This window comes from Thalassotalea sp. G20_0, from assembly GCF_017744175.1.
Lineage (GTDB): Bacteria > Pseudomonadota > Gammaproteobacteria > Pseudomonadales > Endozoicomonadaceae > Endozoicomonas.
Genome location: NZ_JAGHQV010000022.1, coordinates 1 through 56,866 on the forward strand (window position 1 = coordinate 1; position 56,866 = coordinate 56,866).

A 56,866-nucleotide genomic window follows, 5' to 3' on the forward strand; every position below is an offset into this window, starting at 1 on the left:
ATCTATCTCTAGAAAGTTCGCAGGATGTCAAGGCCAGGTAAGGTTCTTCGCGTTGCTTCGAATTAAACCACATGCTCCACCGCTTGTGCGGGCCCCCGTCAATTCATTTGAGTTTTAACCTTGCGGCCGTACTCCCCAGGCGGTCTACTTATCGCGTTAGCTGCGTTACCCGTCGTACAAGACAACCGACAACTAGTAGACATCGTTTACGGCGTGGACTACCAGGGTATCTAATCCTGTTTGCTCCCCACGCTTTCGTACCTCAGCGTCAGTATCAGGCCAGAGTGTCGCCTTCGCCACTGGTGTTCCTTCCTATATCTACGCATTTCACCGCTACACAGGAAATTCCACACTCCTCTCCCGTACTCCAGCCACCCAGTTTTGGATGCAGTTCCCAGGTTGAGCCCGGGGCTTTCACATCCAACTTAGGTGGCCGCCTACGCACGCTTTACGCCCAGTAATTCCGATTAACGCTCGCACCCTCCGTATTACCGCGGCTGCTGGCACGGAGTTAGCCGGTGCTTCTTCTGTGGGTAACGTCACAGCTGAAGGGTATTAATCTTCAACCTTTCCTCCCCACTGAAAGTGCTTTACAACCCTAGGGCCTTCTTCACACACGCGGCATGGCTGCATCAGGCTTTCGCCCATTGTGCAATATTCCCCACTGCTGCCTCCCGTAGGAGTCTGGGCCGTGTCTCAGTCCCAGTGTGGCTGATCATCCTCTCAGACCAGCTACGGATCGTCGCCTTGGTAGGCCTTTACCCCACCAACAAGCTAATCCGACGCAGGCTCATCTGATAGCGAAAGGCTCCGAAGAGTCCCCTCCTTTCCCCCGTAGGGCGTATGCGGTATTAATCCGGATTTCTCCGGGCTATCCCCCACTACCAGGCAGATTCCTACGTGTTACGCACCCGTCCGCCGCTCGTCAGCGAAGTGCAAGCACTTCCTGCTACCGCTCGACTTGCATGTGTTAGGCCTGCCGCCAGCGTTCAATCTGAGCCATGATCAAACTCTTCAGTTTAAATCGTTGTGTCAACCCGAAGGCTAACGGCTCAATGTCACAATTAAACGTACATGAATTTACAGGTATGTTCGCTTGATTAATTAAGCATCTTAAAGTGTTCAAAGCCGAAGCCTTGTTACCGATGCAATCGCACAAGCGCCCACACGAATTGTCTGATATCTTGTTAAAGAACTGATTAAATCGTAGTGATTTAATCGCTGATTCAGCAGTCAGCGCCGATCAGCAAGGCCGCCTATCTTACCGTGGCGGTTTTCGTTGTCAAGCATTCGTTTTTCAGAAGAAGAAAGTAGCTTTCCAACTCGCTAACGTTGCTCTCAAGCCCTGTAAGCGGAGGCGCATCTTACCGCGCCAGCTTGATTTGTCAACCGGTTGTTTTTCATTCATTTCAAAACAACCCATTTTCAAACCGCACTTCCCGGTCAGCGATGATGATTCATTCTGCTGATCCGTGGGTGACCGTTTCAGGTTAGCCCGTGGAAGAGCGGCGCATTCTACGCAGGTGTGGATAAAAGTCAACACCCTGTTTTTTTTAACCTCATAAAAAAAGCCGCTATTTAGCGACTTTTTTCAGAACGTTTAATCTGCATCAGGCTTCCATAGAGCCTTTCAGCTTTTTCATCGCATTCTTTTCCAACTGGCGGATGCGCTCAGCAGATACGCCATAGGTATCCGCCAGCTCATGCAGCGTTGCCTTTTCGTCTGCCAGCCAACGCTTTTGCAGAATATCCCGACTGCGTTCGTCCAGCTGTGCCAGCGCACTTCTCAGCTGGGAAATAGAACTGTCGGACCAGTCGGCATCTTCAAGCAAAGAAGAAGGGTCCGAGTTATGATCTTCCAGATAGTACGCAGGTGCCTGATAAGCGGTATCGCTATCATCGTCCCCATAGCCATCAAAAGCGGTATCCTGACCAGCCATTCGGCTTTCCATTTCACGAACCACTTTAGCTTCAACGCCCAGATCTTTGGCTACGGCATCCGCTTCATCGTTAGTTAACCAGGACAGACGCTTTTTAGCACTGCGCAGGTTAAAGAAAAGTTTGCGTTGCGCTTTCGTGGTCGCGACTTTCACAATGCGCCAGTTGCGTAGAATAAATTCGTGTATTTCCGCTTTGACCCAATGCACAGCAAAGGAAACGAGCCTTACCCCAACTTCAGGGTTAAAACGCTTAACTGCCTTCATAAGGCCCACATTGCCTTCCTGAATCAGATCTGCCAGTGGCAGACCATAGCCGGAATAGCTTTTGGCAATGTGAACAACAAAGCGAAGGTGAGACATGACCAGCTGACGAGCCGCTTCCAGATCATTATGAAAGAAGAGGCGCTCAGCAAGGGTCTTTTCCTGTTCAGCAGACAACACAGCAATACTGCTGACTGACGCAACATATGCATCAATATTGCGACCAGGAACTAACATATCGACTGGTTGAAGACTGGTGCCCATAACTGACTCCGTCAAGATACCCTCTTAATTAGACTCTGTTAAAATAGCTGAAGTTCAAACGAATACTAATAATAACAACAATTGGGTTCACAATCGCTATCGACTTTACAGGACATTTTCTTACTTTACACAGACTAATCAGGTACTAAAGCCTGAAAATGTCGATAGCAGCTGCTCATTGCCCCCAGAACACCAAACGCTATTCCGGCAAGCAACAATACGCCTAACACACCAAAACCGGGGCCGGATAATACCATCTCGCTATTATACAGTCCGGCAATATTCATCATTTCATGACTCAGGACAGCTAATAATGAAAAAACAATCACTTGAGCCAGGATGGCACCAATCACGCCATACCAGATCCCCATATAGATGAAGGGCATGGCAATAAAGCCCCGGGTTCCCCCCACCATACTGATAATTTTGATTTCATCACGACGGCTTTCAATACTGAGGCGCACGGTGTTGCTGATCACCAGAACCACGGTAAGCCCAAGAATCCCGCCCAGCATAACAGCAAAGCGTTCAAGCATCGTTAATATTGCCTGCAGCCTCTGTACCCACTGGCGATCCAGGCGAACCTGGTCAACCCCTTCCATTTGTTGATAATGGACCACGGCATCATCCAGTTGTTCAAAAGAAGCCTCACTGACAGGCAGCAGCGCAATCACCCCCGGCAATGGATTAAACCCAAGCTGGCTAATCACATCCTGCAGTCCGGCCTTTTGCTGAAAGTCGTTCACCCCCTGCTCCGGTGACAGGTAGACAACTTCTTTAATCAGAGGGTCTTGACGATAATCCGCAATACGTTGATCAATAATTTTCTGGCTAACCCCATGATTGAGGTAAATGGAGATTTTGGGTTGCCCATCCCAGGCTGCCCCAAGCACCTGCACATTGCTCACCAGAACAAACAGTAAAACCGGCAGGGAAAAGGCAACCGCGATCAGCAAGCTGTTTAACAGACTGGCCACAGGGTTGTTCAGCAGACGGGTCAGTGCATCCCTGCCCACCTGCCGATGCAGGCTGACGAAAGAGTGCAGTGTCAGGGTTGCTACCGTCTGGCGATTGGCACCTCTTTTATGGGCATCTTTATGGGCTTCTTTAGGAACAAAGCTTCCCGCACTCTTTCCAGTGGTTTTGCCCATACCAGTCTGTTCATCCACTGTGTGCCGACGACCATTTTGCTGTCGCCTGTTCTTACTAAACAGACTCACTGAACCTCCTGGTCTGCAACCAGCCTGCCATGATCCAGGGTCAAAATACGGTGTCGCATCCGGGCCACCAGCGCCAGGTCATGACTGGCGATCAACACGGTAACACCCACCTGATTAAAATTTTCAAACAGCTTCATTATTTCCGTGGACAACTGCGGATCAAGGTTTCCGGTGGGCTCATCCGCAAGAATCAAAGCCGGGCGATTCACGACTGCCCGCGCCAGGCCAACCCGCTGTTGTTCACCACCGGACAGGGCCACTGGCAACAACTTTTCCTTGCTTAATAACCCGACCATATCCAGTGCAGCGCGAACCCGGCCAGCGCAATCACTGGGAGAATAGCCTGCGATCAGCAGTGGTAAAGCAACATTTTCAAAAACTGTACGATCAAACAGCAGCTGGTGATCCTGAAAAACCACACCAATATTGCGGCGAAGATAGGGAATCCGGCTGTTCTTCAGAGCCCGCAGGTTATGCCCCCCCACCCAGACCTGACCTGCACTGGCCCTTTCAAGAAGCATAACCAGCTTCATCAGGGTACTTTTTCCTGCACCGGAATGGCCTGTCAGAAACGCAATCTCTCCCCGCTCCAGGTGAAAACTGACCTGCTCAAGGCCAACATGACCTCCCGGGTAACGCTTGCTGACACCGTCAAAGCGAATCATCCAGCTGTCCTTAATCTATCTCGGATGCTATTCAAGTAACCAATGACCTAATGAGCGACACCTGCCGCTCATTGCCTGTTGTATCAACCTTCCCGGGAGAATAGCGCCGTGACAAATTCCTTAGCCGAGAAGGGTCTCAGGTCATCTATCTGCTCACCCACCCCCAGGAAACGGATTGGCAGTTTCATCTGCTTGGACAGCGCGAAGATCACCCCACCCTTAGCGGTTCCATCCAGTTTGGTCAGGGCCATGCCGGTTAACTGCACCGCTTCATGGAACAGACGAGCCTGGCTCAAGGCATTCTGCCCGGTGCCCGCATCCAGCACCAGTAACACTTCATGAGGCGCATCAGGGTCCAGTTTCCCAAGCACCCGCTTCACCTTTTTCAACTCCTCCATCAAATGATCCTTGTTGTGGAGGCGGCCAGCAGTATCGGCAATGAGGACGTCGATATTGCGGGCTCTTGCTGCTTCGAAGGCATCAAAGATAACGGAAGCACTGTCAGCGCCGGTATGCTGGGCAACCACCGGAATCTCATTGCGCTCACCCCACACCTGCAACTGTTCAACCGCAGCCGCGCGGAATGTATCGCCAGCCGCGAGCATAACCTTGCGGCCTTCGGACTGAAGCTTACGGGCCAGCTTGCCAATCGTGGTGGTCTTGCCCACACCATTAACGCCCACCACCAGGATAACAAAAGGGGTGTCCTGTTTCGGGATCACCAGTGGCTGGTCAGCAGGTTCAAGAATATCAGCAAGCTCGGATTGCAGCGCAGTCATCAGGGCATCCGCATCATCCAGCTCTTTGTACTTAACTTTCCTGGTCAGCTTTTCAATAATGTCAGTGGTGGCTTCAACGCCCACATCGGCGACCAGCAGCTGAGTTTCCAGTTCATCCAGAAGATCATCATCGATCTCCTTTTTACCGATAAACAGTTCTGCAACGCCTTCAACCAGAACGTTACGGGTTTTGCTCAACCCCTGACGCATCCGGGAAAAGAAGCCGCCTTTGGTTTCAGGCTTGTTTTCTGGCTCAACAGGCGTTTTTTCGGGCAGTGATTCTGGCTCAGCAGCCCGGGGAATTTCAGGGACAGCAACAACCGGTACTTCTTTGTCAGAAGCCTCAGGTGCTTTATGAGCGGATTCCTCCCGGGATTCAGGATGAACAGGCTTATCTTCAGGGCCCTGAACGACCTCAGGCACAGTCTCAGGTGCAGCATCAACACCGGCTGAAGACTCAGCAGTAACTTCCGGTGTTTCGACAGTGGATACAACGTCTTCTACTTCAGGCTCAGCCTTTGCCTCTACCTGCTCTTCAGAAACTTCATCCCGGGAACGTCGACCCCAGGGCCAAAAACTGCGTTTGGCTTTTTTCTCATCGTCTTTGCGCGAACCGAACATAGACTACTTCTATAACCTTGGTGGGAGCGCCTGATGACTATCAGGATTGCCATCAATCTGAAGCCTGGTCGGAGAAGTCCCCGTAACAGGCGATGAAACGCAATGACAATCCATCATGCAGGCTATGGATAATCGCTAATCCTATCTTAATTCAGACTGTCACGAAATGAACTTTCTCAGGGAAAATAGTCCATCTTTCATGAAACCGAATGGAACCATCCACAATAAAAAACGGCGACTTCGGGCTACTGGAAGTCTGAGACTTTTCTCCGAGTTTGCTTTATTTCACCAGACTTTGCTGTCTATACACACCAGGATGATTGGTAACTCCATGACCTGAAGCGATGAAACGAGTATGCTTACGCTCCCTGTTGATCCCCTGCCCGGCTGGAGCCTGTTAATGCCTCGCAAGTCTCGAAATCCCAAGCATCCTGAATCACGCGCTAACACCGGCCCTGCTCATACCGGTGGTGGTCAGCTGCGGATTATTGCGGGTGAATGGCGCAGTCGTAAGTTACCTGTAGCCAATGTACCCGGCTTGCGCCCCACATCAGACCGGGTGAGAGAGACAGTATTTAACTGGCTGACCATGATGACACCGGGAGCCAGGGTTCTGGATGTATTCAGTGGTACCGGCGCACTGTCCATGGAAGCGCTTTCCCGGGGCGCATCTTCAGCAGTGCTACTGGAAAAAAGTCCGGTTGCCACAAGAACGTTGAAGAGCAACCTTACACTGTTAAAAGCTGAGCATGCCATGGTGATTGAGTGCGATAGCCTTACCTGGTTAAACCAACCGGCTGAAACCGGTTTTGACCTGATTTTCCTGGACCCACCGTTTCGGATGAACCTGCTGGAGCCTGCTTGCCAGCTGCTTGAAAGCAATGGTTACCTGAATGAAAACAGCCATATTTACATTGAGGTAGAGAAAGAGCTGAACCCTTTGCCAATTCCGGAGAACTGGCAGCTGGAAAAGTGCAAAACCGCTGGACAAGTAAGCTTCAGCCTCTGGTCGCGCATGAAAAAACAACAATAACCAACGTCTCACATATGGACTTACCGAAATGATATCAGTAATCTGTGCGCGGCTGATCTTTATCAAATAAACAGTACGTCTGAACGCTGTATCATCCACAGGCTTACCATTCAGTAGGCTGGGGGTCTCTTTTATGACTTTTAAGTGCAAGAAAGCACGAAAAACTGCCTTAAAGAACGGCTCATGGCGATTTGGACGCATTGCTAATCTAAGAATGAACCTGAAAACTCTAAGGAGCAGTTCCCCATGAAACAACCCGTACGAATTGCGGTCACAGGTGCAGCTGGCAACATCAGCTACTCTCTGCTGTTCAAAATCGCTGCCGGTGAAATGCTGGGACCTGATCAGCCTGTGATTCTGCAACTGGTTGAGATCCCACAGGCTATGGACAAACTTCGTGGCGTTGCCATGGAGCTGGAAGACTGCGCCTTCCCACTGGTTCACGGTATCAGTCTGCACGACAATCCGTTTGATGGTTTCCGAGGCATTCATTACGCCATGCTGGTCGGTGCCCGTCCCCGTTCCAAGGGCATGGAGCGCGCCGACCTGCTGGAAGCCAACGCCGTTATCTTTGCCGAACAGGGCAAGGCTCTGAACGAAGTGGCTAACCGTGACGTTAAAGCCCTGGTGGTGGGTAACCCGGCAAACACCAACTGTCTGATATTGTCCCGCAATGCGCCCGACCTGGCACCATCCCAGTTCTGCGCCATGACCCGACTGGACCACAACCGTGCACAGGGCATCCTGGGTAACAAACTGGGGGTTAATCCTGCGGATATCGAAGGTGTCTGCGTGTGGGGCAACCACTCCCCAACCATGTACCCTGACCTGCACCACGCCCAGGTACTGGGTGATGAAGCCGCCATCGATATGATCGATGAGCAATGGTACAAGGAAGAATACACCCCTCGTATCCAGAAGCGTGGTGCCGAAATCATCGAGTGGCGTGGCCTTTCCAGTGCCGCCTCCGCCGCACAGGCCGCTCTTGACCACATGCGTGACTGGGCCCTGGGCAGCGATGGTCGTATTGTATCCATGGGCATTATTTCCGACGGCAGCTACGGTGTTGCCAAAGGCATCTACTACTCTTTCCCTGTCGTCTGTGAATTTGGCAGCTACCAGATTGTTCAGAACCTTCACATTAACGACTACGGTCAGTCAATGATGAAGAAAACTGAACAGGAGCTGTTAGAAGAAAAGGCAGCGGTAGATCACCTGCTGCCTAAAGAAACGGCTGCGTCCCGCGAAGCGTTGAGGACATCCAGCCGCAGCGGCCAGACTGAGTTTGATGCAGGCATCGATACCGGCGAGTCATACTACAGGGCTGACCGTATCTGCTGAGCCGTTCGCCTGACCAGTGATTCAAAAATACAGGAAAGGCTCTATGTGAGCCTTTCTTTTTGTCCACGTTATCAACACAAGAAAACAGTCAATACGCTCTTCTCTGAAACATGTAAAATAACATACCCATAGTCCAGCTATTCAGTTCTATGTTGAGCCTGCATCAGAGATGCAGGTGTACACCCAACCAACGAGGGAAAGCCTCCCTAATAAGACAATAAAAATTATTAAATCAACCATTAGCACCCAAGAGGGAAACAACAATGACCGCTGCCGAACCCATTATGTCCGAGCACAGGAAAGTGACCCGGCAAATCCCCCCTCCCCTGGAAGATCTTCTTGCTGCCCAGAAGAAAGCCTTTCTGCAAAACCCTAACCCCAGCTACCAGGAACGGGTTGATCGTCTGAAGGCCCTTAAGAAAGCATTGCTGAGCAATAAAGACGCATTACTGTCCGCTTTGGATGAAGATTTTGGTGGCCGATCCGGAAGTGAATCATCACTGACTGAAATCATACCGAACCTGGGCAATATCCACTACACGATCAAGCAACTTAAAAAATGGATGCAACCCAGCAAGCGGAAGCTGAACCCTCAGTTATTACCTGCCTCGGCAAAAGTCGTGTACCAGCCATTGGGCGTCGTCGGTATTGTAGTGCCCTTCAACTACCCACTGTTCCTGTCTCTAAGTCCATTACTGACGATTCTTGCCGCCGGCAATCGAGCCATGATCAAGATGTCGGAATTCACACCAAAAACCTCGGAACTGGTTGCCCGAATCATTGAGCAAACATTTCCTGCTAATCTGGTCACCGTCGTTTGCGGTGATGCACAAGTGGCAACCGAGTTTACCGGCCTGCACTTTGACCACATGATTTTCACCGGTTCGACAGCGGTCGGTCGCCATGTCATGGGAGCCGCTGCAAAAAATCTGACCCCGGTAACCCTGGAGCTGGGTGGCAAGTCACCGGTTATTCTGGATAACGACTTCCCGATTCAGGAAGCGGCAGAAAGAGTCTGCTACGCAAAAGCCCTGAACGCCGGTCAAACCTGCGTAGCTCCGGACTATATTCTGGTGAAAAATGACCAAAAGGCAGCCTTTATCGAGCACTATCTCAACGCCTTTCGAAAAATGTACCCAAGGGTCAACGGAAATAATGATTACACCTCGATCATCAATGACCGCCACCACCAGCGATTATTGAAATTACTGGCTGACGCCAAAGCGCAGGGCGCGACCATCCACACTCCGGGCAATGAGGAAATTAACGACGGAAGCCGTCGAATCCCCATCCACTTAATTGAGAATCCAACTGATAACATGGGCATTATGCAGGAAGAAATTTTTGGCCCGCTGCTTCCTGTCATCGGCATCGATAGCCTTGATGAAGCCATTCAGTTTGTCCAGCAACGACCCCGGCCCCTGGCACTCTACTACTTCGGTTCTGATACAAACAATCAGGAAACCGTATTGGCACAGACCCACTCTGGCGGCGTCTGTATTAATGAGTGTTTGTTACACGTCGCTGTTGAAGATATGCCCTTTGGCGGCATTGGCCCATCAGGCATGGGGCACTACCACGGCCATGAGGGCTTCCTGACATTCTCCAAGGCCAAGTCGGTGTTAACCAAAGGCAAGCTGAACAGCACTAAAATGATCTACCCGCCCTATGGCGGCTGGCTGCAGAAAAAAATGCTGAAGTTCCTCTCCGGCCGACAATAGGCCCTTTCTCTTTCAGACTTCGGGGCCGCTTGCCAGCGGTCCTGCAAAAACTGGTTCAGACGTTCAGGTACGTATTTTCACTGAACACCAGAAACTTACGAAGATGATCAATTTCGTCGGCACTGAAATCCATCGAGTTATTACGAAAGTTCCATTATTCCTTATGCAACTCAGGACATAGGAACTTTTGCGGAATAAATCAGTCTGAAAGTTAAGTACCAATTTTCTGTCAGGTTAACTGCCAACAGAGTATGGGGTGGAAGCAGCTTCTATTTTGAGGAAATACGCAACATGAATCCATGTAATGCACTGACTTTACCGTTGACAACCGTTAAACAATTTGCCCAACGGGCATCGGATTACACCTGTACTTGTCCAGATGACTTCTCTAACGAATGGGCTTGCCCGATTGTCATGAGCACAATTCCCTCTGGCCTTTTTGGTGGTCTCATAGGTTGCGTTCGCGGCGGCGAAATGGGTTTACTGGCCGGTGCATATGCTGGTGCTGGTGTTGGTGCAACCCTCACCACCTGTTTTCTTATTGCCTGCTATGGTAGCGAGTGCGTCAAGCTTCGCCAGCGACAGATCACCACCTGTACCAAACAGGACTCCCTTGCCAATGGGCAGCAACAGAGCCTGAAGCTGCCGTCGGCACCACCTTTATTGGGAGCAGAAAGTTTAGATGCTAACTCTAACTGCACAACGCCTGTTCAGTCCCAACCAGAACTGATGAATCCGTTCCTATTATCAGGCAACGGCATTCAGAGTGACCCTCCAGTATTTTTACAGTCTGATATCGCCGGGAAGAAATCAACCACGGGGATAGCGTGCCCTGCCTTCTGTCCGGGTTCACAGACAAACTATGTTTGACAAACAGGAGCGCGTTCATCGTGCCGTGGCAAGGCCCTGGCCATGGCTTGTCAAGCTGGGTAAAAAGATAAAATATCAGTCAGGGTAATCCAGTCGTCTGCTCTACCCACTGCTTAAGTTCGCATTGCAGTTTAACATTCTCAGACTTTTAACATGAATCTGTACACTTAATAACCATTCCAGCACCATGACTATATAAACGCATAACTTCTGAAAATTCTCATATCCTCAACATTAAGTGCCACAGAACGCTGATCATTTGAACCCTTTTGACTATTTCGTTAACATGCCCTTTTACTAAAAAAAGGTCGCCATATTCGCAGATCAGTGAATGACGTCAACGGGAGTCTGTCCAGCAAATTACAAGACAGTTTTCTGGTAAACAGCGGAACTCCTGAAATGTTTTGTATCTCTGATCTGTTGTTGGATTTGTGGCCGGAGAGTCATTTTTAATGATCAAGGTAATCTATCCTGGTACGTTTGATCCTATTACCAAGGGTCATATGGATCTTGTTGAAAGAGCGGCCAAGCTGTTTGATACCATTGTTATTGCCGTTGCTGAAAGCCCCAAGAAAAAGCCACTGTTCGATCTGGAAACCCGGGTCAATCTGGCCAAAGAATCCATCGCTCACCTGCCAAATGTTCAGGTAACCGGCTTCAGCTCTCTGCTTGCCAGTTTTGTGGCGGAGCAGCAGGCCCAGGTTATTCTCAGGGGGTTAAGAGCCGTTTCTGACTTTGAATATGAATTTCAGATGGCCAATATGAACCGGGTGCTGGCCCCCAAAGTGGAAAGCCTTTTTCTGACACCTGCAGAGCAATACTCCTATATTTCCTCTACACTGGTTCGGGAAATAGCCTCTCTGAATGGGGATATTTCCAAGTTTGTATCGCCATGTGTTCAGAAAGCACTGACAGATAAGTTCAACGGAAACTGAGATACTGTCCGTCATTCATTTGTTTTTACAAGCTGAAAGGTAGCCAGGTTAGCTACTTACAGGCGGAGCGGAACCCCAAAGGTCACCTATGGCTTTAATGATTACTGACGATTGCATTAACTGCGACGTCTGCGAACCGGAATGCCCGAATAGTGCTATTTCACCCGGGGAAGAAATTTACGAGATTGACCCACTACTGTGCACAGAGTGTGTTGGCCATTATGACGAACCTCAGTGCCAACAGGTGTGTCCGGTAGACTGTATTCCAAAGAACCCGGACTGCGAAGAAACTCAGGATGAGCTGATGGAAAAGTATCTGATCATCACTGCTGCCTGAAAATGGGCCGCAAATGTATCGTTACGTTTGCGGCACCAAGCTTCAGACTCTACCCATCAAGACACGAGACTATCCATTGCTTTCTCTGCATCATGGATTGACTGCCCCTTGATATCATCGCCCATGTTAAGCCCTTCCGCATACACAAACTCAACATCCCGGATACCAATAAAGCCAAGAAACTGGCGAACAAGCGCCGTTTGCGTATCGAGATCAGTACCCTGATACTGACCACCTCGTGCGGCCATAATGTAAGCCTTCTTACCTTCCACCAGACCGACCGGCCCCTGCTCGGTATATTTAAATGTGATCCCTGCCCTGGCAATAAAGTCGAACCAGGATTTCAGGGTCGAAGGCAAGCTGAAGTTATACATAGGCAAGCCTATTACCAGAATATCGGCGGTCTTCACTTCCTCAATCAACTGATCAGAAAGCGCTGTCATTTCAGCCTGCCGATGGTTTTTCTGGTCCTCAGGGATACCAAAGCCCATCACAATTTCTGCATCCAGATGGGGAATCTGCTGGTTAGCCAGGTCTCTTACCTGATGCTGAGTATCAGGGTTCGCTGTCAGAAATCGCTCAACAAACTTCTGTGACAGTTGGGTTGACTGCCCATGCTCACCAAACAGGCTGCTGTTGATTTGGAGTAATTTAGCCATGCTTCCCACCTTTTCAGATCACTATTGTTATTTACATGATTGTTATATGCATGGTTTAAATTTATCGTCGAAATTAACGAAAGAAAAGTTCAAAATACTGCATGAATGTATCGATTTTTTGGATATATAGAGACCTGCAAAATGTCAAAGGCAACACTCGATCAGTGGCGTATGCTTCAGGCAGTGGTAGAACATGGCGGCTTTGCCCAGGCTTCGGAGGCGATTTTCAAAAGCCAGTCCACCATCAGCTACGCCATCAGCAAGCTTCAGCGTCAGCTGGGTATCGAACTGCTGGAGATTCAGGGCCGCAAAGCGGTATTGACTGAAGCGGGTAAAGTCATGCTGAGAAGAGCCCAGACACTGCTTAAAGAAGCCGATGCATTGGAAAAAGTGGCGGACAGTCTCTCTGCAGGCTGGGAGGGGACACTTACCCTGGCCGTCGATGTCATCTTCCCGAACTCAATAATCATAGAGGCATTAGAACAATTCTCTCCCATTTCAAGGCATACCCGTCTGGAGCTTGTTGAGTCAGTCCTGTCAGGCACAACGGACATGCTGGTCAGTGGCAAAGCCGATATTGTGATTACCGGCATCGTGCCTGAGGGCTTTCTTGGAGAACCATTGTTATCGATTAATTTTGCTCCGGTTGCTCACAGGAATCACCCGCTGGCTCAACGTGATCACGTCATCACAGAGGAAGAGCTTAAACAATATCGCCAGATTGTTATCCGCGATTCAGGCATAAAAAGAGAGGCAGACGCTGGCTGGCTTGGATCCGAAGAACGGTGGACAGTCAGCCACATCAGCTCTTCAATAAGACTGGTGAAACAGGGGCTTGGGTTTGCATGGCTACCAACCCACCATATTCAGCAGGAGCTTGAAGCAGGCGTGATCAAACAATTGGATACCCGGCTCAGTAATAGTCGGAATGTACAGCTGTACCTGGTATTTCCTGACCCCAGCTATATTGGCCCTGCCGCACAGAAGCTGGCAGCCACACTCAGGGAGTGCTGCCATGAAGCCACTTATCAGAGTTTCTCAGAATCAAGTTAGACGAATAAGATCCAGAAACTTGCCATCATCACCGTAGGAAATTTCAAAGCGACCATAAATTCCCTCTCTGGTGACAAATTTCAGCATGATATCGTAGGGAATACTCATACTCTGGCCCGATTCAGTGCGAACTCTTACGGATTGTTTCTGCCCTTTATAGAACTGAAGAACCTGCTCAGAATTGAGTTTTACGGAGAACACAGCCTTATGCATTGCTCAAACCTTTGTGTTTCTTATTAAGACTAATCGTTAAAAGAAGGCACCTATCAGTTTAGCAACCTTCTCTCACAAAGGTTATAGAACAAGGCTAAATTACGGTTAGTTTTCTAAGAAGTGGGCTACCAAACTCTTCACCTGTGTCACTGAAATCAGCAAATTGATTGCTTTCAGAAACAAAATCGCCCGAGGACCATTTCCTTAATAAGCCGGGTACCAGGTACCCGGCTGATAACCATAACTGCCGGAAAACCAGTCAGTTATTGCCCGGGAGGCGGAGGCATCAATCCTTCAAAATCCATATTGTTGGGAATTTGCATCTGTTGCATGACCTGATTGATGGAATCCCGGATACTATCAATCATTGCCTTGTAGCCAACATCAAAGCCCCGGTAAAAAGCCAGCTCTGTGCTCCTCAACTCACCGGATGGCTGAACAACGGCGGGCTGTTTACCCTCAGGATTCTCGCCACCAAAAAATGCCTCCATTGAGGTAGGAACCGTTAAAGCAACACGCCCTCCGGTCATATAACCATCAATAAACCGCCCCCTGACAAATGGATTGTTATCACTGCCAGCACCAGTGTTCCGATAAGCATCGGCAGCTTCGCACCAGCGATCTTTATACTCACTCATCAAGTCTGCTGAAGCACAGTTATACTCTACAATACCCATTGCCTCCATAACGGCAAAATAACCGTCACGGTAGCCCATGTCATAGGGAGTATCAGATGGGCTATCAATATCACCGCCAAGGCCCAATCGACTATCAGCCGCCTGGTTGGCCAATGCATATCCCTCACGAAATCCGTTGATATAAACCAGAAAATCATCCGAACCGGCGGATTGACCTCGCTGTTCGAACTGGTCTTTGGCTTCACACCATGTCTGCTCAAGCAAGCTGGTTTTGTCTGGATTATTACAGGTATAGGACTCAACCCCCTGATCGACACTGGCCATGTCTTCATACACTACTGTCGTGACCTCTGGACACTCATGGGCTTTATTACAGCCTTGCAGACCAATCAGTATTGCAACCACTGGCAATACTGCCGCCAGAAGATATTTCTGCATTTAATTACTCCTTCAAAGAAACTAATGAACTTGTTATTCAATACAGTTTTGACGGGACTGATTAAATATAGTTCAGTTTTTTTTCTGATTTCCCTGAAGGCACTTGATTTTATTAACTTCTTGATAATGCCCTTACCCTTTGAAGGTCAATGACATAAGTTGCTTTAATGTTTCCGGAGCACAACGATTAATAACAGTAACAGCCTGAATACATTAATGTTTACCCACCCACAACAGGATACCGACAATTAACGAACAGCGACACTCCCCGTGGGGATATAAGGTTCAAAGTTCATGCCACCCCGCTCCCTGGCACACAAATAATCCCAGTCATCAGGCAATGATTGCTCAAGCAAAACCAGCCACTGATCCAGCGAGCAGCGTCCCGCGCACCCGGGTACCGCAAAAGGTTGATGATTCAATGACAGGGCAACCTCCGGGCGACCATCATTCCAGTTAAGCTGGACGCCAAAGTGTGTTGCATAATCCACCATTTTGTCAGATGGCGCACCCAGCATGGTCATGATCGCCAATAAGTTACTGTCACTGGCTGAGTAAAGCGTCCATCGCTGGCAGGAGTGGCAACTGCCTTTTTCTTGCAGACACTGCTGCACACGCTTGAAATCTCTGATCATCGCTTTGGCTAATGGTGAACCGATAAGCTGGGCAATTTCATAATTAGCCACAATCCGGCTCACGATCCAATGTAGTAATTCCTCCAGTTCCACCGCCTGCTGATTTGAAATACCTTCGGGCATTGGTAGCTGGTGAATTCTATGTATGGCAATTTGATCGATCAGGGGAAGAAAAGAGTAGAGATCGCCATTACCTTCACGCTCACTCAGTTCAAGCCATAAAGACAGCTGATCACGGTGTTGTTCTTTTTTTCTTAACCAGTCCGCACTTTTTTCCAGCGCCTGAACACGATGAAGATACCCCGGACATAATCTTTGCGCTGAAAAAAGATCATCATGGGCCAAAGGTGACGCATAAACCGGAGGAACCTGAATGCCCCCCGGCAAGCCTGTTTTACCCGCCTGCTCAGGATAAAACCCCAGCAATAAGGCGCTGGCGCTCTGAATGGTACGATCCAGACCTTTGGCAAAATGCTGGCTGACTTTTGGTGACCAGGAGTCGGGGATGGTTTCAGAAAAGTAGTATCTCCGGATTGTCTGCCCCAAAAGGTACTCCTGCTGAAGGCCAGCAGCCGTTAACTGCCCGGGTCCCATTGGCCAGTATTTTGTCATTCCCCCAAGATCCCTGGGAGAACGGTCGCCATGCCTGACAAGGCTGATAAGGTAATCAGCAGGTGCAGCTAATGCCGACTCAATATCCGCTGCATCAGAACGGATAGATAGCAAACATATGGCAAATACGACACCAAAGACCAAGCCTCTTTTTTTAATATCAGACTGAAGTTTCATACCCTGCCTGCGTGATAATGACATCCAGCAGACAGGATAGGAAAAAATTGAGGGACTGGTTGAGATTTACTGAAGAAACCCGGGAATATCCTTTGATAACCCGGAGGCCTGATCCACAATCATATCTTTAATGAATGGTAATCGATTGGTCAGACTGAGCCCGGTATTCCTTATCCAGCGAATACCAAGGGCATTGGCCCCGAACAGATTTTGAAAGCCTGTCATGGCCGCCATCGTCAACGAGTTATGTCCGATGCGACGACGCTGATAGCGATCCAGAACGTGCGCGGCAAAATAGTCATCGCCGCGACCGGCCGCTTTGATCAACTCATCCGCAAGCACAGCCACATCCATAAAGCCCAGATTCACCCCCTGCCCCGCCAGAGGATGAATAGTATGAGCAGCATCGCCCACCAGAACCACCCCTTGTCGATGATACTGCCGGGCATGCCGTTGACGCAGTGGGTAGCGGAACCGTTGATCAACCTTCAGAATATTGCCCGCCCGATGCTCAAAAGCTCTCGCCAGTTCCTGACAGAAAGCATCGTCACTCAAGGCCTCTATCCGGTCTGCCTCTGCCGGTAAAAGGGACCAGACAATTGAGCAATAATGCCGCTCTCCCTGACTTTGCAGGGGCAGAAATGCCAATGGGCCGGAATCCAGGAACACCTGTCTCGCTGTGTGATGATGAAACCGCTCTGTCTCCACGGTGGTGACCAGCGCATGATGCTTATAGTCCTTCTGGTTTGCCGGAATGCCAGACAATTGTCGTAAACGCGACTCACCGCCATCGGCAGCCACCAGAAGAGGAGCACCCAGCACGTCACCATTTTTCAGAACTATTTCACCGCCCTGGCCGGACAGTTTGTATTCAAGGGTTGTCTGTTGATCAAAACATTGCACGGTTGAACTGGCCAGCTGTTGCAACAGCGCGTTGCGAATCACGTCATTTTCGACAATGTAGCCAAGATTTTTTTGTGGCAGCGTTTTTGCGTCAAATTCAACTTCTCCCGTACCCTCACCATCCCAGACGGTCATGTGTGTATAAGGACAGGCCCGCTGGGCAACGATCCCTTCCCAGGCGTCCAGATAGTTCAGCAGTTTTATCGATGCTTCCGTCAAGGCACTGACCCTGGGCTGCCAGGGATCCTCCATCGAGAACGAACCGGGCTGCAATGTCTGCTGCTCAACCAGTGCCGCCTGCATACCAGATCGGGCAAGCGCCAGGGCCAGAGAGGCCCCCACCATACCTCCCCCGACAATAATGACGTCAATTGTCTGCATTTCTGATCCCTATTTCCCAGATTCAAAGGTACGGGAGACTGTAGAGAGCCTCCCGCCGGTTTATAATCCCATGGCCCTGCGGGTAAATGTTGACTTCACCGGATGACAATAATCCAGCGCCACCAATCCCAGATTCCGGGACAGTACCGATGCCGTGTCAGTCCGTGAGAAAAGGCGCACCAGGCCATCACAAAAATGGCTGATCAGACTCTGGTCGCTCAACTGTTGTTGCCAGTATTCCTGCAAACGGCCAAGATCACCTGCGGGTATTTTGCGTTCCAATGAGTCCGAGATATTGCTTGCCAGAGCCACGGTATCCCGAATAGAAAGGTTATAACCCTGACCTGCCACTGGATGTATGGCATGGGCAGCATTACCCAAAATAACCAGCCCCGGCCTTACCTGCTCTTTGGCGATGCGCATGGTGAGCGGATATCTGTTCCGCTTACCCACGGCAATAAACCGCCCGGCCCGATAGCCAAACCGCTGTTGCAATAACGCCAGAAAATCATCATCTGCCAGAGAATAAAGCGAATCGGCTTCCTCATCCGGTAACGTCCACACCAGCCCTGCCCGATGCGCAAAATGGTGATCACCGGTTAATGGAAGCAGTGCCATCGGACCTTGACCGGCAAAGCGCTCCCAGGCCATACCGTTGTGAGGGCGATCAAGGGCAATATTGGCAATAATCCCCTGCTGATGATAGTCACACTGCTGCAGACCGATTCCCAGCTGATCCATCAACCCTGAGCGGCCACCATCAGCCAGAACAACCAGCGAGGCGGAAATCTCTGAGTGCCTGAGCTGAACTTTCATACCTCCGGGGACAGGGCTCAGGCTTACCACCATATCAGGACTGAACATGGTCACCCTGCCCTGCTTCTGAAAACCCTTTAACCGTTGCAAAAGCACATCACCCAGCACATGATTCTTGACCACATACCCCAGTGCCGGGACACCTTCATCAGAAGCCCGCAAGCGGGAAACCCCAAAACTGCCCCGATCAGAAACATGAACATCGGTAATGGCCTGAGCCTGATCCACAAGATCCGGCCACAGTCCAAGCTGCTGGTAAATACAACAGGTTCCCCAGGACAGCGCCGAGGCACGGGCATCAAAACTCGGCGGAATATCTCTTGGCTGACTCAGGTCATGGGTTTCCACCACCGCCAGCCTCAACCCCTGCTTTATAACCACTTGTTCCAATGCACAGACCAGACTGGCTCCCACCAGCCCGGCACCAATCACCAAAACATCGAAATCCATCTTGTCTGTAGAATTTTTCACGTTTCAGCCACCACCATGATTTTGTGGAACTCTGTTGTTATTCTCAGTGCAGGGTTTTGGCAGCGCCTTCTTGTTGTCCAGAACGTTGCCCGGAACTTCCATCATCGCCGGGAAGCTCGGGCAAACCACAAACCTCTGCATAGACATTCAGCCAGGCCAAACGAACAAACTCACTCACTTCAACATACAGTTTTTCTGATTCTTCGCTCTCTTCTGCGGTTTCTATCAGGCTGATTTCGGCAAAGTCCCTGAGCACTTCTTCCACCATCTCACTGACCTGACGACTGTCCAGCCCCTGACCAAAGCCAGAGATAAATGACTGGCACCATACTCCAAGTGACTGCGTCCTCAGCCCAAGCGCTTCATCATCATCAGGGAGCAACAGTGTTGCCGCCAGACTACCAGAGTTCAGCTCATTCTGAGTATGCAGAAATAACTGGCTTAATAGCTGCCTCGCAGGTTCATCAATCGATTTGTCACCCATCTGCTCAGCAAGCTGCTCCAGCCATTTCTCAAGGCCCGGATGGGCACCGGCTGAAAACAGGCCGCATAAGTAGCCATGAATCTCTGATGGATGACTCTGCTCTGCCAGATGACTGGCGAGTTCATCAAACGATATGAAGGCGGGTTTATCGCTGGGCTGGGAAATGTGGATCGTCATGAGATATAGGGCCATTGAAATTACTGAGTCGAACTTAACCGGGATTCTAACAGACTTCCCGGGCAAACTTGTCAGTCATTAAATAAAGAAAGTGTCTATCCTGTTAAGTCCAACCGTCCAACCTGTTTGGAATACTGCCATGCCAGAGCCTTTGTACGAAAGAAATCAGCTGGGCGTTGGTTTTACGTTTCATAATCCGGTTATCTATCTGGATCGCTGGCTAGGCAGCTGGAAAGACGATAAACCCCTGCTGGATATTGGCTGTGGCCACGGAGTTAATACTCACGCAGCCCTGATGCATGGAGCACAGGTAATAGCCACTGATATGGATAAACCAGACTTGTCCAAATGGCTGAAGGACTTGCCTGAGACTCAGCAGAAAGCAGTCACCTGCAAAGCAGCAAAACTGCCAGAGAATATCCCTTTTGCCGATAATGCCTTCTGCGGAATTCTCTGCGCTGAAGTTTTCCATTTTCTGGCCAATGAAGAAGTTGCGCCATCTATTAATGAAATTTACCGAATTCTCGAACCAGGGGGCACGCTTCTGCTTACCTGCTGTTCCTGTGACGTTGAAGTGTTGAAAAGTACTGGCCTGAGTAGAGAGATACGCGACGGTGTAAGAAAATCACCGTTAACAGTTTCCGGTCAGCGGGATTATCTCAACCTGCTGGCACAGGCAGCCAAAGTCTTTAACTGTCCGGAAATAACCGATCCGGTTTTGGCTGCCCATAAAATTAATATCCCCGGCAGAGACTTTTGTTTTTTTGCGTCCGAACAACTGGAGGTATTAATGAAACATGCCGGATTTGTTATCGAAGTATGCGAACAGGGTGAGGCTCCCCATTACCCGGTATGGAGTCATGGTAATCAGGATCAAATACGGATTATTGCCAGAAAGCCCGCATGATTTTACCGTTTTATTACGGACGTCGTTTTTTCAAGCCCGGGCTGGCAGTCTTAAGGTCACTATGATTACCCGGATCAACCAAAATGCTTCGCCTCTGTTTGCAGGCATTTAGCGTTAAGTAGCTGGCCATATGGAATCATATATTTCTGGCTTCTTGGGCAGGTGCTATGCGAGGCACAACGGAGGGAGCATAGCCGTAGCTATGTGATCGGAGTTGTAACGAAGCAGAGTGCCTGAACAAGGAGTCAGAAATATATGATTTCATATGGTTAGCTACTTATATCCTCTTCAACAAAGGACAACTTGATCCATTAGTACAAAGTATTACCCGACAAAATAAAATAAAACATTGTCAACCATTAAGTCATTGTTCTGAATTTCTCCAGAGGCTATAGTAACCCTAATAACCGAGCATTCAGGGAAGCTATGAAAGAATCTGATTTCATTGCCCTCGATCAGAAAATTAACTATCTGGTTGCCCTTTGTCAGAAGCTGACGACTGAAAACAGGCAACTTCGACAGCAGGAGCAGTCTTGGGTAGCTGAAAAAGCAAAGTTGATGGAAAAAAATGACATTGCACGTACAAAAGTAGAAGCGATGATCCAGCACCTCAGGTCTCTGGAGCACGAGTCATGACGGATAAATCATCAGTGACATCCGTTCATATTCTGGATAAGGAATACCGTGTTGCCTGTCCCAAAGACAATCAGGAGGCACTGTACACCGCTGCCCGCTACCTGAACGAAAAAATGCATGAAATCCGTTCTTCAGGCAAAGTTGTCGGTATTGAGCGAATAGCTGTGATGGCCGCGCTGAATATCAGCTACGAGTTAATGCAGAGCCGTCGTCAGAATGAAGATGAGAAGCAGGACACCCAGGAGCATATTGACCAACTGCTGGGTAAACTGGATCAGGCACTGGCAGCCGTGGAGCGTTGATCTGATCACCGTTTCTGATGTTCACGAAAACAAAAAAAACTTGCAGACATCTCCTGAATAGTCGATATAATGCCGCAGAAACCTCCCTGGCCTGTTCGCCAGTCATTATACGTCCCGAGCCGATAATACTACCCAGGGAGCTCCTGGCAGGTGCTGGAGTGCAGGTCCGCCTTGTAGCGGAAAGCCCGATTCACCTCAGCAGCCCCCACCGTGACCGTTACGGCCACGGGCAAACGTGGCAGCGGCAGGGTGGGGAGGTTTCAATCACTCGATACAAACCGCCCCCTTAATATCCGCACCATTTAAAACATTCAAAACCCGGGATAATCAAACTGATTTCGTTCTGCCCGCTCAAAAGCATCATGCATTTCATTGCTGTGAGTTGGATGATGCTCATGATCTTCTTCATCAATAGGCGCAAACATACGTTCAACCTGTCGTTCCATATAATCAGCAAGAACCATGATTTCAATTCTACGGTTGGCACTGGACTCAGGATGCTTTGGGTCCCGGAGCACACGGTCAGCCATGCCAAGCACCATGAGAACTTTTTCTTCAAATAGACCACCAAACAGTAACGTTTTACGAGCCACTTGCGCCCTGGCAGCAGACAACTCCCAGTTACCATAATCAGAGCGTTGAAAACCCGAACTATCAGTATGGCCACTGATCATCAGGCGATTATCGATATTATTAATAATTGGCGCCAGCTCAAGTAACAAGTCCTGAAAGAAAGGGTTCATTCGGGAACTTCCCCTTTCGAACATATTGCGTTGGTCATTATCCAAAATAACAATTCGCAAGCCTTCCTGTAGCTGCTCGAGATAGATGAAGTCTTCGTACTTTCCTGCCGAATCATCTCCCCCTATCATTCGCTGGAGTTCATCCATAAGGTCTTTGAAGTCCGGGCTTTCATTCAACGTTTCGGCATTACCATCGCCAATGATTTCAGGTCCTTCCCGACCTCGCATACTGGGGCCAGGATTAGGGATTCTCACCAGTGAATCCTGCCCACCGAAGTCAATTGGGTTCAGGCTGCTTTTATGGCGAAAAGCACCAGGGTCTTCAAAGTAAGCGGCAATAGCGGACTTGGTATCATCATCGGTAGCATTCATGATCCAAAGCAACAGGAAAAGAGCCATCATGGCGATAGCAAAGTCGGCCAGGGCTACCTTCCATGACCCGCCGTGATGCCCGCCTCCTCCACGTTTGGCTTTCACGTCAAAAGGCTCCCATATCCATTAAGCCTGACCTTCAAACATTTTTTCCAGCTCACTAAAACTTGGACGACAATCGTCATAGAGTATTTTGCGCCCCGCATCTACCGATACGATGGGTGGAAATCCGGATTTATAACTGGCTAACGAGACACGAATGCAATCAAATGCCTGAAGCTCATTATTGATGGAATGACCAATAGCCGTGGCTGCCGGACCAACCAGACCGTAGGCAAAGAAGACGCCGAGGAAGGTTCCTGTCAGTGCAGCGGCAATACTGGCACCGATCTGATCCATAGGGCCATTGATGGCACTCATGGTAATGACTATTCCCAGAACCGCGGCCAGAATACCGAACCCCGGTAGCGCATCAGAAACATTTTGAAGCGCTACAGCAGGTCGCATCATCTCGTGCTCTTTTGTTCCTATCTCTTGTTCAATAATCCGTTCGTATTCATGAGCCGAGATACCATCGACTAACGACAGCCGGAGGTTTTCCACAATAAACCCATAGATATGTGGAGTTTTCAGAATAAGAGGAAACTTCTTAAAGACTTCACTGGTATCCGGTGATTCAATATGCTCTTCAAGAACCTTGTTTCCCCCCTTCTTTCTGGCCATCTCAAACAGTGTGTGCAACAACATTAAAAGCTCATCAAAGTAGGCCCGGTTAAAGCCGGTTCCTTTCGCCATATAGGCCATATGCCGTCCGGTAGCACGCACGATTACCATAGGGTTAGCGATCAGAAACGCACCAAAAGCACCGCCAGCGATCATCAGGATTTCCGCTGGCTGCCAGACCGAGATCAGCTTCCCGCCGGCAATCATAAAGCCGCCAAAAATACTTCCCAGCATGGCCAGCAGACCAACAGTTTTCATATCAGGGCTCCCTGCTCCACTCTTCCATAAATGAGCGCAATCTCAACAATGCCTGCTGATGGAGTTGAGAAATTCTGGCTTCAGTCAGCTCCAGTATCTGGCCAATCTCTTTCATGTTGAACTCATGAACGTAATACAGGTTCATCAGTTGCTGTTCTCGCTCAGGCAAAGCTTTCAAGGCTTTTGTCAGTGCTTTATTACACTCATCACCTTCCGTAATGATCTGTATGGAATCGTCATCGCTGACTTCGATGACACTGGCACTGGCTTCGCCATTAGTGAGCGCATCCAGGCTCAACAAAGTGCCAGAGCTGCCGCCCTGCAACATCCGGTGATAACGCTCCACACTGACGCCAAGTTCTGCTGCGATTTCCTGCTCTGAAGGCGAACGTCCCAGCCGGTTTTGCAACGCCTGAATGGCATCCCGAATATTGTGGCTATGTTCACGGTCAGTGCGGCTGCGCCAGTCCCAGTGTCGAAGTTCATCGATCACCGCTCCTCTGATCCGGATTCGGGCATACTGCTCAAACGGGATGTTCTTCCCCGGCTCAAAACGGCTCGCAGCATCCAGCAGGCCCATCATCCCTGCCTGCAGAAGGTCATCTTTTGGAACATCGCCCCCCAGCGCACCGGCAATATGTAGCGCAACTTTTTTCACCAGTCCGAGATGCTCCCGGATGAGTTCATCCCGGGAAACTGTTCCACTCTGTTTCTGGTAGGCATTCAGCCCTTTGCGTTGCTGTAGTGACATAGGGTCAGAACACTATTGAATTACCAGATCAGTAATAATCAGATCATCCATGGTGACCTCAACCTGCTCTTTCACCAAAAGGTCATTAACCCGGGAGATGGACTCTGTGCGAATAGCATCGGGGGCTTCTGGCTTTAATACATCGACGTATTTCAACGTATTCAAATACCGGATAATTTCATTGCGAACCATCGGCCGGTAAGTCTCTAACCGTTTCAATGCCTCAGGATCCCGGCTCATCAATGACAATTTAATCTGCAGGTAGTGGGGACGGGCTTCACTCTTGAGCGTGATAATGAACGGTTCCATTTTCATAAAATGAGGAACCGCCAACTTGTCCGGATCCTCACTCTTCTGTTGCATAAACATCCAGACTGCTCCCCCGGCAACAGCAATAAGCAAAACGGCCATAACCACGAGAGTGATAATAAGCCCCTTGCCTGATTTCTTTTCGACTGCTGCTTCAGTCTGATCCACCCCTTCTGCCATCACGCTTCCCTGCCACTATTAAGCCCCTTGAACAGCAAAGGCAATTAAACAAAATGATCCAGCAGTCGCCCTCCCCCTGAGCGAAACAGCTGCGCACCTGATAAATACTCCACATTGTCTCTCCCCCAATCGGCTTGCAGCAGGGTTTCTGAAGCGGCCATGTTTGCCACCTGATGCCTCCCGGCCTGCCCTCCCTGGCCGGAATGAACATCGACTGATAATTCTGATAAATCCACATTGTGTTCGGCTAAAACCTGTCTCAGTCGTTCAGACTGGTTAAGTAGCAGGTCCCGGGTAGTGGTTGAAGAAGCAGTCACCTGCAGGGCAAGAGATTCTGCATCAAGGGAGACAGACAGAGATAAACGTCCAAGTTCTGGCGGATCAAGCCGGATTTCCAGACCAGTCTCGCCTTTTCTAAGCATCTGGATTAGTTCAGTGCCCAGACGTTGAGGAGATAGTGGCTGAGGAAAAATGACTTCCCGGTGAGAATTGGCAATAGCCTTCTGTTGCATGTTCCCGGCATTGGCTTCAACCGAAGCAGGCACATTCAGTTTTCCCCCATGAGAAACCTGATTCCCATGAATGGATTCAGCTTCTGAGGGCGGAATCAGATTGAATCGTAACTGCTCTCGAATCTTTTCCTGGTCGATAAGAGGATGAACTTCTGGCAAAAAGGGATCAGCTGCCTTAGCCACAATACCTTGCGGCTGTTCAGTTTGGCTGAAAGCATCATTCGTCAGAGCTGCGCCTTGGCCATGGATACCATTTAGCGTTTTTGAATCACCGGTAAAGAGCGTTCTATCAATGGATAATGACTCACTCCCAGAGCTTCTCAATCGTGCTTGAGACAGCTGCTTTGAGCTATTGCCTGGCAAAATCGTTTGACTGCTGATGTCCGATACAGCCCGGAGTCGTTCATTTCGGCCATCCGCCAATTCTGTAACCTCTGGAGTTACCTGATATTGGCTTACCGCGTCTGCACGAACAGAATCAGGCCCTTGCAGACTCATTTGTGCCGAAAATGTCCGACCAATATCTGACCAGGCAAAGTCAGAATAGGATGCCTTGCCAAGATGCATTGTCACTGGAGTGAAAGAACCTACTGACAAGGCGGGCTGCCCCCTATAAGGTTCTAACGGTTGTTCAAGCTCCCCATTCCGGGACATCAGCTGCTCTGGAAAGGCAGGCAGGACGTCTGTCAACCCATTGTTTTTTCCATAAACATCAATTTGTTGATAAATCCGATGAAACAAAAGATGTTGGTCACCAGAAGAAGCCTGTTGCTGCGGTATTGCTCGCACCGGGAGGTTCGTAACGGGCAAATGCTGGATTGCTTTCATTACAACCTTCGGAAATGACTGGCTCGCTGATAGCTGGAAAGTGCCAAGCTATCCTTTCGAGTTTTTTTAATCACGGACAGGCTATCAGCCCGGTGTCGGGTACATACCTGCATCAGGGCGCTGCACAATACCTGTACTCTGGCGAGGGCTCCCTGAACCGGGGGCTGATTGGTTACACCGGCATCAGACATCTGTTGAAAAAATCCCTGCAAATCCTGATTAACAGCCATCATCCGGTCCCAGTCTTTTGATTCAAGAGATGCTTCAAGGTCCAGTTCAAAGGATCTCAGCTTATCGACATAATCAGTAACGGAGAGGTTATGATCTTTCATTTTTAACCTGCGCTGGCTACCACACTGTCTTCAACAGTGCCGTTAACAACCGACTGCCACCCCTCCCTGATCTCCCCCATCAATCCGGAGACTTCATCAATCATGGTCACATCATTACTGGCATTGGCTTCGGTCAGTCGTTTGATGCAGTACTGATAAAGTCCCTGTAAATTATCCGCCAGTTCACCGCCTTTCTCATGGTCCAGGGACTGTTCCAGCACCAACAGGATATCCATGGATAAATTAATTCGGTCAACCTTCTTACTCAGGTCTTTTTCTTCCATGTAGTGACGGGCTTTTGCCAGCGTCTCCATCAGTTTATTAAACAGTGTTGCTACCAGCTGCTCGGGCTTTGCCACTTCCACCGAAGCCCGCTGTTGCTGTTGATAGGCGCTGATCCCTGCCCGCTTCATAAATGCTCCGTATTTACTGGTTATTGCTGTTGTTAATGGACGTCAGATTATTGGTCAGCCACTGACTGGTACCGTTTAAAGAGGCCAGCAGGTTTTCCATAGCGAGGAATTGCTGCTGGTAGTAGCTTTGTGTTCGTTCCAAACGCAGCTCAAGGTCAGCCCGATCATCATTGATGTCATTCAGTGATTCATTAATACGTTTTTCCCTGTCAGCCAGAGCGCCATCGGTTCCCAGAAAACCTACCAGTCTCTCCTCCAGCCGTGTCATTAACCCACTGTCACCAGCAAGTGCTGAAGCCAGTTCATCAAAGTTACCGTTTAGAGCATCATCCAGACGACTGTTATCAATAGAAAGCTCACCGGTACCGGTGGTTTTCAGGCCCAGGTCACCCAGAGTGCGAAAGGGATCCCCGTCATCACCAAACAGCTGGCTCAGCTCCCGACGAAGCTGTGACTCCAGCAAACGGGTCTGGGCATCCCCATTAAGGGCTCCGGCGGATACACCATTGTAATCCGTTAACTGGTCAAAAGTGGTTTTGAGGGTATTCCAGGTATCAACAAATGACTGGATGGACGTTTTAACGGCCTCTTTATCCAGAGTGACGTCCAGTGTGACCGGGGAAGTGGAAGCCGTTTTAAGATCAATCGTGACTCCGTCCACCAGGTTTTCCAGGGTATTATCTGGCGAGGTCACTGTGATGGCAGAAGCACCACTGCCAAATGTAATCATGGCATCCTGAGCAGACTGCAGCTCAGTGAACGAACCAAGGGCTGCTGAGCCACCGGTCAGGCCGCTGAAATCACTGCTGATGGCATAATCTGCACCACTTTCACGGCTGGTGAGCATTAACCGTTGCTGGTCACTGTCGTTAATAATGACGGCCTGAATGCTGTTGTTATCTGCTGAGCTGTTGATGGCGTCCCGCAGCCCGGTGAGTGTATCACTGCCTGCGGCAAGAGTGACCGAGAAGGTTTCACCATTGACGGTGAAGCTGGCGGTGCCCACGCCTATGCTGGCATTGCCGTCTATTGCCTGAGAAGCCAATTGATGACGGCTGGCCATTTGCTCTACGGTAAAGGTGTAGCTGCCTTGTGCAGCAGCACTGGTTACCGAAGCTCCCATCGCGGTTTCATCACTGATCGTAAACGCTCGTGGACTGAAGCCCTCTATGGAATTCAACGATTGAATCTGGCTCTGAAAAGACTCCAGGGATGATTTCAGGGTCCCCACTGCAGAGAGCTCGACCTGGTAGGCCTGTTCATTCCGGTTCAGCCGGGATTCAGTAGGAGCCCGCTCAGCATTGACCAGGGCGGTAACCATGGAAGTGATATCCAGCCCGGAATAAATACCTGAAACACTGAACATAATCAGCCTCTGATTAACCACTATCTATTTGATGTCGGCGTTGCTTTTGAAACATAAAGAACGGGAGCAAAAGCTCCCGTTGAAATAAACAAAACCGCTGCTCACAGAACTTAACGAAGCAGAGATAGTACGTTCTGAGGAATAGCATTGGCCTGAGCCAGAATTGCTGTACCGGCTTGCTGCATTACTTGAGATCTGCTCAAGTCGGCTGTTTCTTTAGCAAAATCAGCATCCATCACCCTGCTGCGTGAAGCCGTCAGGTTTTCGCGGACGTTAGCCAGATTATTTACCGTAGAAGTCAGCCTGTTTTGAGTAGCACCAAGCTGAGCTCGCTGGGCATCTACAAACCTTAATGCATCATCAATTTCGCCAATAGCAGTGGTTGCATCACCTGCAGCAGCAATATGATCATCACTTAAATCAACGGCGGTAACTGCTGCTGCTGCCCCTGCAGTATCACTAATTGATAGACCATCACCAAACGCAGCAACATTGAAATCGGCAATATCAATTGCCACATTGTTTGCGCCACCAGAATAATCTACGGTGATTGTGGCGTTACCACCTGCACTGCCATCTAATAAGGTATTGCCATTAAACGAAGTAGTGTTAGCAATACGATCGATTTCGGATCTTAAGGCAGTAAATTCATCATTTAAAGCAGCTCTATCGCCATCACTCAGTGTCCCGCTGGAAGCTTGCATTGCAAGATCCCGCATACGCTGAAGAGAGGTAGTCATTTCCTCCATTGCGCCTTCTGCAGTTTGTGCCATTGAAATACCATCATTAGCATTTCTCATGGCAACAGACATACCATTAATCTGCACCTGCATTTTGTTGGCTATCTGCAGACCAGCCGCATCATCTTTTGCACTATTAATGCGCAAACCCGACGAGAGGCGTTGCATAGCAGTCTGTAGTCCTGCCTCGGTACGCATCATCTGACGCTGGGCATTCATTGAAAAAGTATTGGTATTTACAGTCATTGCCATTGTTTATTTCTCCATCCATGGATATTCGCTATGAAACTTCAGCGATATTTCTGTTCTTTATAGTTTTAAGAAACGCTGAACCCCCCTATTCGGTGACCACCTGAATCCACTTAAACAAATTAATGATTTTTTTCAGTCGTTTTTAGATTAAAAAAATGATTTTATATATCTTTATATAAATAAATGGGCCAATAACCCGGAACAGAACAAGGAGAGCCCATGACACCGGAAGTTGTGGCAGACCTTTTTAAAGATGCACTGACCCTGATCGTCATCATGGTGTCAGTCATCATTCTCCCCGGCATGCTGGTGGGCCTGGTGATCAGCACCATTCAGGCCGCCACCCAGATCAATGAACAGACACTGAGCTTTCTGCCAAGACTGCTGGCCACCCTTATCACCATTGGCCTGGCAGGCAACTGGCTGATTCAGGAGTTTATGGATCTGTTTATCCGACTCTATGAGCTGATCCCGGAGCTGCTGGCCTGATGATCGGGTTTACCTTCAGCGAGCTGACCGGCTGGCTTGGTCAGTACCTGTGGCCCCTGTTTCGGGTTGCCGCGCTGTTGATGACCATGCCCATGGTCAGCAGTCAGGTGGTTGCCCCCAGAATACGCCTGCTGATGGCATTGGCCATTTCCTTTCTGATAGCACCATTACTACCCACTGTTCCTGCCGTTGAGCCTATATCAGGAGCTGCTCTGCTTATTACCCTGCAGCAATTGGCCATCGGCTTTGCCATGGGATTAATCCTGCAAATTTATTTTGCCATCTTTACCTCAGCAGGTGAGCTGGTATCCATGCAGATGGGACTGGGCATGTCAGTGATGATTGATCCGATCAACGGTGTTCAGATTCCGATCATCAGTCAGCTGTTTCAACTGTTGAGTTTCCTGATGTTTCTGGCCATGGACGGGCATCTTGTGGCCATTACCATCATCATTGAAAGCTTCAACATACTGCCAGTGGCACCGCTTGATCTCTCCCGAATTGTTTTGGAGCAATTGCCAGGGCTGGTGTCATGGATGTTTGCCAGCGCCCTGTTGATGGTGGTGCCCGCTATTATCTCCCTGCTGATTGTCTCCTTTACCTTTGGCGTAATGAACCGCTCGGCACCACAGTTCAATATTTTCAGCCTCGGCTTCCCGCTGACCATGCTGGGTGGGCTGGTTATATTGATGCTGGTCAGCAGTCAGTTTTCCGGAATATTCGTTCGATTCACAGAAGCGGGGCTGGAAGCTCTTTCCAGCCTGCTGTTATAGATGAGGGTTCTCAAGAATGGCCGATGAACCCCAACAGGAAGAACGCACCGAAGAACCTTCTGAGCGAAAAATCCAGAAAAGCCGAGAAGAAGGTCAGGTTCCCCGATCCCGGGAGCTGGTGACTACCGCACTGATTGGCGGTACTTTGCTGGCCATGTGGTTTAGCGGCAACGTCATTAATCAGCGGCTACAAGGAGTCATGCAAAACAGCTTTACCTTTGATAAAGCAGTACTTCGTCAGGAAAACTGGCTGAAAAGCCATTTGATTAACAGCCTTACCGAAGGGTTCTCCGGGCTGATGCCGTTTTTCCTGCTGATCACCCTGGCCACCGTTGGTGCTTCTCTGGCACTGGGTGGCTGGCTTTTCAGTAATAAGCTGCTGCAGTTTAAAGGCGAACGCATCAGTCCGCTGAAAGGACTTCAGCGTATGTTTTCTGTCCGCTCACTGATGGAAGTGGTCAAATCCATTGCCAAACTACTTCTGCTTGGCTTTTGCCTCTGGCTCTCTGCCCAGTGGTTTTTTGCCGAGTTAATGACCATTAACCAGTTATCTATTACCAGTGCCCTTTACCTGGGAGCAGGTTACCTGGTTAAGGCTATAGCGGTGATGACCCTGGCGCTGGTGATTATCTGTATCATTGATATTCCATTTCAGCAATGGAGCCATTTACGCAAGTTACGCATGACACCCAAGGAAATGCGTGATGAAATGAAAGAGCTGGAGGGGCAGCCTGAAGTTCGCTCCCGCTTGAAGGAAAAGCAGCAGGAAATTGCCGGTCGACGTATGATGCAGGCGGTGCCGGGAGCGGATGTGATCATCACCAACCCAACACACTTTGCCGTGGCTATTCGCTACGACCAGAACCGGGCAAAAGCACCCTATCTGGTGGCAAAAGGCGTTGATCAGGTTGCCCTGAGAATGTGCGCAGTGGCCAGGGAGTATAATCGCCCGGTGATTCAATCACCGGTTCTGGCCCGGGTTGTTTATCACACCACAGCACTGAACCAGGAAATAGCCGACGAACTCTATATAGCTGTTGCTCAGATATTGGCTTACATCAAGCACCTGAATGATTATCAGGCTGGAAGAATGCCCACAAGACCAGAAATGCCGGAACCGGAAGTTCCCCGGGCTTTTCAGGAAAAGTGGGATAAGCAGCAGGGATAAACAGGCTTTAACAAGGACCAGACAATGATCAGGGAAGCTCAACGTCTGCTGGGAGAATTATCGGGCAAAACCAATGGACTGCGTATTGGCATTCCATTGATCGTGCTGATGACCCTCGGCATGGTAACACTCCCCATGCCGCCTTTTATGCTGGATGCCTTTTTCACCTTTAATATTGCCCTTTCCCTGCTGGTTTTGCTGGTTAGTGTGTACACACTCAAACCACTGGATTTTGCAGTTTTCCCAACCATTCTGCTGGTATCTACCTTACTCCGTCTTGCACTGAATGTTGCCTCAACCCGTGTCGTTTTACTGAATGGTCATACGGGTCCTGATGCTGCTGGTAAAGTGATTCAATCTTTTGGTGAAGTGGTTATTGGCAACAATTATGTGGTCGGCCTTGTGGTCTTTGCCATTCTGGTCATTATCAACTTTGTCGTCGTTACCAAAGGGGCAGGTCGAATATCAGAAGTTACCGCCCGTTTCACTCTGGACGCTCTTCCGGGCAAGCAGATGGCCATTGATGCCGATTTGAATGCCGGCATCATTGACCAGCAAAAAGCCCATGACCGACGGGAGAGTGTACGACGGGAGGCTGATTTCTACGGTTCCATGGACGGTGCCAGTAAATTTGTCCGTGGCGATGCGGTGGCAGGACTGCTGATTCTCGCCATCAATATTATTGGCGGAATGCTGATCGGTACACTTGGGCAGGGGCTCAGTGCCGGTGAAGCCTTTACTGTCTATTCGCTGTTGACCATTGGTGATGGTCTGGTCGCCCAAATACCCTCACTCTTGTTATCGACAGCCGCAGCCATGATGGTCACCCGGGTGTCAGAATCTGCCGATATGGGAGACCAGGTATCGGAGCAGATGCTGTCATCCCCCAGAGCGATGATGCTGACCGGTGTTATCCTGATCGTTATGGGGCTGGTACCCGGAATGCCATTTATTCCTTTTGTTGGTCTGGGTGCATTGGTCTTACTGGTATTCTGGTGGCTCAGCAAACACTCCACTCCTGCAGAACAAGACAATCCCAAAGAGCAGCAGGACCAAAGCTCATCGAATACCTCCTGGTCATGGGGAGATATTCCGCCGGTAGATACCTTGAAAATGGAGCTGGGCTTCAGACTGATTACCCTGGCTGACGAAAAACAGGGTGGGCAACTGTTAACTCAGATCAAGGGAATTCGCAAAAGCCAGTCCCGCCAGCTGGGCTTTCTGGTTCCCAGTGTGCATATCAAAGACAATTTAAGCCTGAAACCCGATAGCTATACCATCGAATTAAAGGGAGTCACCGTCGCAGAAGGGCAGGTTGACCCGGGAAAGTTATTAGCCATCAACCCTGGTGAGGTATTTGGGGAGCTTAATGGTACCCCAACCAAAGATCCTGCTTACCAGCTGGATGCACTGTGGATTGAACCGTCTGACAGAGATCATGCTTCAGGATTAGGGTATACCGTCGTTGATCCCGCCAGTGTCATGGCAACGCACTTGAATAAAATCATTGATGAACATGCCAGTGAACTGCTTGGTCATGATGAAGTAGAGCAGCTGGTGGATAAGCTACGCCATTACTCCCCGAAACTGGCCGATGAGTTAATTCCCAAAAAAATTTCCATCAGCATTTTTTCCAAGGTACTGAGGGAGTTGTTGATGGAAGATGTACCGGTCAGTGATATTCGTACAATCGGCTCTACGCTATTGGAGTCCTCGGAAAATAAAAAGGAAACCTGGCAGCTCACTGCTGAAGTCCGGGTCGCCCTGCGCCGGGCCATTGTGCAGAACCTGATCGGTCATCAGCAGACACTGCCTGCGGTTACCATGAGTCCAGAGCTGGAGCAGGTGATCATGCAGAGTTTTCAACAGGCGGTAAAAAACAGTCATTTCTCACCGGACTCCCTGCCACTGGAGCCGGGTATCGCTGAACAGCTTCAGCAGCAGTTACCCATTGTTGCTGATAAGTTGATCGCGGAAGGAAAGCCGCCAATCATGCTGGTAAACGATACCATTCGCCCGGCTATGGCCCGCTATGCAAGACTGTGTACTGATGGCATGCACGTACTGTCGTTTAATGAAATACCTGAAAATAAAGAAGTCATTGTCGTAGGTAAAGTCGGGTAAACCCCATAAAAGAAAAGTTGTTTGTTTTTAAAGCTTGATAACGGTATCGTGAAAATAGCTATTTCAACTTCATAAAGGAAGCTGGCAAATTTCGATTAGTGTTCCCTTCGGACAGGTATTTCCATGGATAGGAAATCAAAATCATCACTGAACAGCCGGGAGCTGTCAGGTTCTGCAAAAATACAGAAGGTGCACTCTTCTTCTGAATTTAAAGATCTTGAAACTTATGATCTGACCAACCCGGATTATAAGATTCATGACCTGCTACCTACGCTGGAGCTGATCAACCAGCGTTTCTCACAACTGTTCAGACATGCCATCAGCAGTCTATTCAGGCATAACATTGATGTGCAGTTTGACAGTGTTGATTCATTACAAGTGGGCGATTACCTTGCCAATGACACACCCCCCGATATCAAACATATCTATAAATCAACCACGCTAAAGTGCTCTGGATTTATGGCGATTGAATCTCCAATGCTTTTTTCTCTGGTGGATATATTCTTCAGTGGTTCCGGAGAGAGTGTAAATCCAAAACGCAACGAACTGACAACCGCTGAAATCAGAATATTGCAGAGAGTTCTGAAAGCTGCTGCAGATAAACAGACAGAAGCCTGGGGAAGTATACTCTCGTTCAAAATCAAACTGGCGGATAATTACAACAGCCCGGTTTCAACTCTGTTTCGATCGGACACGGAAATCATTCTGCTGAGCCAGTTTACGCTACAGCTGGGCAGTCAATCCTGCGCATTTCATATCGTCATGCCCTATCAGGCACTGGAACCCGTGAGAGAAAAGCTCCAGGCCTTTAAATTTGCTGAGCAGGACCCCCAGTGGCAACGCAATATGCTGATGGGATTGATGCAGGCCCCGCTGGAAGTATCCTCACGGCTCTGTGAAGTTGATATCAGCCTCAGAGATGTGATGAGACTGAAGCCCGGTCAGATCATCCAGGCCGATGTCCCCCCCAATGTTACCGTCAAAGTTGCAGGCGTACCCTGCTTTAAAGCGTCGGTATGCACGGTACAGAACAGTCTGGCCATCAAGATCACCAAAAAACTGCATAGCGAAGAAGTAGAGGTGTACCAGCACGAGGAGAAGGAAATCCATGAGTAACGAACAAGACGACAGCGCTACCCCAAATGACAGCATGAGCTTTCAGGACAGCCTGGAATCTGAACAATCCACCCAGCCCGTTGAAGAGACAGCCAATCTCCCCCAGGCCATGAGTGACCTGGGGATGATTCTGGATATTCCCGTCACCCTTTCGCTGGAACTGGGCAGCACTAAAATTAATATCGGTGATTTAATGCGCCTGAACAAAGGCTCTATTGTTGAGCTGGAAAAAGAGGCATCAGAGCCATTGGAAGTGATGGTGAATGGCAAACTCATTGCCTATGCCGAAGTCGTGGTTATTCATGATAAATACGGCATTCGTTTCCTGGATGTGGTCAGTGAATCAGAAAGACTGAAGCATATTTCCTGAATGAAAAACCCGAACAATAAATACAGGCTGATGATGTGCGCATTGTCAGCCTTCTTCTGCTTTTTTGCTGTTGACAGTTTTGCCGGGTCAGGCCTGCCACTGATCACGGTAACCAGTAACGGGGATGCAACGGAGTACAGCGCCAGTCTTCAGATCCTGATTCTGATGACCTTGCTCAGCTTTATCCCGGCAGCATTATTGATGATGACCTCGTTCACCCGGATCATCATCGTTCTGGCCATTCTCAGGCAAGCACTGGGTTTACAGCAAACGCCACCAAACCAGGTGTTGCTGGGTATTACGCTGGCGTTGACAATACTGATCATGACGCCACTATTTGAAGACATTTATGCCCTGGCAGTGGTCCCCTATCTGGAAGATAGCCAGACCTTGCTGGAAGCACTGACAAAGGCCAGCTTGCCAGTGAAAGACTTTATGTTGAAACAGACCAGGGAAACGGATCTTGAACTGTTCTTCAGTATCGCCAAACAGGACATACCCGTAAATGTGACGGATACGCCCTTATCAATCGCGATACCTGCTTTTGTGACCAGCGAACTGAAAACCGCTTTCCAGATCGGTTTTATTATTTATATTCCCTTTCTGGTCATTGACCTGGTTGTGGCCAGTGTTTTGATGGCAATGGGTATGATTATGCTGTCACCACAGATGATCTCTCTGCCATTTAAATTAATGCTGTTTGTTCTGGTGGATGGCTGGGCAATGATTATGGGAACGATGGCATCCAGCTTTTTTTGAACAATCGTTAAAAAACGCGTTAAAAAACGGACGCCAGAATAATCAAGCTTCTTTTAGTATTGCTCGCTCAATCAGCTCGGCCTTTTCCCGGAAAAATTTCATCCTGGCATAGAGTTTTAACACTTCCTCGTGAGCCTGACAGGCCTGCTCCTGCTCCAGGTCTGACCAGCAAGGTACCGGTAACTGTTTTAAATCCTGACTGTGGATAAATGGCACATTATTATCTGTACGTATGGAATCAATCAGCTTCTGGCCCGTCTCAGACTTCAGAAATCGAAACAGGACAACCGGGCTAAGGAGCCCATTACCAGGCTTTTGTCGTAAGATAACAAAGGACTGGCCAGCAACCCAGTTATTGCCACATAACTCCGGAACTAATGCCAGTTTTCCCGCCTGCCCCTTTATCGCCAGCAATATATCACCAGCTTGTAATGTCTGCCCTTTCGCTCTTTTCAACCTGTCGGGGCCAATCTGCACAATACGCTTTGGTGCTTCAACCAATCCGGCATCGTTTATATCATTAACAGTTACTTCCATGAATACCCGGATATCCTGCTCATGCTCCCCACCTCTCAACGCCTGGGCACGAATAATCTCAAACCCGTCGTCCAATACTGAAACCGCTCCGTTGGAACGAAAAACCACGGAACGATTGGTTCCTGAATAATGGCCCGGATCCAATGGAAAATTGGTATCGCCAGCACTCAATAAATCAGTGCAATTTACCTGATAACTGACTCCGGTATTTCGGGGGTCCCGGATTTCTTCGACAATCACATCCGGGTTATTTAATCGATACTTTGCTTCCCCACGCTTTTTCACGGCGACGGCCTTAAAATAGTCGTTATCGCTGTTAACAAAGCGGATGATATTGGACGCATCGCCAGCAAAAATAAGCACAAACAGAGGCTGTGCTCGTCCTGGCAATAAACCGGCAGGTAACCGTATAACCCCGGAAAGGCGTCCATCCTGAATCAGCTTTTTCCGGAAGTTACGGCTTTCAGCGGTATTTTTCAGGAGAAAGCGACCAGGAATCACCAGAATCATTGAGCCACTGCATTGGTGAAGCATATGAGTTACAAACAATATCTCCTTCTGACGTATGCCCGAAGAAAATCGGCCAAACAGATCCCTGACTTCATTCACTTTATAGCTGTGATCATGCAATAAAACTCCGACACTATAAGCAAACTGTTGAAGCCTGCCATATTGGAAAAACGCCGGATTCAACACCGGGTCTCCTTCTCGCAGAACTACCTGGCTACTCAGTAAAGCGATAAGAGAGTGCATGGTCTCAGGCTGAGGGTGTTCAGAGAACAGCTGAATATTTTTGCCAACCTGTAAAGGCATGAGGCCAAAGGCTCCATCGCCAGAAAGATAAACAGGATGCTGAAGGTCTTTTGGTAACAGGTTGACCACCAGGTCCCTGACTTCCATGGGCAGAGCTGGCCGCACTTGTAGATATTTACCATAAAGAATATCCGGCAGCTCATCATACCGGATAAGACCATGTCGCTTTGCGGTAGCAAGAGAAGTCGTCAGTCGTTCAAGCTCTGGCGCAGGAATAGCCTGAAGATAATGCTGGTAATTTGACCACGCTGAACTCCAGACGGGATCACTTCTGAAGACAGAAACACCTGACAGACCTGCTGACAATATTTCTGCTATCAATGAGTGGTCAGCAGTCTGGTAGATATCCCCGTTAAATCGTATCTCTTCACTGAGCAGACCATGCTCACTCAAGTAAGACCAGGTTAATAGCTGCCCCATCAGATGGATGTAATCCGGATACCAGCTGTTTTTTCTAAGCTGATCCGGTGCCAGTGCTTTTACTATCTCTCTTCCCATTATCTATCCCTGGTGAAATCAGAAGAAAATAAACAGCAGATGAAGGTAGTCAATGAAGCGTATATTTAATCATCTGCTGATTCGATATTTTGCTGCAGAAAAAGCTAATCAGCAGATGATTAGCCATTTCATGTGTGGATTTTTCCTGGTGACATACTGAAAAAACATTCAAATAACTTATAACCCGGTCTGGACTTTATTTTTTGCGATCACTTGAGCATCCACCACCTTTCCTGAGGAGCGATTGCGAACCCGGATAGTCTCAGACATTAAGCCACTTTCCAGCGCAATACCGGCCATGGCAACATACAGGTTGTCCCCTCCAGCCAGTATGGTGACCACTTGTCCTTTCTGAACCAGATAATCAGGAACCAGAGCACTCCCTGCAACCAGGCTACCTATTGCAAGTGAGCGCCTCAGCTGTCGACCGGTTACCAGTTCAGGCTTCTGGAAAAAATCACCTCTTAATTTGTTCCAGGAAACACTTATCAACTGCAAAGCATCCTCAGTGAGGATATCCCCCCGGGATAACGCCTTGCAAACATGGACCGCAGGGACCTGAACGTCCACATCGGCAGTCACATAATGTCGCCATTGCCCGGGGCACTCAACGTTCAGCCTTACCTGGCCAACAGGGGGACGATGATCAGACCGTCTGGAAACCCTCAGAGCCTGCTGACAATGTCCGGGGATCTTTTTTAATGGTCTTACCGTTATCGATTGGCTGGCATCAGGGTAGGCCTGGAGGAAATCGCCAAGAGACTTATCTAAATAGTTGGCAACCCGATCATTAATGGTCTCTTCAATCGACGGCCGGGCTGCGTCAAGAGGCGTGCTGCCAGGCAGCAATGGGGAAAAAAGTAATGAGGCGAAAATACCGGACAGAAGCGGTTTGCTGAATGACATATGCGATCCCTGCTTTTGCTCATTCAGCAATCAGGCTATCACAATCATCTATTGCGGGAAACGTTGCAGGACTTCTTCCAACTCGCGCTTCATCCGAAGGTCTGCTCGTTTTCTGTTCTTGATGTGCTCCTTATGGGAAAGGTGCTCCATGCCGCGAGTTTTTTTCTTCTGCTCTTCAAGACTGGCTTCCAGTTGCTCAAGGCTCTGCTGCTGGGCGGTGAGTTTCTGATCCAGTAATAATAAAACGTCGTTAATTAAAGCGGAGAACTGATTTCGATTCCAGCATGACAAGGCATTAATGGTATGGCCAAAATTCAGGGCGCTGCTGCCTTGAGAGCCAGTGATCAGCTGTTTCTGCCGATCAAGCGCCAATACTTCGGTTTGTGCCACCGCAACCTTTTGTTGCAGCCGCCTGGTTTGGCAATCCATCGCTTTGCAGAGACTCTTAAGCTGCTGCTCATCAGCCATGGGTCAAGACTTCCTTTTTTGCCATCATGCGATTAAGCAGCTGGGTGCTATCTTCCGGGTTCACCTGTTCAAAGCGGCTCTGTTGGAGAAACTGCTCCATGGACGGCCGAAGCTCAATGGCACGATCCAGCTCAAGGTCAGCACCCGCCTGATAGGCACCAATGGCCATAAGCTCCTGAAATTGGTTATACCTGGCATAGTAGCGACGAAAGTGACCGGCGTTTTCCCGGTGACGTTCATCCACCACCTGGGGCATCACCCGGCTTATCGATTTTTCCAGATCAATGGCCGGGTAATGCCCTTTCTCGGCAAGTTCCCGACTCAATACAATATGCCCATCCAGTACCGAACGAGCACTGTCTACTATAGGATCCATAAGATCATCACCATCCGCCAGAACGGTATAGACGGCAGTAATAGTCCCATTGCCTGAGCCTGTGCCAGAACGTTCCAGCAGAACGGGAATTTTACTGAATACCGAAGGAGGAAATCCCCGTGAGGCAGGTGCTTCTCCCATGGCAAGTGCAACCTCACGATGCGCCTGGGCATACCGGGTTAATGAGTCCATCAGCAGTAAGACTGACTTGCCCTGATCCCTGAAATACTCTGCAATGCGATGACAATAGGAGGCTGCACGAATTCTTCTGACCGGAGATTCATCACCCGGTGCAGCGACGACAATGGTTCGGGCCATCCCCTCTGTTCCCAGAGTATTCTCAACAAACTCTTTCACTTCCCTGGAGCGCTCACCAATAAGCCCAACCACCGTTACATCCGCCTGAGTATTCCTGGTCATCATGCCAAGTAATGTACTCTTACCGACACCGCTCCCTGCCAACAGGCCAACTCTCTGCCCCTGACCCAGGGTTAGCAGTCCATCAATAGCCCTGATCCCGACATACTGTGGAGTATCAACCGCTCTTCTGTGCATAGGGTTTATGGGATGAGGCAAAACCGGTATACGCTCGTTGACAACCAGTGGCTGGTTATCCAATGGTTGTCCCATAGCGTCTATTACACGGCCAATAAGTCCACTGTCTATCGGTACACTTTTATTGGTCGCTGCCGGAATAATCAGGTCGCCCGGAGCCAGGCCCTCCTGATGAGTAGACAGTGACATAAGAAAGGACTGTTTTTTATTAAACCCAACCACTTCTGCATCGAACTCCCCACCCGATCGTGAGCGAATGCGACACAACTGGCCAACTGGCAATTTGATACCCGTCGCCTCAAGCAGTAAGCCGTTAATCGATGCGACCCGGCCAGTCACTGTGGCCACGGGGACAGAACGTAAGCGATTGATCAGGGTATCACCCTCCATCGTCAGCCCCGTCATGAAGTGACCGCCTCCAGATTTGCCGGCAGGGATTCCCGAATTATATCCAGACATTGCATCAGCCTGCTCTCCAAACGGGCATCAGCCTCTCCATCACTGGCAACAATACGACAGTCTCCGGGAGTCAACTCCTGGCTTACTGATAGTTGCCATGGAATACCAAAATCAGGTTTCACTTCTCTGAGAAGCTCTGCATCCTGCTCACAAACATGAATCGAGTACTCATCACTTTCGGGTATAAGGTCCAGAGTCTGGCGAATAATCCCGACAATTTGCCCCTGTTGTGTACTGACTTCCGTACGAACTACCTGGCGGCATACTTCTTCCACAACCTGTCCCAGCCAGATCGACAGTTGTTCACGATTTTTCAAGTGTTCCGTCTGAAGTGATGCCAGTTCCTTATGAAGGCTCTCAAACAAGGCTTTATGTTGCTCTGAAGCCTGCTGCACCTGACTGGCTACTTTACCAGAGGCTTCCTCAAATCCCAGGCGCCTGCCTTCCTCATAGCCCCGTTGATAGCTTTGCTTCTCAACCTTTTGCATCTGCGCAGCATGGTTTTCTGCCCGCGCTTTTTCCACAGCGTCAGAGCTTTGCCGGTTATTTGAATTCGGGGCAGTGGGCTCTGGCTTGATGGAGTGAGCCTGGTAACTTTTTTCTTTAAATATGTCTGCTTCGTTTTCAGTGGATGCACCGCCAGTGCGCTCCTGAATAGACTCACGATCATGCACGGGAAACTGAAACCGTTTATAGGCCGCTGTCTCAGGCTGCCAGATCCTGTTTCTGTTTTTCATGGTAGCCTCTTGGCAATTACTCGATCATCTCTTCATCATCATTGAAGCTCAGCTCAATTTCTCCGCTGGCCGCCAGCTGCCGGGCGATGCGCAGAACATCATTCCTTGCACCCTGCACCTGGCTGGCACGGACAGAACCGAGGTTTTCAATATCTTCCAGAAGAAACTTTGCAGTACGTTTGGTCATGGTAGCCAGAATGGCATCCATCACCTCTTGGGCCACGCCTTTGAGCGCCAACGCCAGAATATCCTGACTGACTTCACTGATAATTCTGCGCAATACATCCTCATCCAGACGGACAATATGTTCAAAGACAAACATCTGTTGTTCAATTTTTTCCGCCAGCTTCTTATCCTGCTCTTTAAAGAAGCCCAGGACATTTTTAACGGTAGTTTCACCCATCCGATTCATAATATCGGCAACCTGCCTGAGACCACTGACCGTGGTGTTATGGCTGGTGCCCAGTCGGCCAATATTGTCATCAAACATCCGGTTCAATTCTTGCAAAATGGAAGGATGGAGTTCTTCAAGTCTTGCAACCCTGGATAAGAGGTCTTGATGAGAGGCCACCGGCAATCGCTGCAATACTTCAGCGGCCTGCTCTGGTTCAAGGTAGGTCAGAACAACAGCCTGCAACTGAGGGTGTTCGCCCGCAATCAACTCGGTAATGGTTGCTGAGTCCATTAACTTCATGGTTTCCAGAGAGTTATCCTCATCACCAAAAATGGAGTCCATCACCCCCTTTGCTTCTTTATCTCCCAGGGCCAGCTTCAGTGTCTTATCCAGGTAACCCCGGGATGAACCGGTTAAACCGCTGTCATAACGATAGGTGTGAAAGAAAAGCTCCAGAACTTCCTGCACCTGGTCACGTTTCAGTGGTGCCATGGCGGCCATTGAGGCACTGATCTGGCGAACCTCTCTCTGGCTGAGATGCCCCATTACCTTGGCTGCACCTTTCTCACCCAGGCTCAGCAGTAAAATAGCAATATCTCTGGTCGTCGGCTGTCGTAAAGCCAGTGCAGTCCCATCAGTCATAGCTGCTCATCCATAATTTAATGACCTGGGCAACCCGTTCAGGCTGCTTGGTTGACAGTTTTCTCATATGAGTTATCTGAGTTTCAAAGTCTGCCAGTTCAGGAGGGAGCAAATTGAACGTTTCGTCAAACAGAATCCGACGCTCATTCTCTTCTCCTTCCTGACTGTCCAGTGCACCACCTTCAACCAGTGCCGGTAAAGACTCTTTGGGAGGCTCCAGATTAACGGTCACCTGCTTCATTAATGGACGGATAAGAAACATCAGCACCATGACCGCCAGTAACGTGCCGCTACCATATTTGACGTAATACAACGCCTGAGGTTGCTGCCACCAGACAAGGGGCTCTGGAGCAACACTTGCTACAGGCACAAACGGTGCCGTGTGAATACTGATCTGATCGCCTCTTGCCTGATCCAGACCGGTGGCATCAATGATCAACTGACGGATACTGTCCAGTCTGGCCTGATCCCAACTCACCGTTCCCAGAGCCTGATCGGGCTTCTCATTAAAAACCACCGCGATACTGAGCTTTTCGATCCGTCCCTGCTGATTGGAAACCTGTCGTACCACCTTGTCGACCTCATAATTGCGCACAAACTCAGACTGGGTACTGGTTTCAGTATCATCCTCAGGGTCGGTCTCTTCCGGTGGCTGATTACTCAATGTACCGGGAATACCTCTTGCCTGACCACCGGTATTGATCCGCTCTTTACCCTGTTCACTGCGCAACACTGCGGTACCGGGGTCAAACTGTTCAACGGTCTGAATAACCTTTTCAAAGTCAACGCTAGCCGTTACCTGGGCCCGATAATTTCCCGGGCCTACCAGTGGTTCCAGCAAATGACTGATTCTTTCCTGGTAACGGGATTCCACCTGTTGCTTGAAATCAAACTGCCTTGAGACTTCTCCCAAAGCACTGTCATTAAGCAGAACCTCTGAAGAGAGCAGCTTGCCACTTTGATCAATGACCGACACATCCTCTCTATTCATATTGGCAACACTGGTAGCCACCAGGTTGATAATGCCTTCTATCTGTTCAGAGTTCAGCCGGTAGCCCGCATACAGGCTTACAAAAACAGATGCCGATGGTTTTTCCTGACGCCGGATAAAGCTGCTTCTCTTGGGAATGGCTAAGTGAATCCGTGCGTTTTTGACCGGTTTCAGACTAATAATGGTTTGGGCAAGCTCACCCTCCAGCCCCCTGAGGTATCGAACCCCCTCAACAAACTGGCTGGTGCCAAGTTCCTGTTGATTCAGCGAATCAAGCCCTTCAGGCGATCTTGCCTGAATGCCCGCGACAGAAAGCTTCATTCGGGCTTCACTGAGTCGGCCTGCATCAACCAATACCTGGCCAGACTCCGGGTGAAGCTTATATTCCATACCTTCACGGTCAAGGACTTCAACAATACTGGCAACATCGTATAATTCCTGATTACCGTATAGAGGCTGGTAATCCGCAGACTGAGACCAGAGCCAGAAAACCACCAGCAACGCTATACCTGCAGCCAGCATCACCATCATGATGGCCTGATAACCACGATTATCCTGAATAAATGATTGTGCTTTTTCCAGATATACCTGCCAGGATGCCTTGACCTGCTCTTCCTGACCAGAGGCCTCTGGAGAGCTATCAGCTACCGTCTCTGCCATGGCTTATTCTGCCTTTACCTAAAGATTAAATTTGCATACGCATGATTTCTTCATAGGCTGCTACTGCCTTGTTTCTGACTTGTAACAGTGCCTGAAAAGAGATACTGGCCTTTTGGGTAGAAATCATGGTGCCAAGAAGATCCTGAGACGCACCGGTATCCACCTCATGCATTTTCACAGAGGCGGACTGTTGCAGTTCATTGACTTTATCCATGGCGGTTTTCAATACCCGGGAGAAGTCCGGTAGCTCACTGCCAGAGGCATGCCCTGAAGGTAGCACTGACTGTGTGCGGTCAGTCAGCACAGGGCTGATAACATCAGAGGGTAATCCTTTGATATCCATGTGCATTCCCTTGCCCATTTTGCAATCACAGCTGGAACCAGGCTGAAAGAGCCCACATATAAACTACGATTCCAGAATATTTAGGATATCGACGGAGTATTGACAGAGTTTAGAAAGGTTGTAATCAGGATTTATCGCTTTAACCAAATCTCGACACGCCTGTTTTTATCACGACCAGCTTTTGTCCGGTTATCTGCCACAGGATATCGCTCGCCATGAAAGCGCATTAAGATCTTATCCCCGGGAACACCCATCTGTTTCAGGCTTGCGGCAACAGCCTCGCTTCTTTTTTTAGACAACGCCCGGTTAGCCAGTTCATGGCCATAAGAGTCAGTATGCGCATCAATGGTTACTTGCTGAACAGACGGGTCGGCCATCACATATTCGGCAATATGACTGAGCAATTCACGCTGTCCGGAATCCAGGCGCAGCTTCCCAGAGGAGTAGTAGAAGGTATTATGCTCAGCCTGGTCAAAGCTGAGCAAAAGTAAATCATCCATACAGCGATAAAACTGCTCAGCAACCTGCTGAACCTCCAGCGGAGTAACCTGAATAACAACATCTTTGCTGGCCTCTGTGGTAATCTGTAATTTCAGCTGTTTTCCCTGCTGGAAAGCTTTCATCAGGGCCAATGTATTGAGATGAATGCTAAGCGGGTCACCCTCATAAAGTCGGGTACGGGCAACTACCCGATCATCCGTTATCGCCTGCCAGGGTGACGATGCCAGTGAAACAGTGACTTGCCTGTCATTATCCGAGAATGGGTCAGGGACCATAGAAAGCGTTTCCCTGTCGCCTGCTTCAGCGGTCAAACTGACATCACCCAAACCGGGCACTTGGTTTTTCAGCAAACAGAAAAAGCGGTTACCGGAATGATGCCACCGGGCATCAGAAAGATCATGAGGGTACACATCATCCGCGAGAATAAAAAAAGCCTGAAAGAACAGGCTTAACACAATCCCATGTAAGATATGCTTCATTATTCAGCCATTGAATTCACAGTCAGGCCATTCTGATCATAAGTAGCGGCTGTCTGCCCGGAAAAAGTTAACTCAATGATTTTTCGCGTACTTGCCGACAACCTGGCCAGCAACCGCCCATTAGCACTGTTGATCTGCTGACAACGGTGCGCAGATCCCTCTAATTGGTACCAGTATTTATCCAGTGCCTGACCGTTGACGGTTAACGTATTGGATGATTGCCGATTCACCAGAGAGAAAAAGTGCGACATCCCCTGCTGATCGGGACTGAGTCCAAAAGGCTTGAGATAATGCTCCCGGAGAGCCCCGTTCATTTGGAGCATATTGAGGAGTTGAATCTGATTTTCCAGGGTGTGTTCAAGTGCCGCGATATTACGCTCCAGCATTTTCTGATGTACGGATTCCAGGACTCTTTCCAGCTTCCTGGACAGTGCCAGGGCATCCTGAATATTACCCAGCATTTTCTGACAAAGGTCTTCTAATCCACCATCAACACCTGATGGCTGGAGAGCTGAGGCATCACTCGCGTTTTTTGAATCAGTCGTCATTCTCTGAGTTGAGTTCATCAGAAAGTTCCAGAATTTTGTCAGCAAGCCGCTGATAATCAATGGGAAAGTTGCCCTTTTTAATCGACTCACGAACACTTTTGACTCTGGCTGCATTGACATCTTCCAGGTCAGCCAGTTGCTGAAAAAGTTCATCAATTTGCTGGGCCGAGGCGCTTACATTTAAATGGTCTTCGGCTACCCGGGGAGAACGGTCTACAGCGGCACTTTTTTCTACACGAACCTTTGAACTATTGACTGCTCCCGCCTTTTTTCCACCTGGGCCTTTTATGCTGGACATAACTACACTCTTCCGAAAACGTTCTGTACAAACATCGGCAAGAGTATTCAAAATCTTAAATTACCAGAGATTATGACCTCTGGATTAAATCCGGTTTACCGAAGGCTATCAGGTTAAGTAGTTGAATAGAGATAGCTGCTTGATACTGGCATAAACCTGCTGGCTGGCAGAAAGAATCAACTGCTGCTGATTTAACCGGGTCGTCGCTTCAACCATATCAATATCTTCAAGGTTTGATTTCAACTGTTCGGCAAAAAGGCGAATATCAGCGTGACTTTCTGAAATTCGATCCAACAGGTTCAGATCACTGCCGCTGCGGGTTTGTGCAGTACCAATACGCTCCATGGTTGCATCAACCCGGGTAATGGTATCTGCAAGAACCGTTGATAGATTGACTGGATTATTCAGCTCAGACACTGCAGTCGTTAACGCATCAAAAATACTGTCCAGGGGAGGTGTAGCAGAGTTATCAAAGAATAGTTCGTTGCCGGGCTGGGTAATCTGAACCTGTGCAGAGCCACTGATGGCCACCTGACGGAACTGGTTGTTGCCGTTGTAGGCATAATCTCCAACGGATTGGACCACCGGTTGCTGGTTTGTGGTCGTACCAGAAAACAGATACTGACCATCTGCCGTCTGATAATTGGCAAGGCTAAGCAGCGATTCATTCAAAGAGCTTAACTCTGTTGCCAGTGACTTAAGGTCAGCACCGCTCTGTGTACCATTGGCAGCTTGTAACAGGAGATCCCTTGCTCTTAGCAGTAAATCATTCATGCTGCTGTAAAGCGCATCCTGCTGCTGCAGCCAGCCAGTAGCGGAGCTGATATTATTTTCAAACTGACCGATGGCTGTCAGTTCATTATTCAGTTGCAAGACCTTTACGGTATCAATGGCATCATCTGAAGGCTGAAGAATTCGTTTGCCTGTTGACAGCTGATCTGAAGTTTTTGCCAGGTCCGCCATAGTATGCTGCATGACCTGCAGCATCACTCTGTTATAGTTACCGGTACTTATCCTCATGGTTCCTTCTCCCTGGAACGGTTTTCTCCAGTCTGTGTTTTTAATAGTCAGAACATAGCCAGCAAAGCATCAAAGGTGGTGCGAGCCACCGAAATCACTCTGGCATTAGCGCTGTAAAGCTGCTGGAAGCGAAGAATACTGGCTGCTTCTTCATCCAGATTAACACCACTGTAGGTACTGACAGCCGCTTCCGCCTGACTTAACAGGGCCTGCCCACCATCAGCCTCTGTTTTCATTCGAGCGGTTTGCACAGCGATATCGCCCACAAATCCTGAATAGGCAGTCATCAATGTGCTCTGGCCATTATTGAGCACCCCTTTGGACTGAATGGCCACCAGTTCCAGCAGGTTACTGTTATCCCCCACGCCACTGCCAGGAGCAGAAAATGCCAGGGCAGCAGGGTCCGTCAGGGCAGTCTGGATCTCTCTGGCACCGAAGCGTACCGGTGATAAACGATAAAGCTGGTCTGTTGCGGTACCGTCCACACGGATTTCAACACCATCAAAAGCAATAATATCAGTGCCTGAGCCAGTCAAGACACCAGCAGCAACCTGAGCACCGTCAGACCTGCGCACCAGGTTGTAATTACCGGAATTATCTACCCGGAAATCATATTCACTGGCCTGTAACTGACTGGTATTAACAATCGTTAATGAAGAAACCGCGGTCGATGACATATCCAACGCCATCACAGCACCAACCGGTGTCGTCAGGTCATTGAATAATGCTGCTCCTGAATTGCCATTCAAGTCTTCTCCAACCTGTAACTGGTCATTAATTTCACTGGTAATCATGACTGCCAGACGTCCCAGCTCATTGCGGGCCTGAACAAGCTCTTCCGACTGGTAAGTCATCAGGCCTCCTATGACACCTCCGGGATCACCCGTAATCGGAATTTCAGAATTGCCGGTATTGAGCTGTAATTGAAATCCATTGGCTGCATCTACCTGACCATTGGCGCTAAGTGCATTGAATTGATTACCCAGAATAAGAGGCTGGCCAGATTTCATATACAGACTGTATGAGCCATCCGACTGCTCCAGTACATTAACCGATACCAACTCAGACAGGTCGCGAATGGCCTGGTCTCTCTGATCCAGTATTTCATTAGCAGGCTGGTTACCTGTGGACAAAGAACGCAGCTGATCATTAAATGCCGCAATGTTAGCCAGCAAACCATTGGCCTGATCCGCTGCCGCATTCAGTTGCTGGCCGACCATGGTCGCCTGCCCCTGTAACTGGGCATAAAGGGTGTTAAAGCGTTCAGCAAGCCCGACACTCTCGGCTATTACCACCTGTCGTGCACTTAAAGCATAAGGGTCAACAGAACTGCCATTCAGTGCTGAAAAAAATTGCTCAAAACCTTTCGATAACGACGTATTCTCATTGCCCAGCCATTGATCAAGATCGTTCAGGTACTGAGCATGGATATTACTTTCACTGGCAAGGGACTGACTCTCCCACATCTGGGCAGTCAGAAAACTGCTGGTGATACGATTAACTGCACTGGTACTCACTCCCGTACCCAGAGCGCCGGTTCCGGGGTATAACGTATAGGTAGGGCTGTACTGAACCGTCTGTCGGCTATATCCTTCAGTCTCGGCATTAGCGATATTATTACTGGCAACATTCAGTGCTTTCTGACTGGCCAGTAATCCTGAGGTCGCAATTTGAGTCAAACTCATGGTGGCTTCCGGAATTTTGTCTTCTGCTCTGGGAGGCTGTCGACCATTGAAAGCAGGGTCTTGAGTACCTTTACCTTCTCAAGGCTCTCAATCACCCAGCTGCCTGATCAAGGCCTGGGCAATACCAAGCCCGCCGCTTGCACTCAAATGTTCTGCTAACTGAGAATCAAACATGGAGTGGAAGAACTGAGTGTCTTTACTCATCATGGGCAGCTCACTGCCTGACATCATGGCTTCATTCGCTTTACGCATACTTTTCAGCAATTCATTGACAAACAAGGATTCAAACGCCCTGGCTGCAGACTCGATATCCTCAACCTTTTCAGCTGGCGAATTGGCAGATACAGACATATCAAACGTTGGATTAATACCTGAGAGCATTTGAGTTCCTTCTCTAATATTGAAAGCAGCCGGTAAGGCTTAAATCACCACCAACTCTGCTTCCAGAGCGCCCGCCGCCTTTAAAGCCTCCAGAATGGACATCAGGTCTGTTGGTGTCGCGCCAACCCCATTAATTGCCGATACCACTTCTGATAACGACACGCCTTCTGGTACGAGGTAGATTGCCGATGCTTCTTCCTCAAGAGAAACATCACTGTTTAGAATGACTTCGGTGGAACCACCATCAGCGAACGCTCCGGGCTGACTGGCGGTTGCCGTCTGCCTGACACGAACCACCAGATTGCCATGACTTACCGCAGCTGGTCGGACCCGAACGTTTTCACCCATCACCACGGTTCCTGTCCGTGAGTTAAACACGATCCGGGCGGCCGGGCTGGCAGACTCCACATTGATCTGTTCCAGCATGGACATAAAAGCAACTCGCTGGCTGCTGTCCACAGGGGCGGATACTTTTATCGATACGCCATTGGTGGCGGCAGCGACACCTGGCCCGAAAAAATTATTGATGGCTTTGACAATACGTCGTGCCGACGTGAATCCGGGCTCCTTCAGGTTAAGCACCAGATGCTTACCATAATTAAAGGGTGTCTGAACCGCTTTTTCGATTAATGCCCCTCCGGGGATACGTCCGGCATTGGTGCTGTTGATTTGAATTTTACTCCCTGCACCGGGATTATCTGCACGCCCTGACAAACCTTCGGCAGACACACCCCCGACAATCAGGCTGCCCTGGGCAATGGCATAAATCTGGTTATCAGCGCCTTTCAGCGGGGTAAATAGTAAGGTTCCCCCTCTGAGACTCTTGGCATCGCCAATGGATGAGACAGTCACATCCAGCTTCTGCCCCGGACGGGAAAAGGCTGGCAACGTTGCGTGCACCGTCACCGCAGCCACATTTTTTGAATTAACATCCACGGTAGAGATCGTCAGTCCAAACTCCCTGAGCATATTCACCAGGGATTGTTTGGTAAAAGCTGACTTATCCCCGGTGCCGTCAAGACCCACCACCAGGCCATAGCCGATCAGCTGATTACTCCGGACACCTTCAACATCAACCATATCCAGAAGCCGACGACCATGGGCTGATGGAGAAGTCCCCATAACCGTGATAGTCAGGCATAGAAAAAAGAAGACGCTGCTCAAATAGTAATGACGTTTGTTCCCTGTCATACCGCCTCCCTGAAATGGCAGCCCTTAAAACGGAAAGAAAGGACTGTTCAACATTTTTGTGAACCATCCTGGCTCATGGGCATTGGCATTATCGCCTAAAGCAATGTAGTCCACTCTGGCCTCCGCTATACGTTCAGAAGAGACTTTGTTATCCGTGCTGATATCTTCCGGACGGACCAGTCCACTGATTCGTATCTGCTCCCGGCCTGAATTAATCGTCAGCCACTTATTTCCTTCGATACGCAAGGTGCCATTGTGCAGCACTTCAACCACTTTAACGGCCACACTGCCTTCCAGGCGGTTATTTCTACTGGAGCTCGTGGTACCACCATACTCTCTTGTTGGTTGAATATCCGAAGCCAATGACCAGCCACTGCCAAGAATGGAGGCACTGCTTCGTCCAAGCAATGTTGGGTCAGGAATGGAAATCGTCGTACTTTTATTGGTGCTGCTTCCGCCCCCCATACTGATATTGGTGGTTCCTTCCAGCTCAATGGTCAGAATATCGCCAAGACGATAGGCTCTTCGGTCAGAAACCATAAGGCTGCTGTAACGGGCATTGAACAGACTGCCAGTGGGTGGAATTTCAGGTTGAGGTACCGCTTCCCTGGTAGCCGTCGTGTTTTCCTTTGGAATGTGCCTGCTTCCCGCCGTATTTTCCGGACTGATGGGTGGTTTTACAGGCTGAAGCTGGCAGCCAGCCAGAATCAGAGACAGTAACAGCAGCCACCCTTTCATATAAAGACTCCTTCCTCTATTTACAGCGCCTTGCAAGCCAGATCAGAGTGTCTGATTAACAAACTGCATCATTTCATCGGCCGCAGCGATGACTTTTGAGTTCATCTCATATGCCCGTTGCACTGAAATCATATTCACCAGCTCTTCTACGGTACTGACATTGGACGTTTCCAGGGTAAATTGCTTTAACAAACCCAGGCCTTCCTGGCCAGGCAGTGCCTCTATGGGGTCACCGCTGGCGGTAGTCTGCTGATAAAGGTTGCCACCCTGTGCCAGCAGCCCTGCCGGGTTAACAAAGTTAACCAACGTTATCTGGCCTACTTCCAGGGGATCTATCACGCCCTGTTGTTTCACCATCACAATGCCGTCATCACTGATGGTGATGCCAGTAGCATCGGCAGGAATGGTGATACCCGGCTCCAGGGGCAAGCCATTACCATTAACGATCTGACCATCGGCATCGATCTGAAACTGGCCATTCCTTGAGTAAACAGGAGTTCCATCCGGCTGCACAAATTGAAAGAAGCCATTGCCCACAATGGCCAGATCCAGCGCCTGGCTGGTTGTCTCATAATTGCCCGGGGTAAATACTTTCTGAGTTCCGGTCATTTTGACGCCAGTGCCAACCTGCAGACCGGAAGGTAACTCATTATCCTGATCATTCAGCGCTCCCGGCTGGCGCTGAATATGATAAAAAAGATCCTCAAAAGTCGCTCTGTCCCTTTTAAACCCGACAGTATTCACATTGGCCAGGTTATTGGAAATGATCGACATCTGCTTTTCCTGGGCTGCCAGCCCGGTTTTACTGACCCATAACGATGGATTCATTTCGGATCTCCCTATCCAGTCCTTTATGTATCAGACGACTATTGATCTCTAACCAAACGATCGCCTGAGGAGGCCATATCACCAGCAGCCTTCATGATTTTCATCTGCGCTTCAAACTGGCGGCTCAATGACAGAAACGACACCATTTCATTGAGCGCATTAACATTACTCGATTCCAGATAACCTGTTCTGAGGCGAACCTCGGGGTCGGCATCCAGTTCATCCCCCGCAGTGGCAACAAACAACCCATCGGCAGACTTTTGCAATTCGTCCGGCTCCGGGTTAACCAGCTTCAGCCGACCTACCTGAACCGGTTCATTGGCTTCTCCGGGCGGAATTATCGTTATTGTGCCGTCTATACCAATGTCGATAGATTGAAACTCCGGCAGCTGTATGGCACCCGCTTCACCCACCACCGGCAACCCTCCGGCAATGACCAGCTGTCCATCCGGAGTAACCTGAAGCTGCCCTGAACGGGTATAGGCCTCAGTACCTGCTGCGGTTTCGACACTTAGCCAGCCATCCCCGTTAATGGCGACATCCAGATTCCTGCCGGTGGTTTGCATAATGCCTGCATCAAAACTGCTGCCAAGACCACGGGCAACAGGCATTACCCGGCTACCAAGGCCATCGCCCTGAAGCTCAACAGCCAGACTGCTAACGAAGTCACGCCGGAAACCGGGTGTACTGCTATTGGCGAGATTATTGGCATGAACCTGCTGGGCCCGCATGGCCAGGTTTGCCCCGGCCGAGCTGATATAAAGCACCTTATCCATAGGTAATCAAGTGTCCGTCAGATGATATTCATCAAGGTCTGCGTCAGGTTATTGCTGGTTTCAATGGTTTTGGCATTGGCCTGATAATTACTCTGGGCTTCAATCAGTCTGACCAGCTGTGAAGATATATCCACATTGGACTGTTCCAATGCACCGGATTCCAGAGAGCCCATAATGCCTGAGCCCGGAGTTCCAACTAATGGATTACCGGATGCGAAGCTGGACTGCCATAAGCTATCCCCCTCGGGAATAAGTCCACTGTCGTTAGGAAAGTCAGCCAGTACAACCTGCCCCTGCGTCTGGGTCTGACCATTGGAGTACAACGCCTGTAAGATACCTTCCTGGGTAATCTGAATGCCGGTCAATGAACCGGGAGGAAAACCATTCTGTGCGACCTGGTTTACAGAAAAGTCCGCACCCAGCTGGGAAAATCTTGAAATATCAATATCCATGCTTATGGCACCAGCCCCGGCAAGACGAGAGTCTCCAGCGGCAATACCCAGCGTTATCGAGCCACCAGCAGGTGTTGCCAGACTGCCATCGCTGTTAAAGGAGATACTCTGACTGAGATCAGCAGTGACAGCATTGTCAAAGTAGAGGTCTACCTGCCAGGTGTTATCTGCCGTTTTGGCAAAATAAAGACTGACGGTATGTGAAGCACCAAGACTGTCATTCACATCAAACGCCATGGTTGAGTTAAACGTACCGGGATCACTGTTATCAATCGTTCCGGTAAGCAATGATGCCCGTGCATCAAGGTTTGCTGCGCTACTCACCTGACTGGTTGCCTGGGCTGGCATGGTACTTTGGGCAATTTTTAAATCCGTCTGGGTTCCTGCCAGAATATTGCCTGAAGCATCAGCAGAATAACCTTGCAGGTTCATTCCCTGGTTATTGACCAGATAGTTATTGGCATCCAGTGAGAAATAACCCGCTCTCGAATAGGAAAGCTCCCCATTGTCGCTCACCATGAAAAAGCCCTGACCGTTAATAGCCATATCCAGGGCATTCTCGGTATAAGTAATACTTCCCTGGGCAAACTGTTGACTGATGTCTGCCACCTGAACACCCGCAACCTGACTGTTACCACCGGCTACCGAAGAAGCATAAACATCAGCGAACTCTGCCCTGGAGCTTTTAAATCCAACAGTATTGGTATTGGCAATATTATTGCTGACAACCTGAAGATCCTGCTGGGCAGCATTGAGTCCACTGAGCCCTATTTTAAAAGACATGTTTATCCTCCCTGATCGTTGTTTCCTTAAATGGTTTCAACATCTCCATTATTGCGCAGAGCGATTTATTCTGAGATGGCCTGAACCGATGACAGTGGATAGGTACCAAGGTTAGCCAGTTTCAAACTGGTTCCTGCGCCCGTGGTTTCAACACCGGATACGCGCCCACCCAGGGTAACTGCTGCTGCATAAGCCTCGCCACCACTGACCGCCGTGGCCGTTATGGTGTATTGTCCCGGGCTGATATCATCAAGAGTAAAATTAACTTTCCCACTGCCATGGGCTCCCAGAGACTGTGAGGTAACCTGCACACCATTGATATCATAGGCCCGGATCAATACATCATTGGCCGCTACCGGTATTTGCGCTTCACCCGTTACACTTCCTGATTCTTCCAGTTCAACTCGATTGGTATTAACTTTTATATCTCTACCCACCAGCTGCGAGGCCCCTAACATTTGTGACTGCTGGAGTGAGCTGATAAGCCCATCAATACGATCATCAATGGAGTTGAGGCTCTCTACCGACGATATCTGGGAAAGCTGTGTCAGCATCTGGTTGGTGTCCAGGGGCGCTAAGGGATCCTGATTATTCAGCTGGGCTACAAAGAGCTCGATGAACTGATTCTGGTCCACCTGAAGGGAGCTTGAAGACGGTTGAACTGACGAACTGGAAGCATTATTTACCGGACTGATCCCTGTCACATATCACCTTTAGCGCTTATCCATGGGTTATCTGAATCATTCATTACTCAGCCAGTGACAGCAGCTTTTGCTGTAACTTTCTGGCACTGACCATCACTTCCATACTGCTCTGATAACTGCGTGTAGCTGATAACATATCTGCCATTTCCTGAATGACATTAATGTCCGGGTAATAGACATAGCCAGACTCATCCGCCAAAGGACTGCCCGGCTCATAACGGCGATTCTTATCACTGGGGGGCATTCTGAACACGTCGTCTATGGTAACCTGAGCAGACTCCCCACCACCCTGAAGCTGGTCATACACCGTAGAAAAAACAGGTCGCAATGGGCGGTATGCGGCTTCTGGAGAGCTGCCGGCACTGGACATATTGGCCAGATTACTGGCAATACTATTCAGCCTTACCGTTTGGGCATTAAGCGCTGAACCGGAAATTGCATAGAGATTATTCAATGACATATTACATACCTCCCCTGATCGCCAGCTCAAGCCCACTCAGTTTTTTTCTGACAAATGTCAGGCTGGTTTGAAAATCCAGGGAGTTACGGGCAAACGATGACTGCTCAACCCCAAGCTCAACGGTATTGCCATCACTGCTTTGCTGGTGAGGAATTCTATACATCAACGACTGGGTATCCGCCGTCAGTTTTAAGGCCCGTTGAGCGGCTTCCGCACCTTCCGGCTGATTCAATTGATGATTCAACACAGCAGAAAATTCGATATCCCGAGCCTTGAACCCCGGCGTATCGACATTGGCCAGATTACCGGCCAGTACCTCAGCCCTTAGTCCTCTGAATGCCAACGCCTGTGGATGAATACCCAACACTTTGTCAAAACTGATGGCCATATCAAGCCTGCCCTGTAAATTGTTTCCTTGAGTACTGCACCAGTGCAAAATGAAATAATGATACCGAAGCACCAAACATATCAGGTTATCTGTAAAGCGCTGCGATACTTTATCAATTCCGCTTTTACTGTCGCGACAAGGCGACCTCTTTGCCATTTACATGTGTAGTAAATTCAGTCGGGGAAACCAGTATTTTTTCTTTCGGGCAGCCCTTTTATATAAATAACTGGTGATGCTTACACAATAGGAAACCGGGCGATGATACAGGGAGTATGCTAAAAATTCAGACAGGCATATAACGTGACAGAAAGGTATTACAATGATTGAACGACACAGAGCCTATGAATCAGTTATTGGCGCATTGGTCGCTGACGCCGCTGCCATGGGGTTTCACTGGTTGTACGATCAGGCCCTGATTGCAAAGTACGGAGGTGAAAGTCCCGAGTTTCATACGCCTGTCCGGGCAGAATACCAGGACAAGGGATACTTTGCCCATAAAGGAAAACAGGCCGGTGAGTTTTCCCATTACGGCGCTCAGTTGCTGTCGATGCAGGATGCCATCATCGCCAATGGTCAATACTCGGAACAGAGCTACATAGAATCTTTCCAGAAATGGTTTGACTTTGGTGGTCAATGGCAAGGTTATACGGATCATCCAACCAGGCAAACCCTGCTCAACCTCCATCAAAGAAAGAGCAATGATGAACCTCTTGCTGCCTGCGGTGCTGACGATACCCAGAATCCGGCATTATCAAAGCTACCACCTCTGATTGCTGTCCATGGCCAGGACCAGGACTTGATGGAAAAGGTAGAATCAGCAGTGCGTGTCACCAATAATAACGACAGTGCCGTTACCTTCGCCAAAGCTGTTACCATCATGATAAAAAGTGCTCATGAGGGCCTTTCACCTGAGCAGTGTGTGGAACAGGCAAAAGAAGTAAGCGAAGACATTACCAAAGCAATCAAAATCGCTGAATCAATGCTCAACCGCAGACCGAAAGAGGTTGCACAGGAAGTGGGAATGCACTGCGGTCTTGACGCCTCATTTATAGTGATTACCCATCTTCTGCTACAGGCCGAGAACTATGAAAAAACAGTGAGAGAAAATATTTACTGCGGAGGTGACAGTTGTGGCAGGGCTATTCCATTAGGTGCAATTTTGTCTGCATGTTTCTTCGGTTCTGATAA

The 56,866-nt window shown here is 49.3% G+C and carries 60 protein-coding genes, 1 rRNA gene and 1 other RNA gene (1 of these 62 cut by a window edge); 19 read left to right on the plus strand and 43 right to left on the minus strand.

Annotation, left to right across the window (positions count from 1 at the left end):
* The 5 genes from J7438_RS14000 to ftsY all read right to left on the minus strand — a co-directional run.
* Positions 1-1,021 (minus strand): 16S ribosomal RNA (locus J7438_RS14000); the annotation flags it as partial.
* Between the two features lie 589 nt (positions 1,022-1,610).
* Positions 1,611-2,465, minus strand: a complete 855-nt coding sequence (gene rpoH, locus J7438_RS14005) for an RNA polymerase sigma factor RpoH (RefSeq protein ID WP_209200835.1) — start codon at positions 2,463-2,465, stop codon at positions 1,611-1,613.
* A gap of 134 nt (positions 2,466-2,599) precedes the next feature.
* The gene (gene ftsX, locus J7438_RS14010; protein WP_209200834.1) at positions 2,600-3,685 is read right to left on the minus strand and encodes a permease-like cell division protein FtsX; all 1,086 of its coding nucleotides are present in this window, start codon (positions 3,683-3,685) and stop codon (positions 2,600-2,602) included.
* Positions 3,682-4,350: a cell division ATP-binding protein FtsE gene (gene ftsE / locus J7438_RS14015; protein WP_209277044.1), complete on the minus strand. Its 669-nt coding sequence runs from the start codon at positions 4,348-4,350 to the stop codon at positions 3,682-3,684. The genes ftsX and ftsE overlap by 4 nt, the downstream gene beginning before the upstream one ends.
* A gap of 83 nt (positions 4,351-4,433) precedes the next feature.
* Complete coding sequence (ftsY, locus tag J7438_RS14020) at positions 4,434-5,750, minus strand: signal recognition particle-docking protein FtsY (protein ID WP_209277045.1); 1,317 nt, start codon at positions 5,748-5,750, stop codon at positions 4,434-4,436.
* A gap of 355 nt (positions 5,751-6,105) precedes the next feature.
* Between ftsY and rsmD the strand changes: the two genes are divergently transcribed.
* From rsmD to J7438_RS14050, 6 genes are all read left to right on the plus strand, one after another.
* Entirely contained in the window at positions 6,106-6,783 is a 678-nt protein-coding gene (rsmD, locus tag J7438_RS14025) for a 16S rRNA (guanine(966)-N(2))-methyltransferase RsmD (protein ID WP_286196587.1), read from the plus strand.
* Positions 6,784-7,029: 246 nt separating this feature from the next.
* Positions 7,030-8,124: a malate dehydrogenase gene (locus J7438_RS14030; RefSeq protein ID WP_209277046.1), complete on the plus strand. Its 1,095-nt coding sequence runs from the start codon at positions 7,030-7,032 to the stop codon at positions 8,122-8,124.
* A gap of 263 nt (positions 8,125-8,387) precedes the next feature.
* Positions 8,388-9,845, plus strand: coding sequence for a coniferyl aldehyde dehydrogenase (locus J7438_RS14035; RefSeq protein ID WP_209277047.1), 1,458 nt, complete (start codon positions 8,388-8,390; stop codon positions 9,843-9,845).
* Positions 9,846-10,136: 291 nt separating this feature from the next.
* Positions 10,137-10,715 carry a hypothetical protein gene (locus J7438_RS14040; protein ID WP_209200830.1) on the plus strand — a complete coding sequence of 193 codons (579 nt, stop codon included), beginning with the start codon at positions 10,137-10,139 and terminating at the stop codon, positions 10,713-10,715.
* A 452-nt stretch (positions 10,716-11,167) separates the two neighbouring features.
* Entirely contained in the window at positions 11,168-11,650 is a 483-nt protein-coding gene (gene coaD / locus J7438_RS14045; protein ID WP_209200829.1) for a pantetheine-phosphate adenylyltransferase, read from the plus strand.
* An 88-nt stretch (positions 11,651-11,738) separates the two neighbouring features.
* On the plus strand, positions 11,739-11,987 hold the full coding sequence (locus J7438_RS14050) for a YfhL family 4Fe-4S dicluster ferredoxin (protein WP_101745606.1): 249 nt from the start codon (positions 11,739-11,741) through the stop codon (positions 11,985-11,987).
* 56 nt (positions 11,988-12,043) lie between these two features.
* On the opposite strand, the gene J7438_RS14055 is transcribed toward J7438_RS14050, so the two are convergent.
* Positions 12,044-12,646: an FMN-dependent NADH-azoreductase gene (locus J7438_RS14055; protein WP_209277048.1), complete on the minus strand. Its 603-nt coding sequence runs from the start codon at positions 12,644-12,646 to the stop codon at positions 12,044-12,046.
* Between the two features lie 141 nt (positions 12,647-12,787).
* Here J7438_RS14055 and J7438_RS14060 point away from each other — a divergent pair, with 141 nt between their 5' ends.
* Positions 12,788-13,699: a LysR family transcriptional regulator gene (locus tag J7438_RS14060; RefSeq protein WP_209200827.1), complete on the plus strand. Its 912-nt coding sequence runs from the start codon at positions 12,788-12,790 to the stop codon at positions 13,697-13,699.
* Here J7438_RS14060 and J7438_RS14065 read toward each other — a convergent pair.
* From J7438_RS14065 to J7438_RS14090, 6 genes are all read right to left on the minus strand, one after another.
* Positions 13,691-13,912 carry a DUF2835 family protein gene (locus J7438_RS14065; RefSeq protein WP_101745609.1) on the minus strand — a complete coding sequence of 74 codons (222 nt, stop codon included), beginning with the start codon at positions 13,910-13,912 and terminating at the stop codon, positions 13,691-13,693. The two genes, J7438_RS14060 and J7438_RS14065, sit on opposite strands and share 9 nt — an antisense overlap.
* 263 nt (positions 13,913-14,175) lie before the next feature.
* Positions 14,176-14,988 carry a hypothetical protein gene (locus J7438_RS14070; RefSeq protein ID WP_209277049.1) on the minus strand — a complete coding sequence of 271 codons (813 nt, stop codon included), beginning with the start codon at positions 14,986-14,988 and terminating at the stop codon, positions 14,176-14,178.
* Positions 14,989-15,236: 248 nt separating this feature from the next.
* Complete coding sequence (locus tag J7438_RS14075) at positions 15,237-16,412, minus strand: histidine phosphatase family protein (RefSeq protein WP_209277050.1); 1,176 nt, start codon at positions 16,410-16,412, stop codon at positions 15,237-15,239.
* Positions 16,413-16,478: 66 nt separating this feature from the next.
* Positions 16,479-17,696 carry an FAD-dependent oxidoreductase gene (locus tag J7438_RS14080; RefSeq protein ID WP_209200824.1) on the minus strand — a complete coding sequence of 406 codons (1,218 nt, stop codon included), beginning with the start codon at positions 17,694-17,696 and terminating at the stop codon, positions 16,479-16,481.
* 60 nt (positions 17,697-17,756) lie between these two features.
* On the minus strand, positions 17,757-18,983 hold the full coding sequence (ubiH, locus tag J7438_RS14085; protein ID WP_209200823.1) for a 2-octaprenyl-6-methoxyphenyl hydroxylase: 1,227 nt from the start codon (positions 18,981-18,983) through the stop codon (positions 17,757-17,759).
* 43 nt (positions 18,984-19,026) lie between these two features.
* Positions 19,027-19,644: a UPF0149 family protein gene (locus J7438_RS14090; protein ID WP_209277051.1), complete on the minus strand. Its 618-nt coding sequence runs from the start codon at positions 19,642-19,644 to the stop codon at positions 19,027-19,029.
* Between the two features lie 139 nt (positions 19,645-19,783).
* Between J7438_RS14090 and J7438_RS14095 the strand changes: the two genes are divergently transcribed.
* The 4 genes from J7438_RS14095 (at position 19,784) to ssrS (ending at position 21,749) form a co-directional block, all read left to right on the plus strand.
* Positions 19,784-20,551 (plus strand): class I SAM-dependent methyltransferase, encoded by a 768-nt coding sequence (locus J7438_RS14095; protein ID WP_209200821.1) that lies wholly within the window; start codon positions 19,784-19,786, stop codon positions 20,549-20,551.
* A 426-nt stretch (positions 20,552-20,977) separates the two neighbouring features.
* A complete protein-coding gene (locus tag J7438_RS14100) occupies positions 20,978-21,187 on the plus strand; it encodes a TIGR02449 family protein (protein ID WP_209200820.1) in 210 nt (69 codons plus the stop codon).
* The gene (locus J7438_RS14105; protein WP_163373137.1) at positions 21,184-21,489 is read left to right on the plus strand and encodes a cell division protein ZapA; all 306 of its coding nucleotides are present in this window, start codon (positions 21,184-21,186) and stop codon (positions 21,487-21,489) included. Before J7438_RS14100 ends, J7438_RS14105 begins: the two co-directional genes overlap by 4 nt.
* Positions 21,490-21,569: 80 nt before the next feature.
* A non-coding RNA gene (gene ssrS / locus J7438_RS14110) (6S RNA) lies at positions 21,570-21,749 on the plus strand.
* 51 nt (positions 21,750-21,800) lie between these two features.
* Here ssrS and J7438_RS28330 read toward each other — a convergent pair.
* From J7438_RS28330 to J7438_RS14155, 9 genes are all read right to left on the minus strand, one after another.
* A complete protein-coding gene (locus J7438_RS28330; RefSeq protein WP_209200819.1) occupies positions 21,801-22,709 on the minus strand; it encodes a flagellar motor protein MotB in 909 nt (302 codons plus the stop codon).
* Positions 22,710-22,730: 21 nt separating this feature from the next.
* Positions 22,731-23,585 (minus strand): flagellar motor stator protein MotA, encoded by an 855-nt coding sequence (gene motA / locus J7438_RS14120; RefSeq protein WP_209277052.1) that lies wholly within the window; start codon positions 23,583-23,585, stop codon positions 22,731-22,733.
* 1 nt (position 23,586) lies between these two features.
* The gene (locus J7438_RS14125) at positions 23,587-24,336 is read right to left on the minus strand and encodes a sigma-70 family RNA polymerase sigma factor (RefSeq protein ID WP_209200817.1); all 750 of its coding nucleotides are present in this window, start codon (positions 24,334-24,336) and stop codon (positions 23,587-23,589) included.
* A gap of 12 nt (positions 24,337-24,348) precedes the next feature.
* Positions 24,349-24,825, minus strand: coding sequence for a flagellar basal body-associated FliL family protein (locus J7438_RS14130; RefSeq protein ID WP_209277053.1), 477 nt, complete (start codon positions 24,823-24,825; stop codon positions 24,349-24,351).
* 44 nt (positions 24,826-24,869) lie between these two features.
* Entirely contained in the window at positions 24,870-26,165 is a 1,296-nt protein-coding gene (locus J7438_RS14135; RefSeq protein ID WP_209277054.1) for a flagellar hook-length control protein FliK, read from the minus strand.
* The gene (locus J7438_RS14140) at positions 26,165-26,497 is read right to left on the minus strand and encodes a hypothetical protein (RefSeq protein ID WP_209200814.1); all 333 of its coding nucleotides are present in this window, start codon (positions 26,495-26,497) and stop codon (positions 26,165-26,167) included. Before J7438_RS14140 ends, J7438_RS14135 begins: the two co-directional genes overlap by 1 nt.
* A 2-nt stretch (positions 26,498-26,499) precedes the next feature.
* On the minus strand, positions 26,500-26,910 hold the full coding sequence (gene fliS / locus J7438_RS14145) for a flagellar export chaperone FliS (RefSeq protein WP_209200813.1): 411 nt from the start codon (positions 26,908-26,910) through the stop codon (positions 26,500-26,502).
* Positions 26,911-26,923: 13 nt separating this feature from the next.
* Entirely contained in the window at positions 26,924-28,276 is a 1,353-nt protein-coding gene (gene fliD / locus J7438_RS14150; protein WP_209277055.1) for a flagellar filament capping protein FliD, read from the minus strand.
* A 110-nt stretch (positions 28,277-28,386) separates the two neighbouring features.
* Positions 28,387-29,268 carry a flagellin N-terminal helical domain-containing protein gene (locus J7438_RS14155; RefSeq protein ID WP_209277056.1) on the minus strand — a complete coding sequence of 294 codons (882 nt, stop codon included), beginning with the start codon at positions 29,266-29,268 and terminating at the stop codon, positions 28,387-28,389.
* 219 nt (positions 29,269-29,487) lie between these two features.
* Between J7438_RS14155 and J7438_RS14160 the strand changes: the two genes are divergently transcribed.
* The 7 genes from J7438_RS14160 to fliP all read left to right on the plus strand — a co-directional run bounded on the left by J7438_RS14160 (position 29,488) and on the right by fliP (position 36,067).
* Positions 29,488-29,757, plus strand: coding sequence for a flagellar biosynthetic protein FliQ (locus tag J7438_RS14160; RefSeq protein WP_101746788.1), 270 nt, complete (start codon positions 29,488-29,490; stop codon positions 29,755-29,757).
* Complete coding sequence (gene fliR / locus J7438_RS14165) at positions 29,757-30,530, plus strand: flagellar biosynthetic protein FliR (protein ID WP_209277057.1); 774 nt, start codon at positions 29,757-29,759, stop codon at positions 30,528-30,530. The genes J7438_RS14160 and fliR overlap by 1 nt, the downstream gene beginning before the upstream one ends.
* 16 nt (positions 30,531-30,546) lie before the next feature.
* Complete coding sequence (gene flhB / locus J7438_RS14170; protein ID WP_209277058.1) at positions 30,547-31,698, plus strand: flagellar biosynthesis protein FlhB; 1,152 nt, start codon at positions 30,547-30,549, stop codon at positions 31,696-31,698.
* A 24-nt stretch (positions 31,699-31,722) separates the two neighbouring features.
* The gene (gene flhA, locus J7438_RS14175; protein ID WP_209277059.1) at positions 31,723-33,822 is read left to right on the plus strand and encodes a flagellar biosynthesis protein FlhA; all 2,100 of its coding nucleotides are present in this window, start codon (positions 31,723-31,725) and stop codon (positions 33,820-33,822) included.
* 123 nt (positions 33,823-33,945) lie between these two features.
* Positions 33,946-34,938, plus strand: coding sequence for a flagellar motor switch protein FliM (locus J7438_RS14180; RefSeq protein WP_209277060.1), 993 nt, complete (start codon positions 33,946-33,948; stop codon positions 34,936-34,938).
* Complete coding sequence (fliN, locus tag J7438_RS14185; protein WP_209200805.1) at positions 34,931-35,308, plus strand: flagellar motor switch protein FliN; 378 nt, start codon at positions 34,931-34,933, stop codon at positions 35,306-35,308. The genes J7438_RS14180 and fliN overlap by 8 nt, the downstream gene beginning before the upstream one ends.
* A gap of 33 nt (positions 35,309-35,341) precedes the next feature.
* Positions 35,342-36,067 (plus strand): flagellar type III secretion system pore protein FliP, encoded by a 726-nt coding sequence (fliP, locus tag J7438_RS14190; protein WP_286196594.1) that lies wholly within the window; start codon positions 35,342-35,344, stop codon positions 36,065-36,067.
* Between the two features lie 42 nt (positions 36,068-36,109).
* Here fliP and J7438_RS14195 read toward each other — a convergent pair whose 3' ends face one another.
* The 22 genes from J7438_RS14195 to flgB all read right to left on the minus strand — a co-directional run bounded on the left by J7438_RS14195 (position 36,110) and on the right by flgB (position 55,678).
* Positions 36,110-37,915 (minus strand): N-6 DNA methylase, encoded by a 1,806-nt coding sequence (locus J7438_RS14195; RefSeq protein WP_209277061.1) that lies wholly within the window; start codon positions 37,913-37,915, stop codon positions 36,110-36,112.
* A 177-nt stretch (positions 37,916-38,092) separates the two neighbouring features.
* On the minus strand, positions 38,093-38,821 hold the full coding sequence (gene flgA / locus J7438_RS14200; RefSeq protein WP_209277062.1) for a flagellar basal body P-ring formation chaperone FlgA: 729 nt from the start codon (positions 38,819-38,821) through the stop codon (positions 38,093-38,095).
* A 48-nt stretch (positions 38,822-38,869) separates the two neighbouring features.
* Positions 38,870-39,289 carry a hypothetical protein gene (locus J7438_RS14205; RefSeq protein ID WP_209200802.1) on the minus strand — a complete coding sequence of 140 codons (420 nt, stop codon included), beginning with the start codon at positions 39,287-39,289 and terminating at the stop codon, positions 38,870-38,872.
* Positions 39,282-40,625, minus strand: coding sequence for a FliI/YscN family ATPase (locus J7438_RS14210; protein WP_209277064.1), 1,344 nt, complete (start codon positions 40,623-40,625; stop codon positions 39,282-39,284). The genes J7438_RS14205 and J7438_RS14210 overlap by 8 nt, the downstream gene beginning before the upstream one ends.
* Complete coding sequence (locus tag J7438_RS14215) at positions 40,622-41,416, minus strand: FliH/SctL family protein (protein ID WP_209277065.1); 795 nt, start codon at positions 41,414-41,416, stop codon at positions 40,622-40,624. Before J7438_RS14215 ends, J7438_RS14210 begins: the two co-directional genes overlap by 4 nt.
* A gap of 16 nt (positions 41,417-41,432) precedes the next feature.
* Complete coding sequence (gene fliG / locus J7438_RS14220; RefSeq protein WP_209277066.1) at positions 41,433-42,452, minus strand: flagellar motor switch protein FliG; 1,020 nt, start codon at positions 42,450-42,452, stop codon at positions 41,433-41,435.
* Positions 42,445-44,103 (minus strand): flagellar basal-body MS-ring/collar protein FliF, encoded by a 1,659-nt coding sequence (gene fliF, locus J7438_RS14225; protein WP_209277067.1) that lies wholly within the window; start codon positions 44,101-44,103, stop codon positions 42,445-42,447. Before fliF ends, fliG begins: the two co-directional genes overlap by 8 nt.
* A gap of 25 nt (positions 44,104-44,128) precedes the next feature.
* The gene (fliE, locus tag J7438_RS14230; RefSeq protein WP_209200797.1) at positions 44,129-44,446 is read right to left on the minus strand and encodes a flagellar hook-basal body complex protein FliE; all 318 of its coding nucleotides are present in this window, start codon (positions 44,444-44,446) and stop codon (positions 44,129-44,131) included.
* Positions 44,447-44,577: 131 nt separating this feature from the next.
* A complete protein-coding gene (locus J7438_RS14235; RefSeq protein WP_209277068.1) occupies positions 44,578-45,426 on the minus strand; it encodes a MotY family protein in 849 nt (282 codons plus the stop codon).
* Positions 45,426-45,974 (minus strand): flagellar protein FlgN, encoded by a 549-nt coding sequence (flgN, locus tag J7438_RS14240; protein ID WP_209277069.1) that lies wholly within the window; start codon positions 45,972-45,974, stop codon positions 45,426-45,428. The genes J7438_RS14235 and flgN overlap by 1 nt, the downstream gene beginning before the upstream one ends.
* Positions 45,964-46,272, minus strand: coding sequence for a flagellar biosynthesis anti-sigma factor FlgM (gene flgM, locus J7438_RS14245; RefSeq protein ID WP_209200794.1), 309 nt, complete (start codon positions 46,270-46,272; stop codon positions 45,964-45,966). Before flgM ends, flgN begins: the two co-directional genes overlap by 11 nt.
* A gap of 108 nt (positions 46,273-46,380) precedes the next feature.
* On the minus strand, positions 46,381-47,292 hold the full coding sequence (gene flgL, locus J7438_RS14250; protein ID WP_209277070.1) for a flagellar hook-associated protein FlgL: 912 nt from the start codon (positions 47,290-47,292) through the stop codon (positions 46,381-46,383).
* 47 nt (positions 47,293-47,339) lie between these two features.
* Positions 47,340-48,977, minus strand: a complete 1,638-nt coding sequence (gene flgK / locus J7438_RS14255; protein WP_209200792.1) for a flagellar hook-associated protein FlgK — start codon at positions 48,975-48,977, stop codon at positions 47,340-47,342.
* A gap of 87 nt (positions 48,978-49,064) precedes the next feature.
* Positions 49,065-49,358: a rod-binding protein gene (locus tag J7438_RS14260; protein ID WP_209277071.1), complete on the minus strand. Its 294-nt coding sequence runs from the start codon at positions 49,356-49,358 to the stop codon at positions 49,065-49,067.
* Between the two features lie 39 nt (positions 49,359-49,397).
* Positions 49,398-50,549 carry a flagellar basal body P-ring protein FlgI gene (locus J7438_RS14265; RefSeq protein ID WP_209200791.1) on the minus strand — a complete coding sequence of 384 codons (1,152 nt, stop codon included), beginning with the start codon at positions 50,547-50,549 and terminating at the stop codon, positions 49,398-49,400.
* A gap of 24 nt (positions 50,550-50,573) precedes the next feature.
* Entirely contained in the window at positions 50,574-51,287 is a 714-nt protein-coding gene (locus J7438_RS14270; RefSeq protein WP_209277072.1) for a flagellar basal body L-ring protein FlgH, read from the minus strand.
* 42 nt (positions 51,288-51,329) lie between these two features.
* The gene (gene flgG, locus J7438_RS14275; protein WP_101746810.1) at positions 51,330-52,115 is read right to left on the minus strand and encodes a flagellar basal-body rod protein FlgG; all 786 of its coding nucleotides are present in this window, start codon (positions 52,113-52,115) and stop codon (positions 51,330-51,332) included.
* Between the two features lie 38 nt (positions 52,116-52,153).
* Positions 52,154-52,891, minus strand: coding sequence for a flagellar basal body rod protein FlgF (locus J7438_RS14280; protein WP_209200789.1), 738 nt, complete (start codon positions 52,889-52,891; stop codon positions 52,154-52,156).
* 17 nt (positions 52,892-52,908) lie between these two features.
* Positions 52,909-54,126: a flagellar hook protein FlgE gene (flgE, locus tag J7438_RS14285; protein ID WP_209277073.1), complete on the minus strand. Its 1,218-nt coding sequence runs from the start codon at positions 54,124-54,126 to the stop codon at positions 52,909-52,911.
* Positions 54,127-54,191: 65 nt separating this feature from the next.
* Complete coding sequence (locus J7438_RS28335) at positions 54,192-54,830, minus strand: flagellar hook assembly protein FlgD (RefSeq protein WP_209277074.1); 639 nt, start codon at positions 54,828-54,830, stop codon at positions 54,192-54,194.
* Positions 54,831-54,873: 43 nt separating this feature from the next.
* Positions 54,874-55,290 carry a flagellar basal body rod protein FlgC gene (gene flgC, locus J7438_RS14295; RefSeq protein WP_209200786.1) on the minus strand — a complete coding sequence of 139 codons (417 nt, stop codon included), beginning with the start codon at positions 55,288-55,290 and terminating at the stop codon, positions 54,874-54,876.
* Between the two features lies 1 nt (position 55,291).
* The gene (gene flgB, locus J7438_RS14300) at positions 55,292-55,678 is read right to left on the minus strand and encodes a flagellar basal body rod protein FlgB (protein WP_101746835.1); all 387 of its coding nucleotides are present in this window, start codon (positions 55,676-55,678) and stop codon (positions 55,292-55,294) included.
* 319 nt (positions 55,679-55,997) lie between these two features.
* Here flgB and J7438_RS14305 point away from each other — a divergent pair, with 319 nt between their 5' ends.
* Positions 55,998-56,866, plus strand: the 5' portion of a protein-coding gene (locus tag J7438_RS14305) for an ADP-ribosylglycohydrolase family protein (protein ID WP_209277075.1). Its footprint extends 76 nt past the window's final position; only the first 869 of its 945 coding nucleotides appear in the window; its start codon is at positions 55,998-56,000; the stop codon falls past the right edge of the window.

Bases quoted from the DNA above. Each gene is read 5' to 3' on its own strand.
- rpoH (WP_209200835.1), bottom strand. From the start codon at position 2,465: ATGGGCACCAGTCTTCAACCAGTCGATATGTTAGTTCCTGGTCGCAAT.
- ftsE (WP_209277044.1), bottom strand. From the start codon at position 4,350: ATGATTCGCTTTGACGGTGTCAGCAAGCGTTACCCGGGAGGTCATGTT.
- ftsY (WP_209277045.1), bottom strand. From the start codon at position 5,750: ATGTTCGGTTCGCGCAAAGACGATGAGAAAAAAGCCAAACGCAGTTTT.
- rsmD (WP_286196587.1), top strand. From the start codon at position 6,106: ATGCTTACGCTCCCTGTTGATCCCCTGCCCGGCTGGAGCCTGTTAATG.
- J7438_RS14030 (WP_209277046.1), top strand. From the start codon at position 7,030: ATGAAACAACCCGTACGAATTGCGGTCACAGGTGCAGCTGGCAACATC.
- J7438_RS14035 (WP_209277047.1), top strand. From the start codon at position 8,388: ATGACCGCTGCCGAACCCATTATGTCCGAGCACAGGAAAGTGACCCGG.
- J7438_RS14040 (WP_209200830.1), top strand. From the start codon at position 10,137: ATGAATCCATGTAATGCACTGACTTTACCGTTGACAACCGTTAAACAA.
- coaD (WP_209200829.1), top strand. From the start codon at position 11,168: ATGATCAAGGTAATCTATCCTGGTACGTTTGATCCTATTACCAAGGGT.
- J7438_RS14050 (WP_101745606.1), top strand. From the start codon at position 11,739: ATGGCTTTAATGATTACTGACGATTGCATTAACTGCGACGTCTGCGAA.
- J7438_RS14055 (WP_209277048.1), bottom strand. From the start codon at position 12,646: ATGGCTAAATTACTCCAAATCAACAGCAGCCTGTTTGGTGAGCATGGG.
- J7438_RS14060 (WP_209200827.1), top strand. From the start codon at position 12,788: ATGTCAAAGGCAACACTCGATCAGTGGCGTATGCTTCAGGCAGTGGTA.
- J7438_RS14065 (WP_101745609.1), bottom strand. From the start codon at position 13,912: ATGCATAAGGCTGTGTTCTCCGTAAAACTCAATTCTGAGCAGGTTCTT.
- J7438_RS14070 (WP_209277049.1), bottom strand. From the start codon at position 14,988: ATGCAGAAATATCTTCTGGCGGCAGTATTGCCAGTGGTTGCAATACTG.
- J7438_RS14075 (WP_209277050.1), bottom strand. From the start codon at position 16,412: ATGAAACTTCAGTCTGATATTAAAAAAAGAGGCTTGGTCTTTGGTGTC.
- J7438_RS14080 (WP_209200824.1), bottom strand. From the start codon at position 17,696: ATGCAGACAATTGACGTCATTATTGTCGGGGGAGGTATGGTGGGGGCC.
- J7438_RS14090 (WP_209277051.1), bottom strand. From the start codon at position 19,644: ATGACGATCCACATTTCCCAGCCCAGCGATAAACCCGCCTTCATATCG.
- J7438_RS14095 (WP_209200821.1), top strand. From the start codon at position 19,784: ATGCCAGAGCCTTTGTACGAAAGAAATCAGCTGGGCGTTGGTTTTACG.
- J7438_RS14100 (WP_209200820.1), top strand. From the start codon at position 20,978: ATGAAAGAATCTGATTTCATTGCCCTCGATCAGAAAATTAACTATCTG.
- J7438_RS14105 (WP_163373137.1), top strand. From the start codon at position 21,184: ATGACGGATAAATCATCAGTGACATCCGTTCATATTCTGGATAAGGAA.
- motA (WP_209277052.1), bottom strand. From the start codon at position 23,585: ATGAAAACTGTTGGTCTGCTGGCCATGCTGGGAAGTATTTTTGGCGGC.
- J7438_RS14125 (WP_209200817.1), bottom strand. From the start codon at position 24,336: ATGTCACTACAGCAACGCAAAGGGCTGAATGCCTACCAGAAACAGAGT.
- J7438_RS14130 (WP_209277053.1), bottom strand. From the start codon at position 24,825: ATGGCAGAAGGGGTGGATCAGACTGAAGCAGCAGTCGAAAAGAAATCA.
- J7438_RS14135 (WP_209277054.1), bottom strand. From the start codon at position 26,165: ATGAAAGCAATCCAGCATTTGCCCGTTACGAACCTCCCGGTGCGAGCA.
- J7438_RS14140 (WP_209200814.1), bottom strand. From the start codon at position 26,497: ATGAAAGATCATAACCTCTCCGTTACTGATTATGTCGATAAGCTGAGA.
- fliS (WP_209200813.1), bottom strand. From the start codon at position 26,910: ATGAAGCGGGCAGGGATCAGCGCCTATCAACAGCAACAGCGGGCTTCG.
- fliD (WP_209277055.1), bottom strand. From the start codon at position 28,276: ATGTTCAGTGTTTCAGGTATTTATTCCGGGCTGGATATCACTTCCATG.
- J7438_RS14155 (WP_209277056.1), bottom strand. From the start codon at position 29,268: ATGGCAATGACTGTAAATACCAATACTTTTTCAATGAATGCCCAGCGT.
- J7438_RS14160 (WP_101746788.1), top strand. From the start codon at position 29,488: ATGACACCGGAAGTTGTGGCAGACCTTTTTAAAGATGCACTGACCCTG.
- fliR (WP_209277057.1), top strand. From the start codon at position 29,757: ATGATCGGGTTTACCTTCAGCGAGCTGACCGGCTGGCTTGGTCAGTAC.
- flhB (WP_209277058.1), top strand. From the start codon at position 30,547: ATGGCCGATGAACCCCAACAGGAAGAACGCACCGAAGAACCTTCTGAG.
- flhA (WP_209277059.1), top strand. From the start codon at position 31,723: ATGATCAGGGAAGCTCAACGTCTGCTGGGAGAATTATCGGGCAAAACC.
- J7438_RS14180 (WP_209277060.1), top strand. From the start codon at position 33,946: ATGGATAGGAAATCAAAATCATCACTGAACAGCCGGGAGCTGTCAGGT.
- fliN (WP_209200805.1), top strand. From the start codon at position 34,931: ATGAGTAACGAACAAGACGACAGCGCTACCCCAAATGACAGCATGAGC.
- fliP (WP_286196594.1), top strand. From the start codon at position 35,342: ATGTGCGCATTGTCAGCCTTCTTCTGCTTTTTTGCTGTTGACAGTTTT.
- J7438_RS14195 (WP_209277061.1), bottom strand. From the start codon at position 37,915: ATGGGAAGAGAGATAGTAAAAGCACTGGCACCGGATCAGCTTAGAAAA.
- flgA (WP_209277062.1), bottom strand. From the start codon at position 38,821: ATGTCATTCAGCAAACCGCTTCTGTCCGGTATTTTCGCCTCATTACTT.
- J7438_RS14205 (WP_209200802.1), bottom strand. From the start codon at position 39,289: ATGGCTGATGAGCAGCAGCTTAAGAGTCTCTGCAAAGCGATGGATTGC.
- J7438_RS14210 (WP_209277064.1), bottom strand. From the start codon at position 40,625: ATGACGGGGCTGACGATGGAGGGTGATACCCTGATCAATCGCTTACGT.
- J7438_RS14215 (WP_209277065.1), bottom strand. From the start codon at position 41,416: ATGAAAAACAGAAACAGGATCTGGCAGCCTGAGACAGCGGCCTATAAA.
- fliG (WP_209277066.1), bottom strand. From the start codon at position 42,452: ATGACTGATGGGACTGCACTGGCTTTACGACAGCCGACGACCAGAGAT.
- fliF (WP_209277067.1), bottom strand. From the start codon at position 44,103: ATGGCAGAGACGGTAGCTGATAGCTCTCCAGAGGCCTCTGGTCAGGAA.
- fliE (WP_209200797.1), bottom strand. From the start codon at position 44,446: ATGGATATCAAAGGATTACCCTCTGATGTTATCAGCCCTGTGCTGACT.
- J7438_RS14235 (WP_209277068.1), bottom strand. From the start codon at position 45,426: ATGAAGCATATCTTACATGGGATTGTGTTAAGCCTGTTCTTTCAGGCT.
- flgN (WP_209277069.1), bottom strand. From the start codon at position 45,974: ATGACGACTGATTCAAAAAACGCGAGTGATGCCTCAGCTCTCCAGCCA.
- flgM (WP_209200794.1), bottom strand. From the start codon at position 46,272: ATGTCCAGCATAAAAGGCCCAGGTGGAAAAAAGGCGGGAGCAGTCAAT.
- flgL (WP_209277070.1), bottom strand. From the start codon at position 47,292: ATGAGGATAAGTACCGGTAACTATAACAGAGTGATGCTGCAGGTCATG.
- flgK (WP_209200792.1), bottom strand. From the start codon at position 48,977: ATGAGTTTGACTCAAATTGCGACCTCAGGATTACTGGCCAGTCAGAAA.
- J7438_RS14260 (WP_209277071.1), bottom strand. From the start codon at position 49,358: ATGCTCTCAGGTATTAATCCAACGTTTGATATGTCTGTATCTGCCAAT.
- J7438_RS14265 (WP_209200791.1), bottom strand. From the start codon at position 50,549: ATGACAGGGAACAAACGTCATTACTATTTGAGCAGCGTCTTCTTTTTT.
- J7438_RS14270 (WP_209277072.1), bottom strand. From the start codon at position 51,287: ATGAAAGGGTGGCTGCTGTTACTGTCTCTGATTCTGGCTGGCTGCCAG.
- flgG (WP_101746810.1), bottom strand. From the start codon at position 52,115: ATGAATCCATCGTTATGGGTCAGTAAAACCGGGCTGGCAGCCCAGGAA.
- J7438_RS14280 (WP_209200789.1), bottom strand. From the start codon at position 52,891: ATGGATAAGGTGCTTTATATCAGCTCGGCCGGGGCAAACCTGGCCATG.
- flgE (WP_209277073.1), bottom strand. From the start codon at position 54,126: ATGTCTTTTAAAATAGGGCTCAGTGGACTCAATGCTGCCCAGCAGGAT.
- flgC (WP_209200786.1), bottom strand. From the start codon at position 55,290: ATGTCATTGAATAATCTCTATGCAATTTCCGGTTCAGCGCTTAATGCC.
- flgB (WP_101746835.1), bottom strand. From the start codon at position 55,678: ATGGCCATCAGTTTTGACAAAGTGTTGGGTATTCATCCACAGGCGTTG.